The organism is Pareuzebyella sediminis, assembly GCF_008367235.1.
Lineage (GTDB): Bacteria > Bacteroidota > Bacteroidia > Flavobacteriales > Flavobacteriaceae > Pareuzebyella > Pareuzebyella sediminis.
Genome location: NZ_VTZS01000003.1, coordinates 692,057 through 749,727, shown reverse-complemented (window position 1 = coordinate 749,727; position 57,671 = coordinate 692,057). Strand labels below are relative to the sequence as shown.

General features: G+C 41.4%; 52 protein-coding genes (2 of these 52 running past the window's edge). 29 read left to right on the top strand and 23 right to left on the bottom strand.

The genetic code is table 11. From position 1 onward, the window contains the following. On the top strand, positions 1 to 229 hold the end of the coding sequence (locus F2B13_RS13765; protein ID WP_149274053.1) for an ASCH domain-containing protein. It extends 236 nt beyond the left edge of the window; 229 of the gene's 465 nt are visible here — the last part of the coding sequence; its start codon lies off the left edge, out of view; its stop codon occupies positions 227 to 229. A 117-nt stretch (positions 230 to 346) separates the two neighbouring features. Here F2B13_RS13765 and F2B13_RS13760 read toward each other — a convergent pair whose 3' ends face one another. From F2B13_RS13760 to F2B13_RS13750, 3 genes are read right to left on the bottom strand one after another with little or no spacing between them, the layout of a single operon-like run. Then, positions 347 to 1,486, bottom strand: coding sequence for a Gfo/Idh/MocA family protein (locus F2B13_RS13760; protein ID WP_149274051.1), 1,140 nt, complete (start codon positions 1,484 to 1,486; stop codon positions 347 to 349). A gap of 60 nt (positions 1,487 to 1,546) precedes the next feature. Next, on the bottom strand, positions 1,547 to 1,990 hold the full coding sequence (locus F2B13_RS13755) for a DinB family protein (protein WP_149274048.1): 444 nt from the start codon (positions 1,988 to 1,990) through the stop codon (positions 1,547 to 1,549). Between the two features lie 41 nt (positions 1,991 to 2,031). Continuing rightward, positions 2,032 to 3,027 carry a sugar phosphate isomerase/epimerase family protein gene (locus F2B13_RS13750; protein ID WP_149304435.1) on the bottom strand — a complete coding sequence of 332 codons (996 nt, stop codon included), beginning with the start codon at positions 3,025 to 3,027 and terminating at the stop codon, positions 2,032 to 2,034. A 142-nt stretch (positions 3,028 to 3,169) separates the two neighbouring features. On the opposite strand from F2B13_RS13750, the gene F2B13_RS13745 reads away from it, so the two are divergent. The 3 genes from F2B13_RS13745 (at position 3,170) to F2B13_RS13735 (ending at position 6,618) form a co-directional block, all read left to right on the top strand. Then, on the top strand, positions 3,170 to 4,882 hold the full coding sequence (locus F2B13_RS13745; RefSeq protein ID WP_149274044.1) for a GMC oxidoreductase: 1,713 nt from the start codon (positions 3,170 to 3,172) through the stop codon (positions 4,880 to 4,882). Beyond that, positions 4,882 to 5,529 (top strand): gluconate 2-dehydrogenase subunit 3 family protein, encoded by a 648-nt coding sequence (locus F2B13_RS13740; RefSeq protein ID WP_149274041.1) that lies wholly within the window; start codon positions 4,882 to 4,884, stop codon positions 5,527 to 5,529. Before F2B13_RS13745 ends, F2B13_RS13740 begins: the two co-directional genes overlap by 1 nt. 168 nt (positions 5,530 to 5,697) lie before the next feature. After that, on the top strand, positions 5,698 to 6,618 hold the full coding sequence (locus tag F2B13_RS13735; RefSeq protein ID WP_149274039.1) for a hydroxypyruvate isomerase family protein: 921 nt from the start codon (positions 5,698 to 5,700) through the stop codon (positions 6,616 to 6,618). Positions 6,619 to 6,643: 25 nt separating this feature from the next. Here F2B13_RS13735 and F2B13_RS13730 read toward each other — a convergent pair whose 3' ends face one another. The 4 genes from F2B13_RS13730 to F2B13_RS13715 form a co-directional block, all read right to left on the bottom strand. Beyond that, complete coding sequence (locus F2B13_RS13730) at positions 6,644 to 7,615, bottom strand: proline iminopeptidase-family hydrolase (RefSeq protein ID WP_149274037.1); 972 nt, start codon at positions 7,613 to 7,615, stop codon at positions 6,644 to 6,646. Continuing rightward, positions 7,612 to 8,979, bottom strand: a complete 1,368-nt coding sequence (locus F2B13_RS13725; protein ID WP_149304434.1) for a TrpB-like pyridoxal phosphate-dependent enzyme — start codon at positions 8,977 to 8,979, stop codon at positions 7,612 to 7,614. The genes F2B13_RS13730 and F2B13_RS13725 overlap by 4 nt, the downstream gene beginning before the upstream one ends. Before the next feature lie 594 nt (positions 8,980 to 9,573). Continuing rightward, positions 9,574 to 12,054, bottom strand: a complete 2,481-nt coding sequence (locus F2B13_RS13720) for a ribonucleoside-diphosphate reductase subunit alpha (protein ID WP_149274033.1) — start codon at positions 12,052 to 12,054, stop codon at positions 9,574 to 9,576. Positions 12,055 to 12,179: 125 nt separating this feature from the next. After that, positions 12,180 to 13,166, bottom strand: a complete 987-nt coding sequence (locus F2B13_RS13715; RefSeq protein ID WP_149274031.1) for a ribonucleotide-diphosphate reductase subunit beta — start codon at positions 13,164 to 13,166, stop codon at positions 12,180 to 12,182. A gap of 728 nt (positions 13,167 to 13,894) precedes the next feature. Here F2B13_RS13715 and F2B13_RS13710 point away from each other — a divergent pair. After that, positions 13,895 to 14,146 carry a hypothetical protein gene (locus tag F2B13_RS13710; RefSeq protein WP_149274029.1) on the top strand — a complete coding sequence of 84 codons (252 nt, stop codon included), beginning with the start codon at positions 13,895 to 13,897 and terminating at the stop codon, positions 14,144 to 14,146. A gap of 248 nt (positions 14,147 to 14,394) precedes the next feature. Here the strand turns inward: F2B13_RS13710 and F2B13_RS13705 are convergent, their stop codons facing one another. After that, positions 14,395 to 14,940, bottom strand: a complete 546-nt coding sequence (locus tag F2B13_RS13705) for a hypothetical protein (RefSeq protein WP_149274027.1) — start codon at positions 14,938 to 14,940, stop codon at positions 14,395 to 14,397. A 45-nt stretch (positions 14,941 to 14,985) separates the two neighbouring features. After that, a complete protein-coding gene (locus tag F2B13_RS20495; RefSeq protein WP_198439701.1) occupies positions 14,986 to 15,123 on the bottom strand; it encodes a hypothetical protein in 138 nt (45 codons plus the stop codon). A 413-nt stretch (positions 15,124 to 15,536) separates the two neighbouring features. Between F2B13_RS20495 and F2B13_RS13700 the strand changes: the two genes are divergently transcribed. Then, positions 15,537 to 16,271 carry a LytR/AlgR family response regulator transcription factor gene (locus F2B13_RS13700; RefSeq protein ID WP_149274024.1) on the top strand — a complete coding sequence of 245 codons (735 nt, stop codon included), beginning with the start codon at positions 15,537 to 15,539 and terminating at the stop codon, positions 16,269 to 16,271. 59 nt (positions 16,272 to 16,330) lie between these two features. Continuing rightward, positions 16,331 to 18,256: a tetratricopeptide repeat-containing sensor histidine kinase gene (locus tag F2B13_RS13695; RefSeq protein ID WP_232622896.1), complete on the top strand. Its 1,926-nt coding sequence runs from the start codon at positions 16,331 to 16,333 to the stop codon at positions 18,254 to 18,256. On the opposite strand, the gene F2B13_RS13690 is transcribed toward F2B13_RS13695, so the two are convergent. Next, positions 18,246 to 18,821, bottom strand: a complete 576-nt coding sequence (locus F2B13_RS13690) for a DUF3109 family protein (RefSeq protein WP_149274022.1) — start codon at positions 18,819 to 18,821, stop codon at positions 18,246 to 18,248. The two genes, F2B13_RS13695 and F2B13_RS13690, sit on opposite strands and share 11 nt — an antisense overlap. Positions 18,822 to 18,939: 118 nt before the next feature. Between F2B13_RS13690 and F2B13_RS13685 the strand changes: the two genes are divergently transcribed. Both F2B13_RS13685 and F2B13_RS13680 read left to right on the top strand, forming a co-directional pair. Next, entirely contained in the window at positions 18,940 to 19,518 is a 579-nt protein-coding gene (locus tag F2B13_RS13685; RefSeq protein ID WP_149274019.1) for a MarC family protein, read from the top strand. Positions 19,519 to 19,542: 24 nt separating this feature from the next. Next, the gene (locus F2B13_RS13680) at positions 19,543 to 19,749 is read left to right on the top strand and encodes a hypothetical protein (RefSeq protein WP_149274017.1); all 207 of its coding nucleotides are present in this window, start codon (positions 19,543 to 19,545) and stop codon (positions 19,747 to 19,749) included. Here F2B13_RS13680 and F2B13_RS13675 read toward each other — a convergent pair. The 4 genes from F2B13_RS13675 to F2B13_RS13660 all read right to left on the bottom strand — a co-directional run bounded on the left by F2B13_RS13675 (position 19,746) and on the right by F2B13_RS13660 (position 23,392). Beyond that, positions 19,746 to 21,371, bottom strand: a complete 1,626-nt coding sequence (locus tag F2B13_RS13675) for a S41 family peptidase (RefSeq protein ID WP_149304433.1) — start codon at positions 21,369 to 21,371, stop codon at positions 19,746 to 19,748. The genes F2B13_RS13680 and F2B13_RS13675 overlap by 4 nt on opposite strands. 12 nt (positions 21,372 to 21,383) lie before the next feature. Then, a complete protein-coding gene (locus F2B13_RS13670; RefSeq protein WP_149274013.1) occupies positions 21,384 to 21,824 on the bottom strand; it encodes a deoxycytidylate deaminase in 441 nt (146 codons plus the stop codon). Between the two features lie 128 nt (positions 21,825 to 21,952). Further along, entirely contained in the window at positions 21,953 to 22,537 is a 585-nt protein-coding gene (locus F2B13_RS13665; protein WP_149274011.1) for a HupE/UreJ family protein, read from the bottom strand. Positions 22,538 to 22,657: 120 nt separating this feature from the next. Beyond that, positions 22,658 to 23,392, bottom strand: a complete 735-nt coding sequence (locus F2B13_RS13660) for a tellurite resistance TerB family protein (protein WP_149274009.1) — start codon at positions 23,390 to 23,392, stop codon at positions 22,658 to 22,660. 237 nt (positions 23,393 to 23,629) lie between these two features. On the opposite strand from F2B13_RS13660, the gene F2B13_RS13655 reads away from it, so the two are divergent. The 3 genes from F2B13_RS13655 (at position 23,630) to F2B13_RS13645 (ending at position 25,562) form a co-directional block, all read left to right on the top strand. Beyond that, positions 23,630 to 24,040, top strand: a complete 411-nt coding sequence (locus F2B13_RS13655) for a BrxA/BrxB family bacilliredoxin (RefSeq protein ID WP_149274007.1) — start codon at positions 23,630 to 23,632, stop codon at positions 24,038 to 24,040. Between the two features lie 83 nt (positions 24,041 to 24,123). After that, positions 24,124 to 24,861, top strand: a complete 738-nt coding sequence (locus tag F2B13_RS13650; RefSeq protein ID WP_149304432.1) for a lysophospholipid acyltransferase family protein — start codon at positions 24,124 to 24,126, stop codon at positions 24,859 to 24,861. Beyond that, the gene (locus tag F2B13_RS13645; protein WP_149304431.1) at positions 24,858 to 25,562 is read left to right on the top strand and encodes an HD domain-containing protein; all 705 of its coding nucleotides are present in this window, start codon (positions 24,858 to 24,860) and stop codon (positions 25,560 to 25,562) included. Before F2B13_RS13650 ends, F2B13_RS13645 begins: the two co-directional genes overlap by 4 nt. A 119-nt stretch (positions 25,563 to 25,681) precedes the next feature. Here the strand turns inward: F2B13_RS13645 and F2B13_RS13640 are convergent, their stop codons facing one another. The 6 genes from F2B13_RS13640 to F2B13_RS13615 all read right to left on the bottom strand — a co-directional run bounded on the left by F2B13_RS13640 (position 25,682) and on the right by F2B13_RS13615 (position 32,290). After that, a complete protein-coding gene (locus F2B13_RS13640) occupies positions 25,682 to 26,779 on the bottom strand; it encodes a PA0069 family radical SAM protein (protein WP_149304430.1) in 1,098 nt (365 codons plus the stop codon). Positions 26,780 to 26,854: 75 nt separating this feature from the next. Then, positions 26,855 to 28,405, bottom strand: coding sequence for a hypothetical protein (locus F2B13_RS13635; protein ID WP_232625238.1), 1,551 nt, complete (start codon positions 28,403 to 28,405; stop codon positions 26,855 to 26,857). Positions 28,406 to 28,424: 19 nt separating this feature from the next. Next, positions 28,425 to 29,204 carry an enoyl-CoA hydratase-related protein gene (locus tag F2B13_RS13630; protein WP_149273999.1) on the bottom strand — a complete coding sequence of 260 codons (780 nt, stop codon included), beginning with the start codon at positions 29,202 to 29,204 and terminating at the stop codon, positions 28,425 to 28,427. Between the two features lie 18 nt (positions 29,205 to 29,222). After that, complete coding sequence (locus tag F2B13_RS13625; protein WP_149275402.1) at positions 29,223 to 30,653, bottom strand: sensor histidine kinase; 1,431 nt, start codon at positions 30,651 to 30,653, stop codon at positions 29,223 to 29,225. A 196-nt stretch (positions 30,654 to 30,849) separates the two neighbouring features. Continuing rightward, positions 30,850 to 31,401, bottom strand: coding sequence for a CopD family protein (locus F2B13_RS13620; RefSeq protein ID WP_149273997.1), 552 nt, complete (start codon positions 31,399 to 31,401; stop codon positions 30,850 to 30,852). A 103-nt stretch (positions 31,402 to 31,504) separates the two neighbouring features. After that, positions 31,505 to 32,290 (bottom strand): hypothetical protein, encoded by a 786-nt coding sequence (locus tag F2B13_RS13615; RefSeq protein ID WP_149273995.1) that lies wholly within the window; start codon positions 32,288 to 32,290, stop codon positions 31,505 to 31,507. Between the two features lie 3 nt (positions 32,291 to 32,293). On the opposite strand from F2B13_RS13615, the gene F2B13_RS13610 reads away from it, so the two are divergent. Both F2B13_RS13610 and F2B13_RS13605 read left to right on the top strand, forming a co-directional pair. Then, the gene (locus F2B13_RS13610) at positions 32,294 to 33,151 is read left to right on the top strand and encodes an EcsC family protein (protein WP_149273993.1); all 858 of its coding nucleotides are present in this window, start codon (positions 32,294 to 32,296) and stop codon (positions 33,149 to 33,151) included. A 290-nt stretch (positions 33,152 to 33,441) separates the two neighbouring features. Beyond that, positions 33,442 to 34,731 carry an alpha/beta hydrolase family protein gene (locus F2B13_RS13605; RefSeq protein ID WP_149304429.1) on the top strand — a complete coding sequence of 430 codons (1,290 nt, stop codon included), beginning with the start codon at positions 33,442 to 33,444 and terminating at the stop codon, positions 34,729 to 34,731. A gap of 13 nt (positions 34,732 to 34,744) precedes the next feature. On the opposite strand, the gene F2B13_RS13600 is transcribed toward F2B13_RS13605, so the two are convergent. Together F2B13_RS13600 and hemH are read right to left on the bottom strand one after the other, a co-directional pair. Continuing rightward, positions 34,745 to 36,136, bottom strand: a complete 1,392-nt coding sequence (locus F2B13_RS13600) for an MATE family efflux transporter (protein ID WP_149273989.1) — start codon at positions 36,134 to 36,136, stop codon at positions 34,745 to 34,747. 55 nt (positions 36,137 to 36,191) lie between these two features. After that, entirely contained in the window at positions 36,192 to 37,223 is a 1,032-nt protein-coding gene (hemH, locus tag F2B13_RS13595; protein WP_149304428.1) for a ferrochelatase, read from the bottom strand. A gap of 208 nt (positions 37,224 to 37,431) precedes the next feature. On the opposite strand from hemH, the gene F2B13_RS13590 reads away from it, so the two are divergent. The 3 genes from F2B13_RS13590 (at position 37,432) to F2B13_RS13580 (ending at position 42,995) form a co-directional block, all read left to right on the top strand. After that, a complete protein-coding gene (locus F2B13_RS13590; protein WP_149273984.1) occupies positions 37,432 to 38,508 on the top strand; it encodes a mechanosensitive ion channel family protein in 1,077 nt (358 codons plus the stop codon). Between the two features lie 99 nt (positions 38,509 to 38,607). Continuing rightward, positions 38,608 to 42,129, top strand: coding sequence for a TraB/GumN family protein (locus F2B13_RS13585; RefSeq protein ID WP_149304427.1), 3,522 nt, complete (start codon positions 38,608 to 38,610; stop codon positions 42,127 to 42,129). 23 nt (positions 42,130 to 42,152) lie between these two features. Next, the gene (locus tag F2B13_RS13580; protein ID WP_149273980.1) at positions 42,153 to 42,995 is read left to right on the top strand and encodes an N-acetylmuramoyl-L-alanine amidase-like domain-containing protein; all 843 of its coding nucleotides are present in this window, start codon (positions 42,153 to 42,155) and stop codon (positions 42,993 to 42,995) included. 8 nt (positions 42,996 to 43,003) lie between these two features. On the opposite strand, the gene F2B13_RS13575 is transcribed toward F2B13_RS13580, so the two are convergent. Continuing rightward, positions 43,004 to 43,894 (bottom strand): helix-turn-helix transcriptional regulator, encoded by an 891-nt coding sequence (locus F2B13_RS13575; RefSeq protein WP_149273978.1) that lies wholly within the window; start codon positions 43,892 to 43,894, stop codon positions 43,004 to 43,006. 204 nt (positions 43,895 to 44,098) lie between these two features. Between F2B13_RS13575 and hemA the strand changes: the two genes are divergently transcribed. The 12 genes from hemA to F2B13_RS13515 form a co-directional block, all read left to right on the top strand. Beyond that, on the top strand, positions 44,099 to 45,355 hold the full coding sequence (hemA, locus tag F2B13_RS13570; protein ID WP_149273976.1) for a glutamyl-tRNA reductase: 1,257 nt from the start codon (positions 44,099 to 44,101) through the stop codon (positions 45,353 to 45,355). Continuing rightward, on the top strand, positions 45,352 to 46,929 hold the full coding sequence (gene hemC / locus F2B13_RS13565) for a hydroxymethylbilane synthase (protein WP_149304426.1): 1,578 nt from the start codon (positions 45,352 to 45,354) through the stop codon (positions 46,927 to 46,929). Before hemA ends, hemC begins: the two co-directional genes overlap by 4 nt. A gap of 148 nt (positions 46,930 to 47,077) precedes the next feature. Continuing rightward, the gene (gene hemE, locus F2B13_RS13560) at positions 47,078 to 48,115 is read left to right on the top strand and encodes a uroporphyrinogen decarboxylase (RefSeq protein WP_149273972.1); all 1,038 of its coding nucleotides are present in this window, start codon (positions 47,078 to 47,080) and stop codon (positions 48,113 to 48,115) included. A gap of 16 nt (positions 48,116 to 48,131) precedes the next feature. Next, on the top strand, positions 48,132 to 48,680 hold the full coding sequence (locus F2B13_RS13555) for a GNAT family N-acetyltransferase (protein ID WP_149273970.1): 549 nt from the start codon (positions 48,132 to 48,134) through the stop codon (positions 48,678 to 48,680). After that, positions 48,677 to 49,579 (top strand): oxygen-dependent coproporphyrinogen oxidase, encoded by a 903-nt coding sequence (gene hemF / locus F2B13_RS13550; RefSeq protein WP_149273968.1) that lies wholly within the window; start codon positions 48,677 to 48,679, stop codon positions 49,577 to 49,579. Before F2B13_RS13555 ends, hemF begins: the two co-directional genes overlap by 4 nt. Continuing rightward, positions 49,570 to 50,169: a hypothetical protein gene (locus tag F2B13_RS13545; protein WP_149273966.1), complete on the top strand. Its 600-nt coding sequence runs from the start codon at positions 49,570 to 49,572 to the stop codon at positions 50,167 to 50,169. The genes hemF and F2B13_RS13545 overlap by 10 nt, the downstream gene beginning before the upstream one ends. A gap of 78 nt (positions 50,170 to 50,247) precedes the next feature. Continuing rightward, complete coding sequence (gene hemB, locus F2B13_RS13540) at positions 50,248 to 51,237, top strand: porphobilinogen synthase (protein ID WP_149304425.1); 990 nt, start codon at positions 50,248 to 50,250, stop codon at positions 51,235 to 51,237. Between the two features lie 162 nt (positions 51,238 to 51,399). Next, positions 51,400 to 52,731 (top strand): serine hydrolase domain-containing protein, encoded by a 1,332-nt coding sequence (locus F2B13_RS13535; protein ID WP_149273964.1) that lies wholly within the window; start codon positions 51,400 to 51,402, stop codon positions 52,729 to 52,731. 52 nt (positions 52,732 to 52,783) lie between these two features. Then, complete coding sequence (locus tag F2B13_RS13530; RefSeq protein WP_149273962.1) at positions 52,784 to 53,905, top strand: CNNM domain-containing protein; 1,122 nt, start codon at positions 52,784 to 52,786, stop codon at positions 53,903 to 53,905. Then, positions 53,906 to 54,385 carry a methylated-DNA--[protein]-cysteine S-methyltransferase gene (locus F2B13_RS13525; RefSeq protein ID WP_149273959.1) on the top strand — a complete coding sequence of 160 codons (480 nt, stop codon included), beginning with the start codon at positions 53,906 to 53,908 and terminating at the stop codon, positions 54,383 to 54,385. 113 nt (positions 54,386 to 54,498) lie between these two features. After that, the gene (locus F2B13_RS13520) at positions 54,499 to 56,748 is read left to right on the top strand and encodes a DUF7133 domain-containing protein (RefSeq protein WP_149273957.1); all 2,250 of its coding nucleotides are present in this window, start codon (positions 54,499 to 54,501) and stop codon (positions 56,746 to 56,748) included. Positions 56,749 to 57,131: 383 nt separating this feature from the next. Next, positions 57,132 to 57,671: the 5' portion of a 3'-5' exonuclease gene (locus F2B13_RS13515; protein ID WP_149273955.1), read on the top strand. Its footprint extends 174 nt past the window's final position; only the first 540 of its 714 coding nucleotides appear in the window; the start codon lies at positions 57,132 to 57,134; the stop codon falls past the right edge of the window.

Genomic DNA, 57,671 nt, shown 5'->3' with positions numbered 1-57,671 from the left:
GGCTGGCGAGGCACAATGTTTGGTACGCACTACCGCCGTTCGGCTCAAACCTTTTTTCAGTATCGATGAGGCCTATGCCCGGCTCGAAGGCGAAGGCGATAAAAGTCTGGATTATTGGAAAAAAGTCCACTGGGATTATTATACCGAAGAACTCGCACCTTTTGGCCGTGTACCTCGAGAAAGTATGATTATTGTTTGTCAGGAATTTGAGAAAGTTTTTGAGCGGTAGGTCTATTGAAAACCTATTTTGATCCTAAAATAATCACTCCGCAGTCTTATACTACAAATCCCTAAGAAATTGTTTCCTTAGGGATTTAGGAGTACTTTATGAATCAATAAAAATTGTTTATTTTTCTAAATCTACCCAAGTATTGCCCGCCTTATGTGATTCAACGGTAGCTTCGATAAAATTCATTCCTCGAACTCCATCGGTCATCGTTGGAAATTCACCATCATTATATTTTCTGCCTCGAATAGCTCTTGCAGCACCTAAGTAAATATTTGCCATCGAATCAAAAATTCCTTCAGGATGCCCTGGAGGTAATTTTGTGCCATCAAGAGAGAGTTTACTGTTATACGCATGGCCTGGTTTATAAATCTGGGTTGGCTTGGTGTCGCTCAACATATATAGGAAATTCGGATTCTCTTGTTCCCATCTGAAGCCTGCCTTCTCCCCGTAAATGGAAATGGCCAATCCGTTTTCTTCACCGGTAGCCACTTGGCTACTACGAATGACCCCTTTTACATGATCGCTCATACGAATGAGTACCGTGCCATCAACGTCCATTTTGTTGTCTTTATAGAGGTAGTTGAAATCACTTAAAATAGACTTTACTTTTAAACCGGTCGTATACTCTACCATATTAAATGCATGTACCCCTATATCACCGATGCATGAACTTATCCCAGCTTTTTTTGGATCCAATCGCCATACGGTAGAACGCTTTTTCTTGTCGTGAATAATCTCATTGATCCAGCCTTGATAATACACCGCATCGACTTTGTGAATTTTCCCCAAGGCTCCCTTTTTTATCATTTCCCTCATCTGGCGTACCATAGGGTAGCCGGTATACGTATGCGTTAGGGCAAATACAGTACCCGCCTTTTTATGTGCCTTTTGCAGTATTTTGGCCTCTTCCAATGTCGTTGTCATCGGCTTTTCACAAATCACGTGAAACCCGTTTTCCAATAATTTCAAGGCCATAGGAAAATGGAGAAAATTAGGGGTGAGCACAGAACAAACTTGAATACGTTTGTTGGCGGGCAATTTCATCTCTTCCTCTATCATAGTGTCGAAATCGCGATAGATGCGATCTGTGGGCACATCTATTTCTTTGGCGAACGCTATGTTATCGTCAAAATTGGGATTAAAGCAACCCCCGACGATTTGATAATTGTCATTGATATGTGATGCTACGCGATGAAGAACCCCAATCAAGGAATCACCACCTCCGCCTAAAATTCCTAATCTAATTTTTTTTGGCATTTGTAATTTTAATTTAATTAATAGTTGTTTTTATGGTAAAAGTATTTTTAGAAAATAGAACTATCTTTTGTAATGCACATAATCCGTAATCAAAGGTTCAATCCCATGGGTCCTAAAATCCATAGCTAGTTGACCTCTGTGATAGGTTGAGTGGTTGATGATATGAAAGATTATATCTTGTACCGTATTAGTATATTGTTGCCCTTTTGAATCATCATAATCAACACGACGGTCAAAATCCTCGATGGAGCTGGTAATTTCAAAAGAGCTTCTTTGGTTCTCGTAATGTATATCGCCCCAATCTTTCACATCGTGCAATTGAAAAACCTTATATTCCGGTTGCTGCTTCCATATTCTGGCATTCCAGATATGGTGGGCGTTGAGCATATGGCAAAATAGTCTATGGCTTTTCTCAGGCACCACATCTAATGCGGTACAGACTTCGATTATCTTCTTGTTGCAATAGAAGTTGTAGTCAAATAGTTGGTCGAAAAAAACTTTCACAGGTTATTGATATAAATTCTTACCGTCTCAAGTAAAAACGCTTAACTTAACTTTTTTGCAGCTTCGAGCATCAAATCCTTCGTTGCCATTATACCTGCTTCTTCACTTAACTCACTCCCCTCGTACTCTACGCCGATATACCCATTATATCCATGATCTTTGACAATTTGTAACATCTTCACATAATCGATTTCCGTTTCATTGCCTTGGGCGTCAAAATTATGCGATTTAGCGCTCACGGCTTTCGCATACGGCATCAACTCTTCAACCCCTTTATAGATATCGTACATTTCATCACATTCCCAACTGTCTTCCTTCCTTTTGATGCAGAAATTACCAAAATCTGGAAGCGTGCCACAATTATCCATGTCCACGGCTTTCATTACGTCGGCATGCAGGGCCGCGTTGGAAGAAAGCCCCCCGTGATTTTCAACAAGCACATTAATATTCTTGTCTTTGGCATACGTACAAAGCTTGGTCAATCCATCAATGGAGTTCCGTTTCCATGCCTCAGGATCATTACTACCGTTCAAATTGACACGTATAGCGTGACAACCCATTGCTGCTGCGGCATCGACCCATATTTTGTGTTTATCAACTGTTTCATTTCTTTCATTCTCATCGTCGACAGCCAGATTTCCCTGCCCATCTATCATAATGAGTACATTTTCTAAACCGTATTTTTTGGCCTCGGCGTTCGATTTTTCAACAAAAGCGGCCATGGCCTCTTCAGAGTATCCAGCATCCTTTAACTCGGGATCGTATAACTGACTTACATATTCCAACCCAGTAAAACCCCAATTCTTGGCTTTTTCAGCAAACGTATAAGGGTCCACGCCATCTTCACGAATCATTTTATGAATAGACCACTGGGCCAAGGATAATTTAAAAAAAGGTTCTACATCGTTTGAAGTCATCTCAGAACCGGACATTTCTTCGCCTTCTTTCTTTTTTGTTTCCTTACAAGCATATATGCCCAATAAGGAAAGGCCAATACCAGCTTGAGAACTATTTCTAATAAAGCTTCTTCGTTTCATTTATATGGATTATAGTTTATTGAATTTTAATGATTTGGATTCAAATCTGCCCAGAACATGCGGACTTACTAAGATGTATAGCGATTAAATGTAGAAAATTAATTTTATATTTTATAAATTTATAGACTAAACAATTTCGTAAATGAGCAAGTTTTATTACAACGAAGAGCAATCTTCCTATGATGCCATAGTAGTCGGTTCTGGAATCAGCGGAGGTTGGGCAGCTAAAGAGCTTTGCGAAAACGGCCTTAAGACCTTAGTTCTTGAACGTGGCCGTATGGTGAAGCATATTGAAGACTATGTTACGGCCAATAAGGATCCCTGGGATTTCCCGAACGCCGGGGTGGCTACTAAGGAAATCATTGAAAAGCAGCCCAAACAAAACCGAACAGGATATACTACCAGTCAAGCTAGCCACATGTGGTTTGTTAACGATTTGGAACATCCCTACAATGAGATCAAACGTTTTGATTGGATGCGAGGCTATCACGTTGGCGGTCGCTCTTTACAATGGGGCAGACAAAGCTACCGTTGGAGCGATATCGACTTTACCGCCAATCAACGCGAAGGCATTGCCGTAGATTGGCCGGTTCGTTATAAAGATATTGCACCATGGTACGAAAAAGTAGAAACGTTTATCGGTGTAAGTGGAGAGGCATTAAATCTTCCACAATTGCCGGATAGCAACTTTCTTCCCATGATGGAACTAAACTGCGTTGAGCAGCATGTAAGGGAAAAAGTGGCCGAAAATTTTGACGGTAGGGTAATAACCGCAGGACGTACCGCCCATATCACCGGAGATAAACAATTTGAAGGAAGGACCAAATGCCAGTTTCGGAACAGATGTATCAGGGGTTGCCCTTTTGGAGGCTACTTTAGCAGCCTCTCATCAACCCTGCCGGCCGCAGAGCGTACGGGAAATTTGACGTTGCGTCCAGATTCTATCGTTTCCGAGGTGATGTACGACCCTGATACCAAAAAGGCTACCGGGGTGAAGGTAATTGATCGTGTCACCAAAGAGCCCCATGAATTCAAGGCCAAGGTCATTTTCCTCTGTGCCTCAGCGATTGCGTCCTCATCCATTTTAATGCAATCAAAATCCGATCGGTTCCCCAATGGTATGGGTAACGAGTCCGATCAATTGGGAAGGAATATCATGGATCATCATCTAGGGGTCGGCGCTTCCGGAAAAATGGAAGGTTACGAAGATAAATATTACAAAGGAAGGAAGCCTAGTGGAGTTTATATTCCCAGGTTCAGGAACTTAGGTGGAAGTTCAGACAGAAAAGACTATAAACGCGGCTTTGGCTATCAAGGAGGAGCAAGTAGGGGTAATTGGGAAGAGCTCATTGCAGAAACGGCCTATGGAAAAGACCTGAAGGAAACGATATTGAAACCTGGAGGTTGGACCTTCGGAATCGGCGGTTTTGGTGAAGTCTTGCCTTATGAAGACAATCGATTTACTCTAGACTATGATAAATTGGACGATTGGGGGCTACCCACCGTCACATTTGATGCCGAATTCAAAGAAAACGAATGGAACATGCGTAAAGATATGCAAGAGTCCGCTATCGATATGCTGGAAAAAGCGGGACTATACGACGTAAAAGGTTACGATCGGCCTGGAGCTTTAGGTCTCGGTATTCACGAAATGGGTACTGCACGTATGGGACGAAACAGAAAGACCTCCGTTCTTAACGGCAACAACCAATTACATGACGTACCTAACGTTTACGTTACCGACGGCTCTTTCATGACCTCGGCAAGCTGCGTCAACCCTTCATTGACATATATGGCGTTTACGGCAAGGGCCGCTAATCATGCCGTCAAAGAACTTAAAAATGGCAATATATAATGAATAGAAGAAAAGCACTCAAAAATATGGGGATGGCCCTAGGCTACACAGTAGCCACGCCCACCCTAATTAGCATTGCCCAAAGTTGTAAAAAGGAGACCGCTCTGGAATGGACCCCTGATTTCTTTTCAAAAGATGAAGGTGCGGCACTCACCAAATTGGTAGATATCATCATTCCTAAGACCGATACTCCAGCTGCTTCAGCAACGCAGGTACATCTCTTTATCGATCGGTTCGCCGATCAGGTGATGGAAACGGATCAACAAGATTTTTTGAAAATGTCTATGGACCGTTTTCTTGAAAAAGCCCTGAATGATTCCGGAAAGGAGAAGGCGGGCGAACTTACCATGGAAGAACTCGAACCCGTTTTAGCCACCTCCCTTAAAATTACAAAAGAAGACCAGGCAAAATATTTTGATTCCATAACGCAATACCATGAGGCTGTCGCCGAAGGTAAAGAACCTCAGTTAGAAGAAGGTGTCTCGAGATTTGCATTTGCCAACAACTTAAGAGGCCTAACCATTCTAGGGTATAAAACCTCGGAGTATGTAGGTGAAAAAGTTCTAGCGTATCTTCCGGTGCCCGGTGAGTATATTCCCTGTGCCGACGCCCAAGAGTTGACAGGAGGGAAGGCTTGGTCACTATAGTCTCATGAAAGACAATAAAATCAAGAAGAGCTAGAAACTTGAAATGTTAAGGATAAAATGGTTGATTCCACCTCAACTACTTTTAAGGTTTTTAGCTCTTTTTTATGAAGTCAACCTATAATTAAATAGCATAATCAGATTTATATCTTAAAAACCGAACCAGAACCTATGAAACGAAGAAACTTTATCCAAAAAACGGCTTTAACCAGTGGAGCCTTATCCTTGTCAAGTGGCCTATCATACGCAAATCTAACCAACCCGACGGCAAAGGCGCCGCACCATTTCAACCTGAAGTATGCCCCTCATTTAGGTATGTTCAAAGAACTAGCAGGTGATGACCCCATAGACCAAATAAATTTTATGGCGGATCAAGGATTTACCGCCTTCGAAGATAATGGTATGATGGGTCGCGATATAGCCCTCCAAACCAAGATGGGCGAAACCTTGGCCAAACGAGGCATGACCATGGGTGTTTTTGTAGTCGATAAGGGAGGCAATATGGCCAATACCCTTGCAGCTGGAAAACAAGAGTATCTAGACATTTTTCTAGATGGTTGTAAACGGGCCGTTGAAGTAGCCAAGCGTGTGAATGCCAAATGGATGACCGTAGTGCCTGGTGGATTCGAAAGAAACCTACCTATCGGGGTACAGGACGGGAATGTCATCGAAGCTCTAAAAAGGGGTGCCGAAATCTTCGAACCCCACGGCTTGGTAATGGTGCTTGAGCCACTATCAGATTCGCCAGACTTGTATTTACAGAATTCCGACCAGACATATATGATCTGCAAGGGAGTAGATAGCCCGTCCTGTAAAATTTTGTTCGATATCTACCATATGCAAAAAACAGAGGGGCACCTTATCCATAATATGGATCTTACATGGGATGAAATCGGCTATATCCAAATAGGGGATAACCCAGGCCGTAAAGAGCCGACGACAGGCGAAATTAACTATAAGAACGTATTTAAATGGATTTACGAAAAGGGCTTTGAAGGCGTTCTGGGTATGGAACATGGCAATTCAAAGCAAGGGAAAGCTGGTGAGCAAGCGGTAATCGACGCCTACATTCAAGAAGATTCCTTTTTATAGTTCGCCTTTCTACAAAATCATGAAATCAAGAATCGATTTCATTTAGAAATTGGGCAATTGCTTTATTATATTGTTCAGCGTTATCGCGCATGGTCGAATGCCCGGCTTCTTTTATCACCTCAAATCTTGAGTCGGGCACCAAACCTTTGAACCGGGATACCGTGGAAGGACGGGCCTCGTCAAATTCCCCTGTCAAGAATAGTACAGGCAGCTTTATTTCAGCTAAATTTTTTACCCGATCAAAGTTTTTTAAAGTGCCGGTTGCCATAAATTCACTGGGGCCCCACATGTACTTATAAATGACCTTATTAGGCGACACATCGACCGTATCTAGAAAATGCTTTTTGTCACCCTTTCGAAGGCCAAATTTGCTCCAATATATCGAGTCGGCATATTTATAGTCGGACGTATCAAAATCGCGGTTTTTTTCGGCTATTGAAATGATATTTTGAATGGAGTCGGGTAATGATCGTATTAGGGTGTCTGCATCTGCCTCCCATAAAGAGGTACTTAACAGAGGGCTGCTGAAAATAATTCCTTCAATGCCATCTGGATGGGCCAAATAATATTCCATGGCCAATGCCGATCCCCAAGAATGGCCCAGAACAAAATATTCTTCTAAATCGAGCGCTTCCTTCAATTTAGCGACCTGACTCACAAAATTCGGAATGGTCATCAAAGTCGTATCTGTATGATAGGTTGACCTACCGCTTCCTAATTGGTCGAAAAGAATAATAGGGCGTTCTTCACTTAAGGGCTCAAGCTGATAAAAATACTGACTCGTACTTCCAGGCCCTCCGTGAAGCAGCATTATCGGTTTTTTATTCCCCTCTCCCAATATCCCATACCAAATCTCACCCCCTTTAACCGCTACATATCCCTCCGAAGGTGTCCATCGGGGCTTCTCCTTACAACTGAAAAAAAAGAAAAGTAGGAACAGCCCAAAGATGAAAAAAGATAGCTTTAAAGAAACTGTCAACCTTTGTGTTTTGCTCATACAGGTATCTCTGGAGTATTTAAGCGCGCTATGGAAGCGTTGATTTCATCTTGTGATAATTCATGCCTTACAATTTTTCCTTCGAAATAGTCATCATATGCCTTCATATCAAAGTTACCATGCCCGCAGAGATTAAAAAGTATGGTTTTCGAAATCCCCTCCTGTTTGCACTTGTTCGCTTCGGCAATAACGGTTGCAATTCCGTGGGTCGCCTCTGGTGCGGGAATGATACCTTCTGTCTTGGCAAAAAGTACGCCTGCTTCAAAAACCTCAACATTGTCATGGGCAACTGCCTCGATCAATTTATCTTTTAGCAATTGGCTCACGATAACCCCAGCCCCATGGTACCGTAATCCCCCAGCATGAATAGGGGCAGGAACAAAATCATGCCCCAAAGTATACATGGGTAGCAAAGGTGTCATCCCGCCCGTATCTCCAAAATCATAACGAAACACTCCACGGGTCAATTTTGGGCACGAAGTAGGTTCACTAGCAATGCAGCGAATAGCAGCACCCTTTTCTAGGTTCAACCGTAAAAAGGGAAATGCCAAGCCGGCAAAATTGGAGCCTCCACCAAAAGGTGCTATTACAATATCTGGCATATCACCGGCCTTTTCCATCTGCTTGATGGCTTCTTGACCAATAACGGTCTGATGCAACTTAACATGGTTTAAAACACTGCCCAAGGCGTATTTGGTATCATCTCGTTGAGCTGCCATTTCTACAGCCTCGGAAATGGCTATTCCCAAAGAACCGGGACTATCAGGATTCTCCGCCAAAATCTTCCTTCCTGCCTCGGTCAGATTGGTGGGCGAAGCGAAAACATTTGCGCCCCAGGCGTTCATCATCGATTTTCTATAGGGTTTATGATGATATGATAACTTGACCATATATACATCACATTCAATGTCAAAATGCTGACAGGCAAAACTTAATGCGCTACCCCATTGACCTGCACCGGTCTCGGTAGTAATACGCTTTACGCCTTCTTTTTTATTGTAGTAAGCTTGCGGAACCGCTGTATTCGGCTTATGGGAGCCCGAGGGGCTAACCCCTTCGTACTTATAGTAAATTTTAGCGGGCGTATCCAACGCCTTTTCCAAGCCATAAGCCCTATAAAGTGGTGTTGGCCTCCATAATGAGTATATCTCTCGTACCTCATCAGGAATGGCAATCCATTTATCGGTACTCACCTCCTGTTCAATAAGGGCCATGGGGAACAAAGGAGCCAATGCATCCGGGCCAATGGGCTGTAATGTGCCTGGGTGCAAGGGCGGCAAGGGTTTGTTGGGCATATCTGCTACGATGTTATACCAATGTTCCGGAATTTCTTTGTCTTCAAGAGTAAATTTTCTTTGCTTCATTATTGGTGCTTTTTTCTATGAACTAAATATAATAAAAGTGTTCGGTAAATTTTATCTTCCAATCAACCATACTACTAGCTTTCATAGCCATAAGTCTTTTGATTACCGCTTTGCCGCAGATTTTCAAATGATACGATATACGTAAAGGGCTTAATAATCATTATTATGTCATTGTCAACCAATGGGTCGGGTCTATATAGTGTCTTTTCTTCTATTCTTTGATTCTTCTTTGTTCAAAGTTGCTCTTGCCCTCTACTCCAAATAAGATTGGCCAAGAACTAAAAGCTGTGCAATACCTTACGAACAACCCTTACCACTGCTTCGGTCTGATCTATTCTTTAGAATATTAGATAAAAAACCGATTATCAACCGTTCACTATAATCTATCCGTCCGTTATACCATGTATATGTTTAAAAAACAAGTATTTATGAAGTAATGGACAATGCGGCAATCTTCTTATTGATTTACGTCTTGGCCTATTTTTTCGCAATAATGGCCAAGCTCTATACCAAAAAATGAAATTAGGGGTCATCCTTAAAAATAAGGAACCCCGGTATTGCCGGGGTTCCTTCATTTAATAAACACAGGTTTGGTCACGATCCACACATTAAACAGTCGTCGTCCGCCTGTCCTTCTTTTGCACGCGCAATCATTTCCTTCATTTCAGCAGGTGTCATGGGCTGTATATCAACACTTTGTTGAGGCACCGATGTTTTGACCTCCATCGCAACGGCAGCTTCAACGGGAGGAGTGGTCGCCTCGGCCTCGGCTTCTGCCGCCACGCTAACCGGAGCGGCTTTGCTTTTACTATTGTCTAAAGTAAATTTGATGGCATCAACTGCAGCCTTGGTGCGCAAATAGTACATTCCTGTTTTTAGGCCACTCTTCCAAGCGTAAAAATGCATCGACGTTAATTTCGCATAATTGGCATTCTCCATAAACAGGTTCAACGATTGGCTCTGGTCGATAAAATACCCGCGTTGACGGCTCATGTCAATGATATCTTTCATACTGAGCTCCCAAACGGTTTTATAAAGTTCCCGAATTTCTTGGGGAATAGTCTCTATATGTTGAATTGAACCGTTGGCCCGCATCAATTCTTGTTTCATATTTTCATTCCACATCCCTAAGTTCACCAAATCTTCCAAAAGATGCTTATTTACTACTATAAACTCCCCAGATAACACCCTTCTTGTGTATATGTTCGATGTGTAGGGTTCAAAACACTCGTTATTGCCAAGAATCTGTGAGGTCGAGGCCGTTGGCATTGGAGCTACCAACAAAGAATTGCGCACCCCATTTTTCTTTACTGCCTTACGTAGTTTAGCCCAATCCCATCTTCCAGAGAGTTCTTCATCCTTAATACCCCATAGGTTGTGTTGAAATTCACCCTGTGAAATCGGCGAACCCTTGTACGATGAGTAGGCACCTTCTTCCTTGGCCATTTCCATCGAGGCCGTAACAGCCGCATAATAAAGGGTTTCAAAAATTTCTTGGTTCAATTTCTTAGCCTCATCACTAGTGAACGGCAAGCGCAACGTAATGAAGGCGTCGGCCAAGCCTTGTACACCAAGACCTATCGGCCTATGCCTCATATTGGAATTTTCAGCTTCAACTACCGGATAATAATTTCTGTCAATGACCTTGTTCAAATTTCTGGTCACTCTTTTAGTAACCTTAAACAATTCTTTATGGTCGAACTCTCCATTCTTAATGAACATTGGTAGGGCAATGGATGCCAAATTACAGACGGCCACTTCATCCGGTGAGGTATACTCTAAAATCTCGGTGCAAAGATTTGATGAACGGATGGTTCCTAGGTTTTTCTGGTTGCTCTTACGGTTCGCCGCATCTTTGTAGAGCATGTATGGTGTACCTGTCTCAATTTGAGATTCTAGGATTTTCTCCCAAAGTTCCCGAGCCCTAACTGTTTTTCTTCCTTTTCCTTCCTTCTCGTACTTCGTGTATAACTTTTCGAATTCCTCACTATGACTATTGAAAAGGCCTGGGCATTCATTAGGGCACATTAATGTCCAATCTTCATTGGCTTCGACGCGTCTCATGAACAAATCGGAGATCCACATGGCATAAAACAGGTCCCGCGCACGCATTTCTTCTTTGCCGTGATTCTTTTTGAGATCTAAAAAATCATAGATATCGGCATGCCAAGGCTCCATATAGATTGCGAAACTACCCTTACGCTTTCCCCCTCCCTGATCGACATATCGCGCAGTATCATTAAACACCTTTAGCATGGGCACAATTCCATTCGACGTACCGTTGGTACCCGCAATATAAGAGCCTGTGGCCCTAATGTTGTGGATAGACAATCCTATTCCTCCAGCTGATTGCGAGATTTTGGCGGTTTGTTTTAGCGTATCGTAAATTCCATCGATACTATCATCTTTCATGGCCAATAAAAAACAGGACGACATTTGAGGTTTTGGTGTTCCCGAGTTGAAGAGTGTAGGTGTGGCATGTGTAAAATACTTCTTTGACATCAACTCATAGGTCTCGATAACCGCATCTAGGTCATCTAAGTGTATTCCGACGGACACACGCATTAACATATGTTGGGGCCGTTCGACAATTTTCCCGTTTAATTTTAAAAGATAAGAGCGCTCCAAGGTCTTAAAACCGAAATAATCATAGCCAAAATCACGGTTATAAATAATGGTAGAATCCAACCTTTCGGAATGCTCATCGATTACTTTGTACACCTCATCCGAAATGAGGGGTGCCTTTTTATTGGTACGCGGATTCACGTACTCGTATAGGTCTTTCATGGTTTCCGAGAATGACTTCTTTGTATTCTTATGAAGGTTCGAGACCGATATACGCGCTGCCAACTTCGCATAGTCGGGATGTGTGGTTGTCATGGTAGCTGCAATCTCGGCGGCAAGGTTATCAAGCTCAGAGGTGGTCACCCCATCATAAAGTCCTTCAATTACGCGCATGGCGACCTTTAAGGGGTCTACCAGATCATTAAGACCGTAGCATAATTTTCGTACTCTGGCCGTGATTTTGTCAAACATGACCATTTCTTTCCTTCCATCTCTTTTGATTACATACATTGGGCTACTTTTTTAATATAGGTGATACGTGAGTTTTGTTGATTTTTGTTAAAAACCTTAACATTTTTTGATTTGATCGCAAAAACCCCTTTTCAAAGAAGAGGGGAAGCGTGATATTATTATATCTAAAAGTCGGCGTCGAAGCTTATTTTCTGAGAATCTTCATCCTTTTCCTTGTTGAGTACACCGGCCTTTTGATATTCAGAAACGCGCTTTTCGAAAAAGTTCGTTTTTCCTTGCAAGGAAATCATATCCATAAAATCGAACGGGTTCGTCACATTGTATACCTTATCACATTCCAATTCAACCAATAATCTATCGGTTACGAATTCTAGATACTGTGTCATAAGTTTGGCATTCATGCCAATCAAACTAACCGGAAGCGATTCCGTTATAAACTCGCGTTCAATATTCAGCGCATCGGTCAAAATTTGTGTAATACGCTCCTTTGGCACCTTGTTCACCAAATGTCTGTTATGCAGGTGAACAGCATAATCACAATGCATGCCCTCATCCCTTGAAATCAATTCATTTGAAAAAGTGAGGCCAGGCATCAGGCCTCTTTTTTTAAGCCAAAAAATCGAGCAGAACGCACCGGAAAAGAATATGCCTTCTACGGCTGCAAAAGCAATCAATCGTTCGGCAAAGCTAGGCGACTCTATCCAATTTAAAGCCCAATCGGCCTTTTTCTTAATGGCAGGGAAGTTTTCGATGGCTTTGAAGAGCCTATTTTTCTCCTTTTCCTCCTTGACATAGGTATCTATCAACAGCGAATAGGTCTCTGAATGTATGTTTTCCATCATGATTTGAAAACCATAAAAGAATTTTGCCTCGGAATACTGCACCTCACTCACAAAGTTCTCTGCTAAATTTTCATTAACAATACCGTCCGAAGCGGCGAAAAAGGCTAAAATATGCTTGATAAAATAGCGCTCATCATCGTTGAGTTTATTTTTCCAATCCGTTAGATCTTGATGTAGATCTATTTCCTCAGCGGTCCAAAAACATGCCTCACATTTTTTATACCATTCCCAAAGATCATGATGTTGAATTGGGAAAATTACAAAGCGGTCGTCATTAGGTTCCAAAATAGGCTCTAGGGCAGTGGACATATCAGTTATAGTTTAAAAAATTCGTGTGATGGGATGCTTTATTCCCTTGCGATGGGTTAACAAAGATGGAAAAAAAGAGTCGGTTTTTTAAAGTTGTTGAATGATTTCCATAACAAAGTTTTTAACACAAATTGTTGAAATGTCAGCTCGTTATTGATGTACATTGCTCTTCGCCCATGTCAGCAATTAATCTAAAAAATTAACGAATAGTACGCTCAAAAAATTAAACCAAAAAGTATGTTTTTTTATACTTTTTGGTTTAGTTAAATGACTAATAAGACTAAGGGTTTTTACTCGTTTTGGATTATTGAATCGCTATTTTATAAGTTTAACACAAGTTTTAGGATATATCGAAAAATGGAGTAATTCAATTACAACTATGCAATCGGTGGCAAACGGCGTTGGATAAGAATCCTTAAAGACAACCCTACAATCACTCCTCTTTAGGTTTTAAACGTCTTCTAGCTATTCGTTGCTTTTCGAAAATGTGTGAGGTCTTCTTTTACTGACTACTGCCAAAGGCAAAATGTGATTGGCGATTGCCTCATTTGACAAGTTGCGATCCAAAAAAATGAAAACGTCATAGAAAAGTGTTACAAATCTTTGTTTTGCCACTGGAAAAATAAATTTCTTGGCCCTGTACCACGATTAACGTTCTTAGATCGGTATTTGGCAAAAAGATAAGAAGCTCAGAAAATAAAAAAACGGAAAAAGGAATCCCTTTTCCGGTGAATTCAAATATTTTAATCAATTATGATACCGCCAAGCCGTACGACTCTCCTGATGCATCAAAAAATAATACGACCAAAAAGGTTGCTGATTTAGGTAGTTCCCCCGAAACCTACGATCAGGCAAATCACCATAGTCCAACAAGTTGGTTAGGTGCTCCGAATGGTCTCACCAGATGGACAGGATACGTCTATTTTTATCGTATCGCCCAGAGTCGTACCTTTTGGATTGGCAGTCTCATAAAATTTTAAACATTATTACAATCTTTTTAATTGCCTATCAAGACAGCACTGAAATTTCGAATATGTGCTGCCTCTTAAAGTAGTTGTTATAGGTCTAGATCGATATTTGAGGGGATTAAAAATAATCAATTTCTAACAAAGACCTCTATTTTATACTTTAATTATAACATTTAACTTCATCATCACTAGAAGATTACACCTATTTTGACCCAATTATTAGTTCTTACCTTACGAAAGTCATGATGCCATTTCCCTCTCTAGTTCGTTGCTACAAATCTACCCGTCAGTTGCAATCTTGTCCCTTCAAAATCCTTAAAAGAGACATTCATATTTCCTTCTATTTTGTCAGGCGATATTTGGGTTATTTCAATATCTCCATGGTGTGCAAAAAAAGGTCTTTCCCCAAGGTTTTCTATATCTGCAAATGCAAAAACCTCTTCGTTGCGATCTAAGAGCCCCCTGTGGGTATCAATGAACTTATGATTTCCGACAAAATCCTCTGGCGAACCATGCTTGGCAATTAGAAATCCTAAACGATGTGCTTTTCCAGTATCAGAATTATTCAGTTTCAATTCTAGGGTAGTAATTTGGTTCCCGGAATTAGGAATTTCTTCCCTTGATGTAATTGTAAAACTTATCCGCCCTGCCAATTCCCCATTAAGTTTACCCTTGACCTGTAAATCATAATTGCCTTCAATTGGTTTGGGCCAATAGTCTTTAGGGACCCCTGTAGTCGAAGTAAGACCCAAAGTTAATAGGGCCAAGAAACCCATTTTACTCATTTTCGTTATATAGATTACCATAATATCTCTAATTTAAATTACCTATATGCCTGTGCCTAGTCGCTTTCATTCTGATATCGCCCTTTCCGCTTCTTGGCTGGCGACAAGATCATGATCAAGAATCAATTCTGGTTCGTTCCCCGTTAAGACCGTCAATAACAAGGTCATTACCAATAAAGCGAACATGAGAAAACATTTTTTCATAATCATTCTGATGAATTGATACCGGGTCAGACAAGCCCGATTTCATTTAAAATATTTGCTCCTAAATTACCCCCGCCCTTCAAATAGTAAAGTTCGTTATGTATAAATGGCTCCGTTTTCTGTATAAATGGTATCTACGAGATTTAAACGTTGGGAAGTTCTGGAAACAGGTGCTTTAGACGATGAAAAGCCCTACAAAATATAATCAAACCGTTTTCACCCGTTTTTTTACCAATTATACTTCGAATGACCCCATCGATACATCTTTTTTTTTATGCTCTACGGATAAACCTATATTTGAGTACCTTAAAGGTGTTCTATATACCTTATCATATCGAATAATAAACCAAACCATTCAATATATCGAACGGAAATGACCTCGTCAAAACCGACACATTTTAATCAAATAATATATGTTAGAAGCCGTAATTGTAGACGATGAAATCAAGGCATTGCAGAGTCTATCTTGGGAATTGACCAATTTCAGTGACGAGATTAAGGTCGATGCTTCATTTACCGATCCTTTTGAAGCCCTTGAATATTTGGAAAAACATACTCCGGATTGCCTCTTTCTGGACATTGAAATGCCAACTATGGACGGCTTTCAATTCATTCAAAAATTGACCAACAAAAACTTTCCGGTCGTCATCACTACTGCCTATAACCAATATGCGATAAAAGCGCTCAAGAATGAGGCCATAGACTACCTATTGAAACCGATAGATACCGATGACCTTAAGGATACCATAGTTAAGATCAGAAAGTACAATGCCAAAAACTACACAGCCGAACGCTTGGAAAAAATATTGTTGAACTTTAATTCACATGCCAAGCATAAAAAAATCACGTTTAACACGGATGGAAAGCTGGTTTTCTTGGACAGCGAAGAAATTCTCTACGCCGAATCAGATGGAAACTACAGTACAATATTTTTAAGTGACGGGCATAAGATTGTCCTTACCAAAAAATTGAAGGAAGTTAATGAACTCCTCCCTGAAGCCTCATTTTTCAGAATACATAATTCATACATCATCAATCTGAACAAGATAAAGGAATTTTTGAAAACCGACGGTTATGTAGTTTTGGTATCGAATCATAAAATTCCTGTTTCTAGGCAGAAGAAATCCGATTTTCTGGATATGCTGTAGTATTGATGTCGTTTCTCCCTGTACATAAAAGTTTCTCTACCTGCCCAAGTGTCTCACATTTGGGCAAATTTGTCTTGAATTGCACTATTTGTCTCCTTTCTTTCGGAGCTCTTTTTTCACAAATGCTACCTGATGGTTCGACGGACTCCGTAGATAGCTTGATCAACGCCTCGCCCAAGACCTTTACAGAAATCCATTCCATTTTGCATCCGGTAAGAACCGATACATTACTCATGCGCTATTTTGAGAACGCTTCTGCGCAAAAAAGATACACCCAAGGCCAGATTTATGCATTGAATGAACTGGGAAGGACCTATCGGAATACTTCACAATATACCAAGGCCATAGCGTTTCATGAACAGGCGTTGCGAATAGCCAACAGAATTGACGATCTCGAGTTCAGGGTTATGAGCTTGAACAATCTCGGAGTAGTCTATCGAAGGATATCCTCTATTCGAACGGCAATGGACTATAACCAGCAGGCCCTCGAATTGGCCGAAACAGTCAAGAATCCGTCACGAAGCCTGAAGAGAAGTATCAATGTTTCCTACAACTGTATCGGAAACTTATATCAAATGCTAAAGCAATACGGGGAAGCCATTTCCTACTTCGAAAAATCCTTGATTCTTGAAGCCGAGCTCGACAACCCCTTAGGTATAGCTATCAATCATCAAAATATCGGAGAATGTCAAGAAGCGCAAGGTGAATTGGAAAAGGCCCTCGACAACTACCGCACTTCATTGAAATTCAACGAAGAAATCGATAATAGTATGGGGCGAGTTATCTGTAGGACCAGTATCGCTCAGATTTACTTGAAACAAGACCGTAGCGAGGAGGCGGAAAGGCTTTTGGATGAAACCCTGCCTTTGTCAAAGAAATTAGGGGATGGTTTTTTAACGGCCCCTGTTTATATCAACCTGGGCTGGGCACAGATGTTACAAAATGCGTATGAAACCGCAGAAGCCAATATGTTGGAAGGCTTAAGAATTGCTGAAACCAGAAGACTAAGGGATGCTGTGGCCAAAGCCAGTCATTTATTGTCGGATCTGTATGAAAAAACAGGCAACTTCGAAAAGGCACTAGGCTATACCAAAAAGGCCGTACAAGTAGACCAAGAAATTCTGAACGAAAGTACGGTACGCTATGTCAACGATATCATTCTCAGATACGATTCAGAAAAGAAAAACAACGAGATACAAATCTTATCGCAAAAAGCCGAAATGTTAGAAATGGAGGCGCAAAAAAGTAAAACGGTATTGCTCATCGGTGGTATTGCACTCGCTTTGTTGGCAGGCATTTTTTACATTCTCTACAGACAGTACCAACTCAAGAACGAAAAAAAGCTCCTGACCTTGGAACAAAGTATGCTCCGAAGTCAAATGAACCCTCATTTTTTGTTCAACTCACTTAATTCTATAAAGCTCTATATTATCAATAATGAGCAAAAAAATGCAGTTCACTATCTGAATAAGTTTTCCAAATTAGTTCGTAAGATTCTTGAGGCCTCATCGGTTCGCGAAATCCCCTTGGCCGAAGAATTGGAAACAATCGATCTTTATATGAATATTGAAAACATTCGATTCTCCAACGAAATTAATTTTAAGATAATCGTTGACGAAGGAATAGATACTCATACCATACGAATTCCTTCGCTCATACTACAACCTTTTCTAGAGAATGCGCTTTGGCATGGGCTTTCGTCAAAAAGCGGAGAAAAGAATATCTCTTTGCATATTTCAAAAGACACAAAGGGCTACATTCATATTTCAATAACCGACAATGGGGTAGGACGCGAAGCCGCCGAAAAACTGAAGAAGAATAAAGTGTTAAAACGAAAGTCCGTTGGAATAGCAATAACCAAAGAACGATTGGCCAATTTTTCTAAAGACTATTTGAATACATTTCATGTGGAGATAATCGACCTTTATAATAAACTGGGGCAAGCCAATGGCACCCAAGTGATATTACATATTCCTACGACCTAGTACCATGCTCTTCGGCAACATGCTCCAATTCGTTATACCAAGCTGTCCCGAATTTGCGAATCAGGGCCTCCTTTACAAACTTATATATAGGAACTTTCAATGCTTCGCCAAAGGTACACGCCGGGTCACAGATTTCCCATTTATGGTAATTTACAGCGGTAAGTTCGGAATACTCTCTTACCCTCACGGGATATAAATGACACGAGACAGGTTTTTTCCATTTTATCGCGCCTTGATTATAAGCCTCCTCTATACCACATTTTGCCGTTCCGGTTTCGGAAAACACTACATAAGCACATTCACTCTCGTCAACTAGAGGAGTCTCCCACTCACCATCTTCTCCCTTAACGAACGCCCCTTGTTGCTCTATGGCCTTAATACCCTCTGAACGCAAAAAAGGTTTGACCCTATTATAAATTTCCAATAAAACATTGGTCTCTTTATCTTCTAAGGGTGCTCCGGCATTTCCGTCTACACAACAGGCCCCTTTACAGGCTGTAAGATTACAGACAAAATCGTTTTCGATTATTTCTTCCGATACAATAGTTTTACCAAGTTGAAACATACTGTTTTTTTAACTTGGCAAAGATAGTTTTAAATCATAATTGTTACACCGATTATTTTATATAACTAAGCTGGATATACCTCTCAATAAATGTAATTTTGCAAAAATATTCCACGGTATGGAATTCAATTTCAATCTTAGGGAAATCGCAACTGCTACAATGGTACTCTTTGCTGTCATTGACATTTTGGGCAGTATTCCTATAATTATAGGCCTGCGGAAAAAAGTAGGCCATATCCAATCGGAAAAAGCATCTGTAGTCTCGGCAATCATTATGGTCGCTTTTCTGTTCGTAGGTGAAGAAATTTTAAATCTTATAGGTATAGATGTATACTCCTTTGCCGTAGCCGGGGCTTTTATTATCTTTTTTTTGGCCATCGAAATGATTTTGGGAATTACCCTCTATAAGGAAGACGAGCCCGAGAGTGCTTCAATAGTGCCTATTGCTTTTCCACTAATTGCCGGAGCGGGGACCCTTACCGCCCTACTTTCGCTGAGAGCCGAATATCATGTAGAGAATATCATTTTAGCCATCATTTTTAATACTATTTTTGTATACCTTGTTTTGAAATCATCCCGTCGTATTGAAAAAGTATTAGGGAAAAATGGGCTCAATATCATTCGTAAAATTTTTGGGGTAATTCTTTTGGCCATCGCAGTAAAATTATTTACTACCAATATCAACCAACTATTCTGAATTTCACAACATCAAACGTAAATCATGAACAAAACACTACATATTGTTTTTATCATAATCGCCTTATTACTAGTGGCGTATAATGTGACCCTAATAGATTTTGAAAAGCCCTTGCAGGGGAATAGTACCGTTGCCATCATCGGGATAATTGCCCCATTTTGTGCCATCTTACTCCTTTTGATTTATAGGACCAGTAAAAAAATTCAAGAAAAAATAGATAAGAAAGGTTAATTCCTACTTTCTATGGCTTCCGCCTCCTGCTGTCTAACCAAAGGATCATCAAGCTCCAAGACCTTTTGCAGCATATCATCTTCAGCACTCTTTATTTTGGCATGTACATTAGGCCCAAACAATTGTTCTGCCAGTGCGGCCTTTAAATAAATTTTGATGCTCCGCTCGTAATCATAGAAATTCATTTTCAGACTTTTAGCCAAGGAATAGTCCACAAACCTTTCAAAAAGGATGTCGTCTACCTTGAAGTTTTCAATAAAGTCATCTTCGCTGTAGTCGCTATATTGGTTTCTAGATTCATCTAAATGTTCAAAAATAAAATAAGAAAGCCAGCCATAACTATCCATACTTTCAACAGCTTCTTCTTCATTCGATCCCATAGGCACAAAAACGTCTGGGATAATTCCACCGCCCCCGTATACTATTTTGCCTTTAGGAGTGGTAAATTTTAAAGAATCCGCTACTTTTATACTGTCGACAGATATCAACTCTCCACTGTGGTAGCGATCTGTAAATCTTTGATAATAGTCCTTGCTTCCTTTATCATACGACTTTTGAATACTACGCCCCGTTGGCGTGTAATATCTTGAAACTGTGAGTCTTACAGCGGAACCATCTCCAAGGTCCATCTCGCGCTGAACTAACCCTTTACCAAAAGATCGACGGCCCACAATGGTTCCGATATCATTATCTTGCAACGCTCCTGCAATAATTTCACTTGCCGATGCAGAGCGCTCATTAATCAGTACGTAAATCGGTTTATCTTCAAAGCTTCCTTTATCCGTAGCATAGATTTTATCGACTTTTCCCGTTTTATTCTTGGTGAATAATATTAGCTTGCCCTTTTCCAAAAATTCATCGGCCATCTGCTCGGCCACACCCAGATACCCTCCTGGATTGTCTCGAAGATCCAGGGTTAATTTCTTTGCGCCCTTTTTGCGAAGTATAGCAAGAGCATCTTTAAACTCCCTATAAGTAGTCTCTGCAAAACGGTTCACCTTTATATAGCCCATATCGTCCGAAAGCATGCAGTACGCCTCAACGCTTTTAATGGGAACGACACCTCTTTTTATGTCTACAGTAAATATCCTATCTTCTTCCTTTCTGTACACTTCCAGTTTTACTGAACTTCCTTTCGTTCCCCTCAATTTTCCAACTATAGCATCACTTCCCAAATCTTTGCCATATAAAGTGTCGCTATCAGCCGTAAGAATGCGATCGCCAGCCTTGATCCCCTTTAAATAACTCGGCCCGTTCGGAATTGTTCGGATGACGGCAATAGTGTCATTATACGGATAAAAATTGATTCCTATCCCTACAAAATCGCCTTTCATATTTTCGGAAACCCGGTCCATTTCACTCTTTGGAATGTAGACGGAATGGGGGTCAAGCTTTTCTAAAATTTGATTTACCGTCACATCGACTATACTATCGGTATCTATATCGTCGACATATTCATAATCGATATAATCGATAAGACGATTCAACTTATCTTTGTTTGAATTTTTGGTGAAGAGTCGCTCTGGACTGTCGTTAAAATGTAACTTTCCTCCCACAAAAATACCCACGGCAATTGCTGCGGCTATAACAGTAGGCCATATGTAACTATATTTTCTTTTCATAAAAATCAGAAGCTAGTGGACCAAGGCTTCTATTTCAGGCATGTGTACCAATTCGACACCTGCGCGTTTTAGAAACTGAAGCCCTGAATCATCTTTGTAAGCAATGCGGTATACAACGCGTTTAATACCAGACTGATGGATCAGCTTACTACATTCACGACAAGGTGACAAAGTGATGTAAAGGGTTGCGCCTTCACAGGACTGGGTAGAAGAAGCAACTTTACTGATAGCATTTGCTTCGGCATGAAGCACATACCATTTAGTATATCCTTCATCATCTTCGCAAACATTTTCAAAACCGGTCGGAGTGCCATTATAACCGTCAGAAATAATCATTCGATCTTTCACGATAATTGCCCCTACCTGCTTTCTTTCACAGTAAGAAAGCTTGCCCCATTCTTGAGCCATGCGCAAATAGGCCTTATCATATTTGGTCTGTTTTTCTTTTTTCATACCATTTGGAAAAAGGAATTTAGAATCAACCCATTTATGATTCTTTGGGGCAAAACACTAAGATACCCGCTTTCAAATAGCCCAACAATAATTCGAGAGTTAATTTTAAGTGAAAAATTAGAGAGGCATCAAAAAGGAAACGTTCGAATCATCATCGGTATTGTAATCAATCCAATAATTGCCGATGCCACGAGAACATAATAATCTTTACGTACTTTCAAAATGGAAAGCATACAAAAGGAGAATAACAGCACAATTAAAATTATAACGATTTGAGCAATTTCTAGTCCAGTTGCAAAACCGAACAAGGGCTTCAATTTTTCATCCTCTTGAGCCAACATCATATTGAAGTAGTTTGAAAAACCAAAACCATGTATCAAACCAAAGAAAGTGGTAGTTAGACTCTGCAAGTAAATGCCTAAAGACAAAGTGGAAATCTTTATCTCGAGTTTATTAAAGAGTGCCGTTAAAAATATGGTTACCGGGATCAAAAACTCGATCAACCCCGTATCGACCGCCAAGATATCATAGGCCGAAAGAGTCAGAGAGGTACAATGTGCTATTGTAAATAAGGTGGCCAAAAGTGCTACTTGTTTCCATTGTTTAATGGTGAAGGGTATAGCCAAGGCACATAAAAAAAGCATATGGTCGTAGCCCGAAAAGTCAAGTACGTGGTTAAGACCTAATTTTAAATAAAACCAAAAATCACTCATAGTAACGTTTTAAACAACCTTGTTCATCGCCAAAAATCATGACACTTCATTAATTGAACTCTGGCGCAATCCGCATTCCGCACTCATGCTTCACGCCTTAAAATTCGATGTTGATTAGCACTAAAGACCTCTTTCTTTCTGAATTTCTTCATAGGCTCTTTGCACTTCCTTGAATTTTTCTTCCGCGCCCTTTTTTATGGCCTCATTCTGTGTGTTTACCCTATCAGGATGGTACTTCTTAGCCATGGTGCGATAGGCCTTTTTAATTTCCTCATCAGTGGCGTTCTTTTCTATTTCAAGAATCTTATAGGCGTTGTTGGCCGATTTAATGAACATGGCCTTTATACTATCAAAATCACGCTGGGTCACTCTCAAATACCCGGCGATCTCCCTAATTTTAACAATTTCAGGATTGCTGACAGCTCCATCGGCCTGGGCAATTCCGAAGAGAAAATGTAATAACTGTAATCTCACTTCATATCGGGTGCGCTGGTTTAAGAAACTGCAGATACGCTGTGCCGATATTTCGTGTTTCTTGTTGATTTCGTTGAAGGTTCGAAAAATAGCGTTCGCTTTTTCCTTGCCGTAAGTCTGTAAAAAATATTGACGTACATAATCAAGCTCACGTTGGTTTACCTTTCCATCCGCCTTGATGACGATAGAACACAACGAAAGTAGGTTAAGTTCAAAATCGGCCGGGGAAACGCTTTGACGGGCCATATCCTGAAATATGGATTGTGCCCCCCTACCACCACCACTAAAGTTATCGATAAAGCTTCCTAAAAGGAATCCCAAAATTGCACCAGGTAGGCGAAATAGGTAATATCCGAGGATGGCCGCGACCCATTTAATCATGTTATCTTAAATTTTCGGCAAAGATACATTTTGCCCAGCAAATACTGATGCCCAATGAAAATTCTGCCAAAGGGTATGACTTCTTGGCCATGCCATGAACAACCCGAGCGAGGCATAGGAATCGACTGGTGCTAGAGCTATGGGTACAAATTTGATTTTCCCCAATGAAACGTTAAGTTCGCTGCGTAAACGCATCAAAATAAGTATCTTTGTATGCCAAAATAAAAAATCAAAACTATGTATCCCGCAGAATTGGTAAAACCTATGAGACAAGATCTAGCTTCGGCCGGATTTGAAGAACTATATACAGCTGAAGATGTTGAAAAAGCATTGAACCAGAATGGCACCACATTGATAGTCGTGAATTCGGTTTGCGGTTGCGCAGCAGCGAATGCAAGGCCCGCAGCAAAATTAAGTCTGCAGAACGACAAAAAACCGGACCACATTGTTACGGTGTTTGCCGGAGTGGACATCGAGGCGGTAAATGCCGCGAGAAATCTAATGATCCCTTTTCCCCCATCTTCTCCAAGTATGGCATTGTTCAAAGATGGAGAATTGGTGCATATGATCGAGCGCCATCATATAGAAGGCAGACCTGCTGAACTAATTGCGGAAAACTTGATGGGAGCCTATGATGAATTTTGTTAATGATTTAGGTCTAACCTCATTATGAGACTCTAAAAAACCTTTAAAAACCGTTTCTCAAAGAAGCGGTTTTTTATTTTTGCATTATGCAGAAGCTATTGGCATACCCGTTGAGTTTTCTATACTTGATCTTATTCGGTCTTTGTTTGCTGATTTTTCATCCCATTCAATGGGTTTGCTTTAATTTGTTCGGTTATGAAGCACACAGGATCAGTGTGGCTTTACTCAACCTTTGCCTCATGCGCAGCACTCAAGTATTAGGCACTACCTATACTTTTAGCAACCCCCATGACCTTCCTACCGACAGACCCTTGATCATCGTTCCCAACCATCAAAGCATGCATGATATTCCACCTCTTGTATGGTTCATGCGCAAGCACCATCCTAAATTTGTCAGTAAGAAAGAGCTGGGCAAGGGAATCCCGAGCGTATCCTATAATCTTCGTCATGGAGGGTCGATTCTCATTGATAGAAAAGATAGTAAACAAGCCCTGATGGAAATATCGAAGCTGGGAAAGTTTATCGAAAAAAACAACTATAGCGCTGTCATCTTTCCCGAAGGCACACGCAGTCGAACGGGACATCCTAAACCTTTCAAAACCATTGGCCTAAAACTATTAATGAAGAACGCTCCCAGGGCTTTAGTAGTTCCGGTAAGCATTAATGACTCATGGAAACTATTGAAATATGGCAAATTCCCCTTGGGTCTGGGCGCCCATGTTTCTTTTCATGTACAACGACCTATTGAAATCAAAGAAAACCTCGATACGGTTTTGACAGAAGTAGAAAAAGCCGTAGTATCCGGTGTTAACTCTTTCAAATGAGCAAAACGAGCAACGCAGACTATGTAGAACAAACCATCGACTTCGTAAAAGAAGTTTTACAGGGCGCCGAGGGGGGGCACGATTGGTTTCATATACAAAGGGTCTTTAGAAATAGCCTGCTCATCGCGAAAGATGAAGATGTAGATGTGCTGGTGGTAAGCCTAGCTGCACTTTTACACGATATTGCGGATGCCAAATTCAACGATGGCAATGAATCGATAGGGCCAAAAATGGCCACAACCTTTTTGAACCAGCTTAAGATCAACAAGAAAACGACAAAACATGTCGTAAAAATCATTGAAAATATATCGTTTAAAAATTCCTTGAAAAAACGTCGAGGCCGTCCTTTCCGTACAAAGGAATTTCAAGTGGTACAAGACGCAGATCGTCTAGACGCCATGGGTGCTATCGGTATCGCAAGGGCATTTAATTACGGTGGTTTCAAAAATCGAAAACTCTACGACCCTATGATCGCCCCTAATCTCGAAATCACCAAAGAACAGTATAAAATGTCAACTGCCCCCACTATCAACCACTTCTACGAAAAACTCCTTCTTTTGAAGGATAAAATGAACACAGAAACCGGAAAAAGGTTAGCGGAAGAACGCCATCGTTTTATGCTCACCTTTCTTCAACAGTTTTATAAGGAATGGGATCCGTTGGCGCCTTCATCACTAGTCAAAAAGGCAAAGAAACTATAAAACGCCTTAGCATAGCAAAAATCAAGTTTCTAGATAAAGGGCAGGATACGAGGAGTTTAGCCGCAAAATAAAACAAATTCAATGGCCGGTAAGTATAGGTTGCCCACGGTCTTATTCATTTAAAACAGTTTCATTTGCCGACTTTCCGAAACCCCATTGGCCTCTTTACATTTATGATACAACCCATGGTTCAAAGTTGGAAAGGTTTTGTCTTTAAAATAAGTATGTTTTGCCAATTTAACCAGATTATGAATTTGTTCTGCTATTTTTCCTTCCCCGCGACTTCGTACTCCAAAACGGCTATCGTTCAAAGTACCCCCGTGACAGGCCCTAATTTGCGATAGTACCTTTTCGGCTCTATCCGGTAATGACTTTCTGATCCAGTCACTAAAAATTTGCCCAATTGCTCCATTTAGCCGCACTACGGTAAAAGCAAAAGAGGTTGCCCCCTGTTCTGACACGGCTTTTGCCAAATTCATTATTTCATGGCTATTTATTCCGGGAATTATCGGAGCCAACATGGCATTGACGGGAATATTGTGCTCCGACAAAGTACGAATGGTCTTTAAACGTTTTTGAATCGTAGCTGTCCGAGGCTCCAGAATACGTCTGGTGTCTTCCGATAATGAAGTAATCGAGATATTGACACCGATCAAACCATCTTTGGCCAATTCTTTTAGTATGTCAAGGTCCCTTAGAATAAGGGCATTTTTAGTTATGATGCCTACTGGATGTTTATATTTATGAAATACCTCTAGACAAGCCCTTGTAATACCGAATTTGTGCTCGGCCGGCTGATAACAATCGGTGTTCCCCGAAAGTACTATGGTGTGTGCCTCCCACTGTTTACTGCTTAATTTTTCCTCCAAAAGGCTTGCTGCCGATTTTTTGACCAAGATAAAGCGCTCAAAGTCAAGGCCAGGGCCATAACCCCAGAACTCATGGGTATTTCTGGCATAGCAATAAACACAACCATGCTCACAGCCCTGATAGGGATTCATGGAATACATCATCCCTACATCAGGACTCGTTACCTTATTGACAATAGTTTTGGGAAAAATAGGTACGTATTGTGTTCTATTCTCTTCGGCTTCTTCGCCCTCTAAGCGACAATATTCTAAAAAGTCGGCCCTGGTCTCGTAGCTGTATTCGAAAAATCGGTTAGCAACGGTTTTCTGCGCCCCCCGACCCTTCTTTACATTTTTCTGATGTGACATTTTTTTGGATTTATTCCAAAAATATGGAATTTATCCTATTTTTTACTCTCTGTCCCGGTTATTTTAACGGCCTCATTAATTCACCAAAACACGAATCATTTGTTTCTTAGTACCCCTTTTCGCATAGAAAAGTAGGTTGTCGTTGGACTTATCGATGTATGCTCTTGAGACCATAATAGGTAGCCGCACTTCTTTATCATCGACAAGCTTTTGGTAAGATAGGTTCCCCTCGGCATTTACTTTTATGACGAACATGTTGGGGTTTCTACTATAGCCTTGCTTAAAAAGAATGCGCTCATTGCCAATTTTTTGAGGATTTTCACCGGAGTTGATGAAGAAATACATGTCTTCCCCTTTGCCAAAGGCGGTATATGATGCATATGAGGCATCTCCTTGGGTTACTTCTGTCTTATTGATATTTCGTGCCCATTCCATATCACCCTGAGCATTCAGTTTAGCCAAAACAATATCATTATAGTGATATCTTTCAGTGATTTGGGTATGTCCTGAGCTTATATCCTCGCCCTTACTCACAAAATATTCCTCTGCGCTAAAAAGAATATTATGGTAAGGAGTTAGATGTACATCCTTGAAAATCAAATTTTTGACTTCGGTATCTACTTCTCGTCCGAACTTGTCTTTCATAAATTGTTGAGAGAAAGCATTGTATTTTTTTGACGAAATGGCCAAAGAATCCTTGTCTAGCTCAAAATAGACCAATCCGTTGTAGCGATTGTCTTTACGATCTGCATAAAACCCTACTATTTTGAGGGAACTATCGACAAGAATAGGCTTTAATGATTCAGGAAACCGTCCAGCATCATTGAACTCTTGGATTTTATGTCCTTGGGCATCAAAGCGCACCAACTCGTACTGAAACCTTCTTTCGGTGGCATCCATCCTTCTTTTTTTGAAATACGCCTTCCCCATCATATAGAGCGTTTTTAGATCTTTTGATACCTCGATATTTTCAAAGGCGTAGTTCTTATCTTCTACTTCGCTCGAGAAGTCATAGGCGAATTGTGGCTTTAAATCGGTGCCGTAAAGGTAGACCTCATATTTTTGTTCCCTACCTTCTCTAAAATGTACGGTAATGGCAAATGCGGATCGCTCGTCATTAAAATAGGTCGCCGTTGAAAACCCATTTCCAAAATTACGGTTATACTTATTCACCGCTAATGGATTAAGGACTTCCTTGGAAGGAATAGAAAGAAGTATCGTTTCCGAAAAACTAAAACTTTCCAATGAGGAATGGTGAACAACATATTGATAGGCGGCCCGATCATAATTGTAAACAAGCTCTAATAAATATAGCTGTCCATTCTTTACAAAGCCATCGACCATATGGTCTCCGGCATATTTGTAATTATAATCGGTTATTAGGTTAAGTCCTTCATCGTAAATTTCGATAAAATATCCTTTCGGATGTAAGGGGAACCCCCCATAATACGTTCGAACCAAAACGGTCTGCCCATTATTCGGACTGTCAATCGTAAGCACGGTAGAATATTTATACCTATCGGAATAATTATCGCCCAAATTGTAATTCACTGGGATATCTTGTGCCATTGTAAGTGCGCCAGCAAGCATGAGCACCATGGTCACGAAGCCTTTTGTCATACTCATAAGTAGGTTTTTGGGTATCTTATTTGCCCGGGAAATCAGCTTTTCGTTTCTCTAGAAACGCAGAAGTACCCTCTTTAAAATCTTGGGTGCCAAAACAAGCTCCGAAAGCCTCTACTTCCGTGGCAAAACCATTACTAGGAGTAAAACCTTTATTTATGGCTTTTATTGCATATCCTATGGCAACGGAGGAATTATTCGATATTTTACCGGCCAACTTCTCACAAAACCCTAAAAGTTCTTCCTGAGAAACGACATGATTCACCAAACCATAGCCAAGGGCACGGTCCACATCGATCATGGAAGCAGTCATGATCAGCTCCATGGCCCGGCCTTTTCCGATCAACCGTGGCAGCCGTTGTGTACCCCCATATCCAGGGATTAGCCCCAATGAAACTTCTGGAAGGCCCATTCTGGCGTTGTGACTTGCCACCCTAAAATGGCATGCCATGGCCAATTCCAGTCCGCCCCCAAGTGCAAAACCGTTAATCGCTGCAATAACAGGAGTCGTTAGGTTTTCTATATAATCAAAAAGTAACTTCTGTCCATTAGCGGCTAGTAGGCGTCCTTCTTCTTCCGAAAAATCGGCAAATTCAGAGATATCCGCCCCGGCCACGAATGCCTTTTCACCACTTCCGGTTAAGATGATGACCTTGACATCGGCATTGTCTTGGAGCCCCTCAAAGGCTTCATGTAGCTCTTTAATTGTTTCTTGATTCAAGGCGTTAAGTTTCTTAGGCCGGTTTATGGTAACAATGGCCAAGCCTTCTTTAATAGATATTAAAACATTTGTAAAAGTCATTTTATATTTTTTAGTATGCTACTCTTCGATGATTCGATCCTCCGTTTCTTGGGGAAATTTTACCGTAAAAACGGTTCCTTTTCCGGGCTTTGATTTAAAGTAAATACTACCCTTATAGGTCTCTACAATATTCTTAACCATCCCTAACCCCAACCCGGTCCCACTGGATTTGGTCGTAAACTTGGGCTCAAAAACTTTCTCTTTAAGTTCATCGGCTATACCTACACCGTTATCAGCAACAGAAATTTTGACGGTTTCTGCCTCGGAGGTTACAGATACCAAAATTCGCGGAGGGACTTCATCAGGAATTGCCTGAATCGCGTTCTTTACGAGATTGGTTACAATACGTATCAGTTGTGTACGATCAAGTTTTGCAATAATCTCTTCTTCATCCGATATAAAGTGGATATACTCTTCGTTGAAGATATCCAAAGCCAATTTAACGATTTTCACTACGTTCAGCGTTTCGTTTTGTTGGGCGGGCATTTCGGCAAAATTGGAAAATGCCGAGGCAATACTACTCATCGTATCGATTTGTTGAATCAACGTATTCGAGTACTCGGCCACCTTGTTCTCTATGTCTGGATCTGTCGGGTCAAATTTTCTCTGAAAACTTTGAACGCTTAATCGCATAGGGGTCAACGGATTTTTAATTTCATGCGCGACCTGTTTCGCCATTTCCCGCCAGGCTTGTTCGCGCTCACTACGTGCCAATTTCGATGCGCTATGCTCGAGTTCATCAATCATGGCATTATAGGAAGTGACCAATTTTTCTATTTCCTCACTAGGATTGTCAATTATTATTTTTTGGTTCTTTTTAGTTAAATCGGTCTTTCCCAAAAGGTCTGATATCGTCTGCAGCGACCGTGTAATATATGTCGAAATAAAAAAGGAAAGTGCGATGGCAATAAATAACATTAAAAGATATACCCCGCCCAAACGCATCAAAAACTCTCTCAATTCCATATCGTTGAAAGAATCATCTTCGTAATAGGGCAAATTTAATATACCAATAGGTTTAAATTTTTTGTCCTTGATATACGTATACGAAGCCCTATAATTATCGCCGGCCAAGGCCTTTTCTTCTACATATCGCTTATCGGCGCTTGCTTCAATTCTATTTAAAATTAAGGGGTCTAAACAATTTGAAATGGAATCGACTTCGAATTTCGCCCGTGAACTTTTAATAAGCTGGCCATCAAGGTCGTATATGTTCATCCTTTGGCTCTGTACATTGGAAATGCGATAAATTTCTTGATCAAATATATACCTCAAGTTTTCAGTAGTTACCGGAAAGGTAGTTTCCCTCAAAACATACTCAACGCTCTGCCTTACTTGCTCTTCTTTGCGCTCAAGTCTTTCTCCATGGTAATCTCGAGACTGCTCGTTATACTGGTAAACCGTCACACCCACAATCAATATGGACGCAATGACCACCAACAATATCATTGACACGAATATGCGCGACCGAAGGGAAAGTTTTGTGAACAAGTGTTCAAAGTTTAAACTTAAAGGTACTAATTATGGTCTCTCCATAAATTTTGAAAAAAAGGAAACATGCCTTCCTTCCTTGAATATCTAATTTCTCGTTGCAATGCAAACTTTATACCAAGAAAAATAGTTCTTGTTCTCTAAAAAACGTAAATCATGCTTCCGGATTGTTATCCCGAAACCTTTTATACAACTTGACCCCTAACATCAGAAGTAGGACTAATACAAAAAGCCCGACCAACCCGAACACCCAACTAAGGGTACTACGTAGTATGACCAAGAAAATAATAGCAAACAATAGAATGGTTGCGCCTTCATTCCAAATACGCATATACCTCGACGTATAGCGAATTTCGTTCCGCTGTAGTTGCCTGAACATATGATGGGTCTTTAAGTGGTATCCGATCAAAAGTAATACAAAACCCAATTTTAAGTGCATCCAGGGTTGCTGCAGCCAACTAGGCATAAGTATCAATAGGCTAATGGCAAAAACGGTAGCCAATATCGCTGAAGGCCAAGTAATAATATACCATAAACGCCTGGCCATCAATTGCAGCTGTTGTACTAAAATTTCCCTGCCAGGACTAGGTTTATCAACGGCTTCAATGTGATAAATAAACAAGCGGGGAATATAAAAAAGGCCGGCAAACCATGTAATGACAAAAATTAGGTGAAGGGCTTTGATATAATTATAATAGTCTGACACCAGAATTTTATTTTATGGTTCGCATTCAAAGTTAGCCAATTTCAAGGCATATTTGCGAAAGGAATACAAGGTACCTATAAGCACATCGTAACGGGGTAAGCTGTCATTTTAAAAGGTCGAATATCTTCAAGTGCTCCGGATTCATGGGTCTGGCGTTACTTTTTCTATCAGGAAACGTTTGAAAAATATAGCGAAGCTTACCTTGCTCGTCTAAAACTAAAAACTTTGGTGACTCGGGAATAGAAATATTCTTGATATACCATGAGATACATTCGTTAAGTACTGGAAAATCGGCTTTCTTTGCCATAAATTCCGCTTTTCCATTTTTTGCAATCAGGGCCACCGCATTGTATTGTCCGGTTTCGACCAGATTATTCATCGATTTGATGTGCGAGGAACGCACTTGACCCGGTTCTTTATAAAGACCTACGACGGTATATTTGCCAAGGAAATTCCCTTTTTTTACTAGAGCTCCCGTATTATCCAAAAACTCAAAATCGGGCAACGGCCGATCTAAAAAATCAAAAACACGATAGACCTCTTCATCTTCCTCCTCCTCTAATACCACAATGGCAATATTTTCAATTATGGAGTCTTTCACTAGAACACGTTCAAACGTTTTATAGGTAACTATTTGAGGATTATATTCCCGTGCAATCATGGCCAAGCCTTCTCTGAACGTTCGCTCGTCGACCATGTCGTTTTCTATTTTAAAGTATTTTTGGCCGTACAGGCACTGCACAGCAAGTAAGCCTATTATTGGTAATAGCAATTTGTGGGAGGCCATTTCCTTTCTTAAAAAGTATATTGAATCTTTAAACTTTAACCCCATAAATGTACTAAAAATGTCAAAATAGAAAAAGGAAGTGTACCGCTCTAAAAAACACATGGAATGCGTATTTTAGCATATAAAGTTGCTACAAAATTAATGAGCGATAAAAAGTTACATCCGGAGGACCTTGCCACTCTAAAAATGGCAAAATACAAAATGGAACGAATTGGTTGGGCCATGGAGGGCTTGAACAAAATGGGGAATCTCATAGAAAGTCGACTCGAACTTCTTCCCGAAAAACAGCAAAAATGGCTCAAGCAACTAAGCTACAAGGTGTTGATTACTGTAGTCAGGGCAAATTTGACTACCATGAAATCAGGAAAAACAATGACTACGCCTTTAAACACTATGTATAAGGGGCTCGTAACCTCATCTGGTATGCTAGGGGGAGCTTTGGGCGCGACCGCCTTTACAGTTGACCTAGGCATCACCACTAAACTCATGATGCGCTCCATCATGGACATTGCCAGAAGTCAAGGAGAAGATTTAAGCGAGCTTGATACCCAACTAGCCTGTTTACAGGTATTTGCCCTAGGCGGCAAAACAAAACATGACGATAGTATCGATACCGGTTACTTTGCGACCCGAATTGCGCTTAATGCCGCCGTAAAAGGTTCTTCAAGTAGGTTAATCGAGGGACTATTGGTGGGCACCTCGAGCCCGATAGTACAATTCATTGCCCAAATAGCCTCAAGATTTAGCGTACAGGTCTCCGAAAAGTTTGTAGCACAGGCTATTCCTTTGGTGGGCGCAGTGGGTGGGGCTTCCATTAACCTCGCTTTCATTCAACATTTTCAAAATATGGCTCAGGCCCATTTTAGTATTCGCCGATTGGAACGAAAATATGGGCAAGAATTGATTCGAAAAAATTACGAAGGGATACCGGTAGAAAATGCAACCCAAACCAAGTTTTCGTAAAAAATAATTTCTCCAAATTTTTGCAATGGGGCAAGAAAACATCATATAAGCGGTACGTCATTAAACATTGGCCCGAACCCGATTCGCTTGCCTATATCCCCATCTCATTCATTACTGAAATCAAGAAAAGCTCACTTTTCAAATAAATAGATTTGACAGAACGCAAAAGGTTTCCACTTTAATTATGGATTAAATGCTTTTCTATCAAAAAAAGACTATCTACTCATTTTACTTTAAACCGTTCAGAGTTGTTTTAAATATGTATTTTTAGGGCTAATCAATGTGTAAAAATGAAAAACGGCATATTACTTTTGGTCTATTTTGTAGGTACTCTTTACGCAGTACAAGCACAAGAATTTTTGTACGGAGACCCACTGCCCGATGCCCCCGAACTCTCATTAAGAGGGCCACATCGTATCGGGGTTCGCACCTTGAATTTGGTGAATGAAAAACAGATCGACATCCTAAATTCCAAAGCGGGTAACGATGCTGTTTACGACAGGCCGTTGACCGTAGAAGTATGGTATCCGGCCAATATGGACGAAGCGTCCGAGACTTCGGTAATTTACGAAGAAGTTATGGGAACACGGGGAGACACTCTAAGACCTTTGATTCCTTTTTCCTTCAAAGGAAGAGCGTTTCGCAATGCGGTACCGAAACAAACGGATGGCACAGAAGCTTTTCCTCTAGTCATAGTTTCACATGGGTATGTGGGGTCACGTTACCTTATGACCTATTTGACAGAAAACTTGGCCTCAAAAGGCTATGTGGTCGCTGCCATCGATCATACGGACTCTACCTTTAAGGATGCCAATGCTTTTCATAGCACCCTTCTTAACCGGGCCAAAGACATTAAATTTGTGCTTCAGGAAATGGTTCGTTTGTCAAGCCCTGAAAGCGATGACCCGCTTTCTGGTCTGGTTGATGCCGAAAAAATAGGTATAATCGGATATTCCATGGGTGGGTACGGCGTTTTAAATGTAGCGGGAGCCGGGTACAGCGATACATTGAATGGCTTTTTCACCCAAATGACCCAAGGGAGCAAAGCCATTGCACCCTTAACGGCCAGCCATCCCGAGTATCAGAATCAAGTCGATCCTAGAATCAAGGCCGTGGTAGCGTTTGCCCCTTGGGGAATGGAACGTGGTGTCTGGAATGCTGAGGGTCTCAAAGGATTACGGGTACCTACTTTTTTCGTTGCAGGTAGCCAAGATGACATTTCTGGCTACGAAAAAGGAATCAAAGCTATCTTCGAAGGAGCCGTCAACGCAGACCGGTACTTACTCACCTACGAAAATGCCAGGCACAACGTTGCTCCAAATCCGCCGCCAAAAGAGTCTTTACAGCCAGGGTTGCACATCGACGAGTATAACCGCTACGCCGATGCGACTTGGGACCAACGCAAAATCAATAATATCAACCAACATTTTGTAACCGCATTTTTAGGAACCCACCTAAAGGATCAGGATTTTTCGAAGTTTTTGGATGTTCCCCAAAACTCCAATGACCAAGACTGGCCGGGTTTTAAGCCCCGATCATCGACAGGTATGGAGTTGTTACACATAATGGGCGAGAACTAAAATTCGAGCGTACTTAGCCGCCCAACGAACGCCTGACTTCCCTCCGCAAATATATTCCAGTGACCACGGTCGCCAAGACATCGGCAATGGGAAAAGAAATCCATACGCCCAATTCATCGAAATAGCGAGGCAAAATCAAAATTAGGGGAATAAAAAAGAAGCCCTGTCTTGACAAAGTTAGAAGCAATGCCGGAATAGCCTTTCCTATAGCCTGAAAATATGCTGCTCCAATAAGCTGCAGGGCAATAATGGGGGTGGCCGCAAATACCCATCGCATAGCCGTAGGCGTATGCTCTAGAACGAAGGCATTCGTGGCGAGCTCAACCTCAGACATATGTGCTTTACTACTCAAGAACAAACCGGCTATTTCAGCTGGAAATATGAACAGTCCGATAAAAACGAAGGTCGCCAGTATGGACGCGTAAAATATTGCGGTATATATCACCTTTCGAACCCTTTGGTATTTTTTGGCCCCATAATTGAATCCGGCGATGGGCAAAAAACCTTGGGTAACTCCGAAAACAGGAAAAAGGGCGAACATCAACATCCTTCCGATAATGGCGTAAACCGCTACCATAGCCTCCCCACCCAGTCCAAAAAGAATATTGTTCATTAACAAATAGACTACGCTTGTAGTCGCCTGTCGTGAAAGGGTTACAAAGCCTAACGATCCGATTTCCTTGAGAATCTTTGGGTCAAGTCTGAAACAATTCGGGCTCAACCTTAACTCTGAGTTAGAGGAAAGAAAAAAGTAAAGAATATATGCGAAACAGCATACGTAACCTATGGTCGTGGCCCATGCTGCTCCCTGCATTCCCCAATCAAAAACATAGATAAAAATATAATCCATCAAAAGATTGCTTACAGAGGGTATAATCATGGCCACCATAGCGAATTTGGGCTTTCCTTCTGCGCGAATGACGGTGTTACCCATCATGCAAAGCGCTAAAAAGGGAATTCCGTAGAGTACGATTGTATAATAAATTTTGGCAGGGGAAAAGATGGCACCTTTACCTCCAAAAGCAGGAATGAGGGAATCTATGTAATATAGCCCTAAAGCGACCATACTGATAGTAATCACCAACGTGAGGGTAATCTGATTACCGAAAGTTTTAATAGCCCTAGGATAATTATCGGCTCCCAACGCCCTCGAAATGATACTTGAACCCCCAATACCTATCGCCATCCCCAAAGCCCCAATAAAAAAGGAAACCGGTAAAACAACATTGATAGCCGCAATGGCGATGGAGCCTATCCAGTTACCAACAAAGATAGAATCGACCAATATGTTCAAAGACATCACCAAAATACCAATGGAAGCAGGTACCGCTTGTCTAACTAACAAACGGCCTATAGGCTCCGAACCTAACTGATCTGCCGATACACTTGAAGGTTTTTTTCGCAAGTTTTTAGATCTTTTCGCATTTTATGGAAGAAGATACAAGCCCATATTGTTCAAGTTAAACCGGCAAGGCGCCGGTCGCTTCCCAGGCATTCACCCATTTTGCCATCACCTGAACCCATGCCTCACTATCATTTAAGCAGGCAATGTGTTTATACGATTCGCCTCCAGCTTCTTCAAATTGATGCTTACCTTCCATGGCTATTTCTTCCAAAGTCTCCAAACAATCGGAAACAAAGGCCGGGGTGATGACCGCTAATTTCTTTTTCCCCTCCTTAGCAAGCCTCTCGAATTCGAAATCGGTATAGGGTTTTAACCAAGGGTCACCTGCCAAGCGCGATTGGAACGACGAGCTTACCTTGTCCTCCGGAAGACCTAAATAAGCCTTTACCAGCTCGGTTGTCTCATAGACTTGATGTCGGTAACAAGTTTGGTGTGCGACCGAGTTGATCGTACAACATTTTCCATTGATTTTACAATGATAGTTAGTCGGATCGGATTTTCGAATGTGCCGTTCGGGTATGCCATGGTAAGAAAAAAGAACATGGTCGTATTCAAAGTCTTTCAGGCCGTCCTTGATACTTTCGGACAGTACCTTAATGTAATCCGGATTTTTATAAAACGCAGGAAGGGTGGTCAATCGAATTTCTGGGAAAAATTGATTTTGCACTTCCATCGCCTTGACAACCACCGTTTCGAAAGAAGACATGGCATAGTGGGGATATAAAGGAACCAAGAGCACCTCATCCACATTCTGGTCTTTGAGCTCTTGTAGGGCGTTCTTTATCGTCATACTACCATAGCGCATTCCCAAGGCCACAGGCATCTCGGTTTGATTTTTAAGTTTTTGCGCAAAACGCTCTGAAATGACGATTAAGGGCGAACCTTCCTCCCACCAAATCTTGGCATAGGCCTTTGCAGATTTTTTTGGTCGCGTTCTTAAAATTATTCCTCTAACGATCAGATTTCGGAGCCATAAAGGGGTGTCGATAACACGTTCATCCATTAAAAATTCGTCAAGATACGGCTTAACGTCTTTTGCCGTCGGGGTATCGGGTGAACCCAGATTAACCAATAAAACTCCTTTCATTCTTTGCTTTTAAAGATCTTTTTACGCCGCTCAGCCATACTTTGTCTTGGTCTGAACTTAGCATAATACAAAAATAAGGCTTGAAAACCATCCTATTGTTAGAACAATGAAATACTTTTTGATAATGCTATAGATTCCATCAATTTTATAGGCGGTTTAACAGCAAAAATCGTACTTTTTTAGTATTCTAAGTCTCTAAAATGATGCCATGTTAAACGATTTTTTTAGTGAGCACAATCAATCCATTCTAATTATCATAAGTACCTCCGCAGGTCTTATCGTTGCTTATTTCGCCTTGTTACGGGTATTAAGGCATTTTGGTAAAAATCCGAAATACTTACTGCCCCTTACTTCGGTCAAAAAGCTCAGCCCTTCGATCCTCTTGATTTTTCTGTCCATTTTGCTCCGAATGGAGGCGCTGCGAGACGTCATAGGTCTGCCCGAAGAGGCCTATTGGTTTCGAAAATCGAGTACCCTGCTTTTTATTTTCGCTTTCACTTGGCTCATTTTGACGTGCATTAAAATCGTAAAGCATTATGTGATAGATAAATACGACATGCATGCAGAAGACAATCTTAAGGCACGGAAGGTCACCACTCAATTTAACATTTTGGAGCGCATCATTATTTTCATTGTAATAATTTTGGCCATCGGGATTGCTTTAATGAGTTTCGAAGGAATTCGTGAAATAGGAGTAAGTATCTTTGCCTCCGCGGGTGTTGCCGGTATTATTATCGGCTTTTCTGCCCAGAAAATGATCGGCACCATATTGGCCGGCATTCAAATTGCCATAGCTCAGCCCATTAAAATTGACGATGTCGTCATCGTAGAAGGCGAATGGGGTAGAATTGAGCAAATTACATTGACCTATGTAGTGGTAAGCATTTGGGACAAAAGGCGTTTGATAGTACCTACCCCTTATTTTATTGAAAAGCCTTTTCAAAACTGGACCAAGACCTCTGCTGATATTTTAGGCACGGTATTTCTATATACCGATTATAACGTACCCTTTGACAAGCTTCGGGAAGAACTGACGCGCATACTTGAAAGCACGGACCTATGGGACGGCAAGGTGAACGTATTGCAAGTCACCGATTCAAAGCCTCAAAGTGTTGAAATTCGTGCATTGATGAGCGCCAAGGATTCACCGACCGCTTGGGACCTACGCGTTCTGGTACGTGAAAAATTAATTGTCTATCTGCAAGAAAACTACCCTGAAAGCTTGGCCCATACGCGCCTTAAAATTGAAAAAATGGATGCTTCGGAAAATACGGGCCGAGAATAGGCGTTATACCATCAGCCCGTCACTTTTAACGGTTTCTAGGGAATTATTACCAAGCATACTTCCCTAATTTTGTAAAAAATCGTAGCCAAAATAAGGTCTATGCGCTTGCTTACTCTAATCGTTCTTTCTTTTGCTCCCTTCGTTGTATCGGCACAAGAAGCCAAAAGCCTGTTATGGGAAATATCCGGAAACGGGCTCGTGGAGACTTCTTACCTCTACGGCACCATGCATGTAAGCAAGAAAATCGCATTTCGTTTAGACGACGTTTTTTACGAGGCTTTAGACCAATGTGATATCGTGGCCCTAGAATCAGACCCTAATCATTGGCTAGAGAATATGGATCTTATGAACAATAATTTCCATGGTTATAACGATGGATTTGAGACCAAAGGCTTTTATTCGCGCTCTTTTCACATCGACAACCCAAGAAAACAGGTTTTAGGAGCTTATCTCGCCTTCGATGATCGTCTTATCAACAATATTCTATACCGAACCAATGAAATCTCTCAAAATTTTGAAGAAGAGACCTATCTCGATATGTTCATCTATCAGGCTGGCAAAAAATTCGATAAGCCTATCGTAGCCCTTGAAGATCTTGAGGAATCCGCCAACTTGGTCGCGAGGGCAAGCATGAACGCTATGAAACCAAAACCTGACGAATGGCTACAAAAAAAAATGCAACAGCAAGGGCCTATGCTATTATTGCAAAACGCTTACCGTGAACGCAATATAGCACTACTCGATTCTATAGACCGTGCGATGTACACCAAGCACTACATAAAGTATATGTTACATATTCGCAATGCCAACATGGTCGCGCGCCTAGACTCTATTATGCAAGAGGGAAAGGTTTTTGCGGGTATTGGTGCAGCGCATCTACCAGGGAATAATGGGGTAATCGATTTATTGCGAAAAAAAGGATACACCTTAAAGCCCTTGGTTTCAAAAGCGAGTGCCAAGGGTAAACAGTTAAAGAAAAAATTCGAAGATAAAATAAGGGAAAACCAATACACCCCCTTTGGCCCTGAGGACAATGCTTTTAGCCTAAACCTCACGAACAAGCTCTACCCAGTTTCCGAAAGAGGAACCACGACCTACATCTCACCCGATCTCGCCAATGGTAGTTACGTGATGGTACATCGAATTCCCACCCATTCTTTTTTGAAAAAAAATATTTCCTACGGAATCGAAGATATCGATGATCTGCTCTTCGAGAACATTCCCGGAAAGATTTTAGAAAAGAAGACCGTAAAAAAGGATGGTTTTGTGGGCATAGACATTAAAAATCAGCTCAAAAACAGAGACCATCAGCGCTATCAAATCTTTAAGACCCCTTTGGAGTTCATCATATTTAAAATGGGAGGTGAAGGTGATTATGTTTCCCGTATATCCGATACTATTTTTAACAGCTTAAGATTTAGGAGGGACATTGGCAAAAAAATTAAGGTTTCTTCTGATTTTAAGGACTTTGAGGTGGAGATGCCCCTTCTTCATACTTTCACGAACAAGCATGGAAGCGGCAATCGATGGATTGAAGGATACGATGAAAATACCGATAGTTATTATTTTCTCAAAAAAGCCGTGCTCAGCGATTTTGGATGTATAGAAGCCGATACTTTTGAATTAAAACAAATTCAAAGGCGCCTCTATCAAGACTTGAAGTTATCCCCAATATACGAGGATTTTTCGAGCAATAGGCTACGCTCGTCGGCAGCTTTTGATTCGATTGGAAATAAACACCTACACCTATTGACCACGCTCCGCCGGGGAGAGTACTATCTTCTTGGTGCAATTACGGCGAACGAGCCAGAAGCTAAACGCTTCTTCGCCTCCTTTCGACTGAAGGAGGCTGTCGATCCTATTCCCCCAAAAAAGGTGTTGGATACCGCACTTTACTTTACCACATTAACCTCTGTAATGCCCCCAAAATTTGTTGAAAGCAGCAACAACTATTTTGACAGAGGTCCAAAAACAAAACCGTACGACCCTTTTCATAAGAAAACAATATATCGCAACAAGAACGATGAGGTGATATCTGTTGAACTTAACAAAGTACATGATTTTCTGATGTTCGAAAACATTGATTCGGCATGGGCCTTACGAAAACGACTATATGCACATAACCGGTTCAATATTCTCCGGGAAGATATTCGAACAACCCCCAAAGGATATCAAGAAATGAATCTAACCTTGACAGATACGGCAAGTAGTCGAGGTATTTTAGTCAAGAACGTCATCAAAGACGGTCTGTTATATGAATTGAAAGCCATCATCGACACCTCTAATCAACCCAGTCGCTTTGTCAGCGACTTTTATGAAAATTTCTCTCCTATGGATACGGTCATAGGAAAAAAAGTCTTTAAAAATAAAATTCCAGATTTCTATACCGCCTTGCGCCAAAAAGACAGTAGCATTCTTGATGGCTACCGCTACCTGAAGTTTACGCGAATGGACGTCGATTCCTTAAAATATTATATATCAGAGTATGATTTTGAGCCTCATCTGAAAGACATTCAATTATACCTTCTCGAGCAACTGGTCAAATTAGATGTCGATTTGACCTCCTTCCATCGTAGGTTGTATGCCAAATCATACAATAACCCAATGGCCCAAGCCCAAATTTTGCAGGCCATTGCTAATAGAAAGGACAAGGCCTCGACCCAACTTCTTCTCCAGTTTATGGAAAACGACCTGCCCCTATTATCAAATCCAATGGAAATGAACCTTATTTTTAAGCCCTATCGAGACAGTTTGCCTTTGGCCAAGGAACTTTTTCCCGATCTATTGGACTACAGCACCATATCGGAATATAGAGCACCCATCATTTCATTGCTCGGTAAGTTACAGGCCGAGGGTCTCGTTAGGCCCAAACACTATAAGCGATACAAGAACCAAATTTTAAATGATGCCAAAATCCAATTAAAAAGACACTTAGGGAATATCCCGAAGACAACATCGACCCAGATGGATATCGTAAAATCGTATCCTCACCATGGTAGTCTCTTAGAAGACTATGTCACTTTATTATATCCTTTTAAAAACGAAAAGGCGGTCGAACAGTTCTTTCAACAGCTCTCCCTTTTCAAAAATCCTAGAATACAGACTACTTATGTGGGGTTACAGATTGTCAATAATGAAAAAGTAGCTCAAGAAGAACTATTGGAGCTGGCTACCGATGTAGAAAGTAGGGTCTTACTATTCTCAAAATTGAAGCATTTGAATCGTTTGGACTTATTTCCTAAACAATTTCGCTCCCAAAAACATTTGGCCGAGGCACTACTTTCTCGAGATAACACCTCTGCAACCCAAAACGAACCGCTATATTTTGTCGCCCAGAAGCCTTTGTACTACAACAATAAGAAACTAACGGGGTATTACTACAAAAAACGGAATCCGGAAGACTATGATAAAAACTTCTCCATGTACCTATTGGTCTTTGAGAATGACAAAGGCATTAATATCGAACCTTACTATACAAACGAAGGAATGCGTATCGAAGATACCGATACCGAAGAAAATGTGGTAGATTATGTGACCGAAGCCTTTATGCTTAAAGACCACCCACGCGCCCAAGTCTATCGCCCAGATGGTTATGGCACCTATGGATTTCATGGGTACTAATAAGATTTAACTAGTAATAAAAAATGAAAAATTTAATTTTAATTATAATTATTGGGTCGTTCGTTAACTACGGCTTTCCTCAGCAAATCACCTGTTCCCCGGCCGACCGCCAGGCTGTTGAACAAAAAATAGAGGAGATTCAGGGTCTGGAGACAAACGATTTTGGAAAGACCCTGGTTGCCGTGGGCAAGACCTTTCTAGGTACGCCCTATGTGGCCAAAACCTTGGAAATAGGGGATAAGGAAACCTTGGTCGTAAACCTGCAGGGCCTTGACTGTACTACTTTTGTCGAAAATGTACTGGCCTTTGGTCTCATGCTTACGCACGATCAGCATACCTTTACCGATTTTATCAAAATCTTAGAGACCATTCGGTATAAAAATGGCATGCTCGATGGTTATGGGTCCCGTCTTCACTACTTTTCGGAATGGATATCGAACAATGAAGAGAAAGGGTTGTTGAAAAATATTACCGGAGCTATTGGAGGTATTGAAATTAAAAAGGCGATTGACTTTATGGGCACCCATCGCGACCTCTATCCCTTTTTGGCAGATGATGGGAATTACCAAAAAATCGTAGCGACCGAAGCGGTGCTGAACGGCCGTTCTTTTTGTTATCTCCCCCAAGATCAAATCGAAGTCAATGAACATTTAATTAAAAGTGGTGACATTATTGCGCTGGCTACCTCAATAAACGGGCTGGATGTTACCCATACCGGTATCGCCTCCCGAGAGCAAGACGGTCGAATTCACTTACTGCATGCATCGACCGGTTCCATGGAGGTCGAAGTATCAGATCTTCCATTGGCGGAATACCTTAAGGGCATCAAAAAGAATATCGGTATTTTAGTCGCTAGGCCGCTTTAGTCAAATGCTTAGGCATTCGCAAGTGACATTAAATATTTTTTTGGGGTAGTACCATACTTTTTCCTGAATGCTGAAATAAAATGACTTGCCGTACTATACCCCACCTTGAGACCCACTTCATTTACATTGTGCTGCCCTGTCTCTAACATTTTACGTGCATATTCCATTTTATAATCGAATAAAAAGCTGAATACCGAGTCACCATAAATTTGCTTAAAGCCCTCTTTCAACTTTTTCAAGCTTAGGCCGATTTCGTCAGAAAGCTCCGTTAGGGTCGGCGGTTCGGCCATTCGGGCTATCATAATTTCCTTGGCCATTCGTATTCTGCGTACATTGTCTTCATCTACTAAAAACGGACACTGCTCTACATCGGTGCCTTCACCCTTATTGAAATACAAAGAAATCAATTCGTACACCTTGCCCTTTATATATAATGCCTTAATGGAAGGATGCAGGTTGTAATTCATCAACTGACTCAATACCACGGCTATGGCCGGACTAAAACCTTCTTGCGAGTAGTACTTCTTGTCTCTATTGTCCGGGCTTAAGAATGGGATGTAATCGGCCTCTTTGGAAAATAGGGAATGAAACTTGCGAATCGTCATTACGATGGATACCAGCCAAGAGTTCGAACTGAGTTCTACGTTCAAAGGCAAATCCATTTGCGTATTATATAACAAAAGTGAATTTTCCTCAAGAACGTCTAGCGCATAGTTTCCATCGTTAAATATAAACTTGGCGCTTCCCTTAGGGCAAAAGTGAAACTGAATGAACGAACTGTCGATCTGCCGTCCAACTTTTTGGATTTTACTGGTATCGTTCTGGCTTTTTAACACAAAAAAACCTTCATCCAGCAATATTTCCTGAAAAGAACCTATAGCGACATTTTTTTGCTCCATTCGTTAGGTGTTGTATTTGTTTTTATTTAGAAAGGTTCTAAATAAATTATTTTTAAAACGTAGCATTTACTACAAAAGTATCGGTTTTCAACGGATTTATATCGTAATACGACCAAAAATTCGCGAAACGATACTAATTGTACCGCTAGCGTTATTTTTATCCCGTTAACCCTTTTATTTTTGTTTTCGCTTTGCAAAGCTTACATGAAAGACTATCACATTTCAAAACATAATTCTTTTTACACCATTGGTTTGAGCTATCTTAAAGCCGATGCTGAGGTTCGTGGCAAATTTAGTCTCGAGGCCGAAACAATGGAAAGGATTTTGCTTCAAGCCAAAGCTGAAGGCATTGACGGCCTTTTGGTGACTTCGACCTGCAATCGCACCGAACTCCATGGGTTCGCCCAACATCCGTTTCAGCTAATAAAATTACTATGTGACAACACGGCAGGCTCTGTGGAAGAGTTTCAAGATGTGGCCTATGTATACAAAAACAATGATGCTATAAGTCATCTTTTTCGAGTAGGCACCGGCCTTGACAGCCAAATTCTAGGTGATTTTGAAATTATCAGTCAACTTCGGGCCAGTTTTAACCGTTCCAAAAAAATTGGAATAGCCAATCCCTTTGTTGAACGTCTATGCAACTCTGTAATTCAAGCGAGCAAACGCATTAAAAACGAAACGGAAATTTCATCGGGCACTACCTCTGTAGCGTTCGCTTCCGTTCGATATATCATGGAAAATGTTCCGGATATCTCGGAAAAGAATATTTTACTTTTCGGAACAGGCAAAATTGGAAGAAACACTTGTGAAAACCTTATCAAGCATACCAAGAATAATCACATAAGCCTTATTAACCGTACGAAAGGGAAGGCGGAAAAAATTGCCGGAAAGTTCAACTTGTTAGTCAAAGACTATGGGGATCTTCAAACAGAGATACGCAACACCGACGTGCTTATTGTGGCCACAAGTTCACACTCACCGACGATTACCAAAGATTTGATACATACCAAAAAGCCACTTTTAATTCTCGATTTGGCCATTCCTAAAAACGTTTCCGAAAACGTTGCGGAATATGGTAATGTAACCTTGGTTCACCTCGACCATTTGTCCCAAATCACAGATGAGACCTTAGCGCGTAGAAAAAAATTCATACCCCATGCCGAGGAAATTATCGAAGAGGTAAAGGGTGACTTCATCAAATGGTTGGAGACACGTAAGTTCGCCCCCGTCATCAAAGCCCTGAAAAAGAAATTAAAGACCATGAAGGACGAAGAACTCGACTACCAATCGAAAAAGCTTTCCGATTTCAACGAACAGCAGGCCGATGTTATCTCCAACCGGATCATACAAAAGATTACCAAGCAATTTGCCAATCACCTCAAAGACGAAGATGTTGATGCCGATATTAGTCTCGAACTTATTCAAAAAGTCTTCCACCTCGAACTCGAGACAAAATGAGTAAAATTATACGCATCGGTACCCGCGATAGTGAATTGGCGCTATGGCAGGCCAACACGGTTAAGGAAAAGCTGGAATCTTTTGGACATAAGGCTACTTTAGTACCCGTTAAATCTACGGGGGATCTTCAACTCGACAAACCTCTTTATGAACTTGGGATAACGGGTATCTTCACTAAGACATTGGACATTGCCATGCTCAAAGGTGAAATCGACATTGCCGTACATAGCATGAAAGACGTGCCAACGACCCTACCCAAAGGCATCGTGAAGGGAGCTGTATTGGAACGCGCCAATCATCTCGATATTTTGGCGTACAAAAAAAATGAAGAGTTTCTAGCCCAGCCAGATGCCATAATCGCTACCGGAAGTTTGCGAAGAAAAGCACAATGGCTCAACCGATACCCTACCCATACCGTAGTCGACCTGAGGGGCAATATCAATAGTCGATATCAAAAATTGAAGGACAATAATTGGAACGCCGCCATCTTTGCGGCAGCAGGCCTGAACCGTATCGATTTGCAACCTGAGAATACAATCGGCCTTACATGGATGGTGCCCGCCCCTGCCCAAGGTGCCATTCTGGTCGTAGCCAATGAGAAAGACAGCTTTTCGCGAGAGGCGTGTGCCGAACTAAATCACGAACCCACCGAGACATGTACCTACTTGGAGCGGGAGTTCCTGAGGATCCTCGAAGGGGGCTGTACGGCCCCTATTGGCGCCTTGGCAACCATTGATGAAGATACTGTTACCCTTAAGGGCGTGCTATTAACTACCGATGGGAAGAAAAAATTAGAAGCCGAGTTCTCCGCACCTTTAGGAAAACATGAATTTTTAGGTCGTGATTGTGCCAATAGCATTCTTAGCCGAGGAGGTAAATTGTTGATGAACGAAATACAAGGTGCCACCCTCAAGACTCATATTTTTTCAACGAAGGACCTTACCCCGAACCAAAGGCAGCATTTCAAAGCAGGTATTCGCGTCAAATCTCAAGATTTTATCAAAATCAGTCCGAATCGTATTCCTGCAACGCTACTTAAAACGGAAATTGAAAATGTAATATTGACCAGTAAAAATGCGGTAGAGGCCTTGTTGACCCATCGCACGGGTAATGACTTACAATTTAAAAATATCTATTGTGTAGGGCGCAAGACAAAACGGTTTATCGAAAGTCGTCTAGGTCCGGTACGACACCAAGAAAAAAACGCCAAAAAGCTGGCCGAATACCTTATAGAATATCTTGAAGGTACCGAGGTCACTTACTTTTGTAGCAATCTGAGAATGGACGACCTGCCCAATATCTTGACCGAAAATAATATCAAGGTCAACGAGATTGAGGCTTATACGACAAAACCTGCAGGAATAGAAATCAGCGATCATGTCGAGGGTATCTTATTTTTTAGTCCGTCAACGGTGCAAAGTTATTTGCACAAAAACCGACCGGATAAAGTTGCGTACTGCATAGGGGAAACGACGGCGAATGAAGCACGTAAAAGCTTTAAAGATGTTAGGGTCGCAAAAATTCCTACCGTGGAGAGTGTAATTGATTTGGTAAACGAGAATTATAGCCATTAACGTGGGTCAAAAGACAGGATACAATGGGCACCCTACGACAAGTAATTCGATTTGACACATAACGTTTCAAGGTCAAGGCCATCAGCTCTTTGTCTACTTAAAAAATAGCGAGATCAAGATCAATAAAGCAAACATTCAATATTCAAGTATGATAAAAAACGACTTGTTCCTTCGGGCACTTAAAGGAGAATCGGTAGAGCGCCCACCGGTTTGGATGATGCGCCAAGCAGGCCGCTATCTTCCCGAATTTATGGAGATTAAAAAAAAATACGACTTCTTTACACGTTGCCAGACTCCGGAACTTGCTTCAGAAATTACAGTGCAACCGATACGTAGATATGGGATGGACGCCGCCATCTTATTTTCAGACATTTTAGTCGTGCCGCAGGCCATGAATATTGAGGTACAGATGAAAACGAATTTCGGCCCCTATCTTCCCAATCCTATTCGCTCTCAAAAAGAAGTGGACAAGGTCATTGTTCCCAATGTAGAAGATTCACTCGATTATGTGATGCAGGCGATCAAAGCCACCAAAGAAAAGCTTAATGATGAGGTTCCTCTAATAGGATTTGCCGGATCACCATGGACCATTCTTTGTTACTGTGTGCAAGGGCAGGGTAGCAAAACCTTTGATATGGCAAAAGCCTTTTGCTTTACAGACCCTAAAGCGGCTCATCATCTGCTTCAAAAAATTACGGACACTACCATTGCTTATCTGAAAGCCAAGGTAAGAGCCGGAGTGAATGCCGTACAAGTTTTTGATTCGTGGGGAGGTATGTTATCGCCTATCGATTATCAAGAGTTTTCTTGGCAATACATTCAACAAATCATCGATGCCCTCAAAGATGAAATCCCTGTAATCGTGTTTGGAAAAGGGTGTTGGTTCGCACTTAAAGAAATGGCCAGGTCAGGAGCTTCGGCCCTAGGAGTCGATTGGACCTGCTCCGCAGAAAATGCTAGGTACTTGACCGGGGGCAACATTACCCTACAGGGCAATTTTGACCCTGCCCGGTTACTTTCACCTCCAGATGAAATTAAGAGGATGGTCACTCAAATGATCAATGCCTTCGGAAAAGACCGCTATATAGTGAATTTGGGGCATGGTATTTTGCCCAACGTGCCGGTCGAAAATGCCAAGGCATTTATTGATGCTGTAAAAGAATGGCCTCAAAACAGGCCTATATAGACAAATAGCATAATCGATGTCAGCACCTGAAGTATTATTGAAGACCGATACGTTTATGATCGATAAATTACGGGCTGAAGATGCTTCCGGCCTTTCGCGAATGATGGTTTCGAACAAAAAACGTTTTGCACGATTTTTCCCTATGACGTTAGCCCAAAACCTTTCGGAAGAAGCATCAAAAGCGTATATTTTACTGAAAAACATCGAAATAGGTTATAAGTCCGAATTTACCTTCGCTATTCGGGATAGCAAGAGTCAAAATGTCGTCGGACTATTAATTCTGAAAGAAATAGACTGGGAAAAAATGCAGGGGGAAATGGCCTATTGTATAGATCGGAAATACGAAGGTTTGGGGTGGACATCACGTGCCATTACGGCATTTTCGCAATTTGCATTGGATGAACTAGGTCTAAAAAAACTTCAAATTCTTGTACACCATTCCAATAAAGCAAGCACAAGGGTTGCTGTAAAATCTGGCTATATTTGGTCACGTACCCTTTCTAAGGCGTATACACCACCGGATGAAATCGCTCTTGACATGGAACTTTATGAACTTTGCATATGAAAGATACATTCTATACCTATATCCAAAACCTTCAAGATACCATTACTTCAAAGTTGGAGGAAGTGGATGGCAAGGCTACCTTTCAAGAGGATATTTGGAAACGTCCGGAAGGGGGAGGTGGTAGAACCCGTGTTATAGAAAATGGAGGTGTTTTTGAAAAAGGGGGGGTCAATATTTCAGCGGTACACGGAGCACTTCCACAGAGCATGCAGACCTATTTTGGGGTAAATGATGTAGACTTTTTCGCTTGCGGATTGAGCTTGGTTTTGCACCCTAGAAATCCCTTTGTCCCTACCGTTCATGCCAATTGGCGTTATTTCGAAATGTATGATAAAAATGGAAAAATCATAGATCAGTGGTTCGGAGGGGGCCAAGATTTAACCCCGTATTATCTTTTTGACGAAGACGCCGTACATTTTCATAAAGTTTGCAAAATGGCTTGTGATAAACATGATGGAAATTTGTATTCCAAGTACAAAGAAAAATGTGATGAGTATTTTTTCAATACCCATAGAAATGAGGCCAGAGGCGTCGGTGGCCTTTTTTTTGATTATTGCAGACCCGACGAAACAATGAGTATTTCAGATTGGTACGCCTTCGTAATCGCTATTGGCAACAGCTTTTTAAACAGTTATATACCAATCGTTTTAAAAAGAAAGAATTTGGAATATACCCAAGTTCACAGAGATTGGCAGGAGATTCGCCGCGGGCGGTATGTAGAATTCAATTTAGTTCACGATAAAGGCACCCTATTTGGCCTCAAAACCAACGGTCGAATCGAGAGTATTCTGATGAGTCTCCCCCCGCATGTACAATGGCGCTACGATCATCATCCTGATCCAGGTAGCGAAGAAGATCGTTTAGTAAAAGTATTAAAAGAACCAAGAAAGTGGGTTTAAAAAGCTATTTCTCGTTGGTCTTAACGGGTTGCGCCGTTTTTTATTCTTGCAGGCAGCCCCGAGCAAAAAGTGATATTGAGGTGACCTTCAATCAAGATACCATCACGGTGGGCTATACCTACTGGTGGCCACAATCAGGACCTTTTATAGGTAATTGTGGAGATGAGCTTTCTCTGGTGTTTTCAGGAATTATTGTGGAAATGGGTGAGCCCAACGACCGCCCCGGACCGCTATATGTGGCCCAAGATGGTACGATCGAACTCGAACAGGTCTATAAAATCAAGGAAATTGGTAAAAACACCTACGCCAACCAAAAGTTTTTTAAATCAGATTGTTTTTATGGCCTTAATCTGAACGTTGGTGACTCTGTATTGGTTTTTTGCTATGATTATGATGATAATTATAGTATTCCAGGTGAGAAGTCCATTGTAAAAATCATATCTTTTGAAGACCCATTGATACAATCAATCAAAAAATATATTGACACCGATCAAGATGCCATAAGCATTGAAAAAGATACGAGCCTTTGGGTCAATCACGACCTGAAAAGCAATTTGAAGCAAATTTTGGAGTGCCATAGAAACGAATAGCAGAAGCCCAAGGCGTTACAAATGAATGGAAGACGCCTCAATATGATTAATATCAATGTAGCACGTAAATTAAAAGTCATGTACCCACTGCAAAGAAACCGAAGATTACGAACAAACGAGGTCATTCGCCGCTTAGTGCGCGAAACCGTAATAACCCCAGATGATTTTTTAGTTCCCCTTTTTGTTGTGGAGGGCAAGGGTATCAAAGAAGAAATACCCTCCATGCCCAATTATTATCGTCTCAGTCTTGACCAGTTGGAAAAAGAAGTAAAAGAACTTTGGAAAATGGGACTTCGATCCGTACTCCTATTTGTAAAAGTGCCGGATAACCTGAAAGATAACAAGGGTTCGGAAGCTTTGAATTCGAATGGCCTGATGCAACTTGCTATAAAGCATGTGAAAAATGCTTGTCCGGAAATGTTGGTAATGACCGATGTCGCATTAGATCCTTATTCTTCATATGGTCATGATGGAATTGTTCAAAATGGCCATATTGTCAACGATGACACGGCCGAAATTTTGGCCGAAATGAGCATTTCGCACGCCCAGGCTGGAGCCGATTTCGTAGCTCCCAGTGATATGATGGACGGACGAATACTGACCATTCGAGAAGCCTTGGAAGAAGAAGAACTTTTCAATACGGGCATTATGAGTTACAGTGCCAAGTATGCCAGTGCATTTTATGGTCCTTTTCGCGATGCCTTGGATTCGGCTCCCGTAGATGTTAAAAACGTGCCCAAAGATAAAAAGACCTACCAAATGGATCCTGCAAACCGCTTCGAGGCCATTAAGGAAACACAAATGGACATCGATGAAGGTGCCGATATTGTAATGGTCAAGCCGGGTCTTTGCTATTTGGATATAGTACGCGAAATAAGGAACGAAGTCGATGTACCAGTAGCGGTCTACCAAGTGAGCGGAGAATACGCCATGCTAAAAGCTGCTGCCGAAAAGGGATGGCTTGACCACGATACCGTAATGATGGAACAATTGATGGCCATCAAAAGGGCAGGGGCCAATATTATCGCAAGTTATTTTGCCAAAGACGCGGTTCGTTTGATCGGATAATCTTAGGCAGACCCAGATTACTTTGCGAATAACCAACGCCAATTCTTCGAGAGTTCTTAACTTTAGCGGAAGTAGGTCCATGGCTACGGAATTTCCCTTCAAAATACCTCGAATTAAAGATCGTTTTGCAGGGCATTTATTTAATCTAAATTTGAAAAATTAGTGAGGAATTATTTTTTAATACTTATCGGTCTTTTTACAGGTTTCATCCATAGTCAAGAAGATGCTGGCGTACCTTTAAACTTAAATCCCACCGATGCATTAATCTATGCACAACCTCGAGATGTTGGCCTCGATGCGGCTTATATAAATCGCAAAGTAGATTCCATCATAACTCAAGGCATTAGGCAAGAAGCATTTCCAGGCGCCCAAGTACTTGTTGCCAAGAACCATCAGATTATCTTTCATAAGGCCTATGGGTTTCATACCTATGACAGTATTCAGGCCGTTGGCCTCAACGATATTTACGATTTGGCATCGGTAACCAAAATAACCGCAGCCTTGCCAGCGGTAATGAAACTGGTCGATGAAGGAAAGCTAGATCTTGATAAACCTTTTAGTACGTATTGGCACCGATGGAAACGTAGAAAGGATAAAAGGGATATTACCCTTCGCGAAATACTGGCACATCAAGCCGGGTTGAAACCTTACATTGTTTTTTTAGATGAAGTCTTCAGAAAAAATGGAAAACTTAAAAAACGGTTTGTGCGTACCTCTCCCGATTCAAGGCATTCCAATCAGGCATTCGATAAACTGTTCATTAAAAATAGATTTAATCGAAAAATGTATCGAATGATCGATCGCTCAGAAGTGTCGGGTAACAAGAAGTATCTATACTCCGGACTTACATTCCTTATTTTTCCAAAATTGGTAGAACAACTCAGTGGGGTCTCCTACGAATACTATTTAGAGAAAAATTTCTATTTGCCTTTGGGGGCTCCCACCATGGGTTTCAAACCCGAAACCAAAGGTTTTACAAATAACATTGTTCCTACGGAGCAAGACACGATTTTTCGACATGCCTTGACCCAAGGTTGGGTGCATGACGAAAATGCGTCACTTCTTGGTGGAGTTTCCGGTAATGCTGGATTGTTCGCCAAGGCAACCGACTTAGCCAAACTAATGCAAATGTATATGCAATATGGCATATACGACGGAAAGCGCTTTCTATCGGAAGAAACGGTAAAAGAATTTGCCCGCGTTCAGTATCCTGACAATGACAACCGGCGTGGTCTTGGTTTCGACAAACCTCTTAAGAACAATTCCGAACTCTCCCTTGAGGAAGCCTATCCCGCTCCAGAGGTAAGTCCCGAAAGTTTTGGCCACAGTGGTTTTACGGGGACTTTCGTATGGGCAGATCCAAAAAACCAATTGGTATATATTTTTCTTTCCAATCGTGTAAATCCGTCACGGGAACATAGAAATTTATACCGGCTGAATATTCGTTCTGCCGTACAACAGGTATTCTATCAAGCTAGTCTGCCGTCGGAATAAGCCTATTCGGTTCTGCTTTTATTGGTATCTTAGCAAAGAATAAAACCAACTCATGGGACTATTAGTTTTCTATGCCGTAATATCTATCTTTTTCTCCTTTCTGTGCTCGGTTCTAGAGGCAGTGTTGCTAAGCATCACCCCGACCTTTATCAACGTGAAGAAAAAAGAAGGGAAGACCTATGCGCTTACCTTGGAAGAACTCAAGAAAGATGTCGACAAGCCGCTTATCGCCATTCTCACATTAAATACAGTTGCCCACACCGTAGGGGCTATTTTAGTCGGGGTACAGGCCAAAGCCGCATATGCTCAGCTTTATGGTACAACCGAACAAACTATATTGGGGGTGAAGTTCACCGAAGACCTCATGGTCGGTGTCGTTTCCACTATCATGACGATATTGATTTTGGTCGCCTCGGAAATAATTCCTAAAACCATCGGTGCCACCTATTGGAAGTCGCTGGCCAATTTTGCCTCTAAGACCCTTAGATTTATGGTTTTGGGGCTCAAGTATACAGGACTCCTATGGTTACTTCAGTTATTTACCAAACTTATTGGGGGGTCGGCCCATGAGGGTAGTGTACTAAGTCGTGAAGATTTTACGGCAATGACCGATATCGCCCATGAAGAAGGAGTCTTTGAAAAATCGGAATCCACAATTATCAAAAACCTGTTGCGTTTTGACGAAGTTCTGGTAAAGGATATTATGACTCCTAGGGCCGTGATGAAAATAGCCTCAGAAAAACAGACCATAGGCGAATTTTTCAAAAACAATCCGAAAATGCGGTTCTCACGTATTCCGGTGCATGGAGAAAAAATGGACCATATCGATGGCTTCGTTCTAAAAGATAATATTTTAGAAGAAATGGTCAATGAGAACGGAAATATACCGCTTGCGGATATTAAGAGGGAGATTTTGGTCACTGAACGTAGTACCCCCATTCCAAAATTGTTTGATACCTTGGTCAATAAGAGGGAGCATGTCGCCTTGGTAGTAGACGAGTATGGTTCGGTCAGTGGTTTGGTTACGATGGAAGATGTGATAGAGACCCTCTTAGGACTCGAAATCATGGATGAAAGCGATAATGTAGCCGATTTACAGGAGCTTGCTCGCAAGAACTGGGAGACCAGAGCCCAGCGTTCGGGAGTGCTTGATAACAGAAACGTCAAAGAATAAATGGAGACCGCCTATATTAAAAGTCCCTTGGGTATAACCCGATTAGAAGGCGACGAAAAGGGATTGTCGTCCATCAGGGTTATGGATGAATTCCATGACCAATTATTGACTCAAACGGTTCCCAAAGTACTAGAAGATGTGGTTTCTCAGCTCAGTGATTACTTTGATGGCACCCGAAAAGGGTTTCAGCTTAAGCTCAACCCTCAAGGCACCGATTTTCAAAAAAAAGTCTGGACCGCGCTACAAGATATTCCTTACGGCAAAACGATTTCCTACCTTGAACTCTCTAAAACCTTAGGGAATGTTAAGGCTATTAGGGCCGTAGCCGCTGCCAACGGTAAGAACCCACTATGGATAGTGATTCCATGCCATCGTGTCGTGGGAAGTGACGGATCGCTCACCGGATATGCCGGAGGACTGTCTCGTAAGAAGTGGTTGCTAGCGCACGAAAGCCCATCTCAACAACAGACTCTTTTTTAATCATATTTCCCAAATTACCTGCAAAAAAGATAACGGACGCTAAACCAATGGTCGATTGTTATTTCTTTTTACTTTTGCGGTACTTTTAAATTTTTTAAAGTTTTCCTCCTCAAATGAAGCAAATTCTTTACCCCTTCTCCTTTCTTTTTTCACTTTTAACCTTATTATTTGTCGCATGTCAAGAAGAATATAAAGAGCCTATTGTTTCCTTAGATCCGTATCGGCTTACCGAAGGTTTCGATCTTCAGGTCGTAGCTTCCGAACCTCTATTGACCGCGCCCGTTGCCATGGATTTTGGTCCTGATGGGCGCATTTGGGTAGCCCAAATGCCAGGATTTATGAATGATCTGGATGGTTCGGGCGAGAGTGAACCCTCCGGATCTATTCGCATTCTGGAAGACCTGGATAATGACGGTACGGCCGACCATGCCAAAGTCTTTTTAGACAGTTTGGTAATGCCCCGTGCCCTTGCCCACGTATACGGCGGACTTCTTTATGCCGAGCCCCCCAACCTTTGGTTCGTTGAAATTGAAAACGACCGCCCCAAGAATCGCGTTCTGGTCGATTCACTCTATGCCCCGGAAGGCAACCCCGAACACCAACCCAATGGACTCTTGCTTCATACCGATAATTGGATCTACAATGCCAATAGTACACATCGGTACCGAAGGAAAGAAGGTAAATGGGTCAAACAGGCCGCACCCGCAAGGGGTCAATGGGGCATTTCACAAGATGATTTTGGGCGTTTGTACTATAATAACAATTCGACACTTCTACTGGGCGATCAGCTACTGCCCCATGTTCTGGTCCGGAATAAATGGTTTATACCAAAAAAAGGGCTTAACGACAGACTAGTACAAAGTCAACGCGTTTATCCCCTACATGCCGCAAGTGTCAACCGAGGGTATTCCCCAAAAACACTCAACGCCGACAGTATATTGCTCGAGGCCACATCTACATGCTCTCCTTTGGTGTATCGTGGTAACGCTTTTCCCGATGGGTATAACGGAAATCTTTTCGTATGTGTTCCCGAAGGTAATCTTATCAAAAGAATAATCTTGACCGAAACCGATGGATTGATGCATGGCGAACAGGCTTGGGAAAACAAAGAATTCCTAGCTGCTACGGATGAAGGATTTCGACCAGTCTATCTCAAAAATGGTTTGGACGGAAGTCTATATGTCGTGGATCTTCATCGGGGAGTGATACAACATCATGCCTTTTTAAGTCCTTACCTCAGAAAACGCGCACGGGAAAAACAATTGGATACCATCGTATCCAAAGGACGTATTTTAAAAATTTCGGCCAAGGGTGCACCTATGGAGAAATACCCGAATTTTCAAAAAGCAGATCCAGAAGTACTTGTTCAGCTTTTGGGGCACGAAAATGGTGCCATACGTACAAAAGCACAATACCAACTGGTATATAAAAAATACTCCGGTATGATCCCTGACCTGGAGCAATTGGCATTACAAACGAAAAACCCCCTCGCTCAAATACATGCTCTCTACACGCTACAAGGAATCGACGGTCTTAGCTTCGAATTACTGACTCAAGCACTTCAAATAGCGCAACCACAGGTAGTGGCCCACACACTTTTACTCATGGAAGGTTACGCCTCTCCGGAAAAAGCACCCATTGCCTTTTCCCTCTACAAAAAATTAGTAAAAAAACAAGACCCGACGATAAATCTTTATATTTTGGCCACGATGGGAACCTGGGCACACGAGAATCCTGAACAATGGTTTTCATTCGCCGATTTATTACTAAAAGACCCTAATGAAAATGTAGTAATGGAAGAAGCCTTTTTAAGCGGGATAGGTCCCTCTTCCAAAAACTTTTATACCCTTCTTTCAGGTAATGCGTCCAACAAGGTTTCCGAGAGAATGCTTCAAGATCTTCGTGGCATCGTTAAAAATCAAGAGAACAATGCACTCAACCCCATCTATGAAGATAAACCACGTCGAGCAGATTCTCGAACCGCTGGCGCAAAATTGTACCGTCAACTCTGCGCGGTTTGCCATGGAATCGATGGACGCGGTACGGAAAATTTGGCTCCTCCCCTTATGGGTTCAAAATACGTAAGAGACCATGAAAAACTTGCCAGGATAATTCTTCATGGCCTTACTGGCCCCATTAAGGTCAATGGAGAATCGTATAATTTTACAGCTGCCATGCCCGGATTTTATGGTAATCAAAGTCTTACCGACCGCGATATTAAAGATATCATGTCCTATGTGGGAAATGCATTTTCAAATAGATCAAAATCCGTTACTCTAGATCGAATCAAAGAGCTGCGCGTAGAAAAAAGTAAAAGTGGTGCGGAATATACCGAGGAAGAACTTTTACAGCTTGGCAGATAATTCAAGATGTGCTGCGAGCATATTTGGGGCGATAGCTTCATATAGGTCATACAATAAATACAGGGAATACATAAACCTAGATCTTTGTCTCAAACGTACAAGTCCTTAACCGTTTAACAGACTATCTAGTATGATTCTGCTCGTATGGGCTATACGCCTTAATCCATGCCATTACTTCATGGAGAAAAAATGTATATTCAGCTAGTAAACCTTAAAATCGATAAATATTTCATAGAGCCTTAACCGACGCCTCGGTCTGTTTACAAGAAATCAACATTTTGATAGGTCATTTACCTTTTAAATCGCCCTGCCCCGGTTCTTTGCAATTTTTCTTTGAATATTTGTTTGTATATTGAGTATTCCAACCCTAATCTTAGCCTTAAATGATTCATAAAATCAATTTAGAACATATTCTATTTCTTGATATTGAAACAGTGCCCGAGCAAGAGAGGTTCGATCAACTTGACGATAGCAAAAAAGAGTTGTGGGAGCAAAAGTCGGCTTACCAGCGCAAAGATGAATATACCGCCGAAGAATTCTATGACAGAGCTGGTATTTGGGCCGAGTTCGGTAAAATTATCTGTATTTCAGTAGGCTATTTTCACCTAAAGGGCGACATCAGGTCTTTTCGTACCACCACCTTTCATGGCGAAGAAGAAAAATTATTGAAATCATTCAAAAATTTATTAGTTGACCATTTCAGCTCATCAAAGCATCTACTTTGCGGCCATAACGCCAAGGAATTTGATTTCCCCTATATCGCAAGACGGATGATTATTAAGGGTATAGAATTACCAAACAAACTGAATCTCTTTGGTAGAAAACCTTGGGAAATCCCTCATTTGGACACGATGGACCTCTGGAAATTCGGTGATTACAAACATTTTACCTCCCTCAAACTATTGGCCAACATCTTAGGAATC

Excerpts from the sequence above, each read along its gene's own strand:
- F2B13_RS13760 (WP_149274051.1), bottom strand. The coding sequence starts at position 1,486 with ATGCCAAAAAAAATTAGATTAGGAATTTTAGGCGGAGGTGGTGATTCC.
- F2B13_RS13580 (WP_149273980.1), top strand. The coding sequence starts at position 42,153 with ATGAAAAATTTAATTTTAATTATAATTATTGGGTCGTTCGTTAACTAC.
- F2B13_RS13735 (WP_149274039.1), top strand. The coding sequence starts at position 5,698 with ATGAAACGAAGAAACTTTATCCAAAAAACGGCTTTAACCAGTGGAGCC.
- F2B13_RS13685 (WP_149274019.1), top strand. The coding sequence starts at position 18,940 with ATGGAATTCAATTTCAATCTTAGGGAAATCGCAACTGCTACAATGGTA.
- hemA (WP_149273976.1), top strand. The coding sequence starts at position 44,099 with ATGAAAGACTATCACATTTCAAAACATAATTCTTTTTACACCATTGGT.
- F2B13_RS13690 (WP_149274022.1), bottom strand. The coding sequence starts at position 18,821 with ATGTTTCAACTTGGTAAAACTATTGTATCGGAAGAAATAATCGAAAAC.
- F2B13_RS13635 (WP_232625238.1), bottom strand. The coding sequence starts at position 28,405 with ATGAGTATGACAAAAGGCTTCGTGACCATGGTGCTCATGCTTGCTGGC.
- F2B13_RS13530 (WP_149273962.1), top strand. The coding sequence starts at position 52,784 with ATGGGACTATTAGTTTTCTATGCCGTAATATCTATCTTTTTCTCCTTT.
- hemH (WP_149304428.1), bottom strand. The coding sequence starts at position 37,223 with ATGAAAGGAGTTTTATTGGTTAATCTGGGTTCACCCGATACCCCGACG.
- F2B13_RS13625 (WP_149275402.1), bottom strand. The coding sequence starts at position 30,653 with ATGATATTGTTGGTGGTCATTGCGTCCATATTGATTGTGGGTGTGACG.
- F2B13_RS13700 (WP_149274024.1), top strand. The coding sequence starts at position 15,537 with ATGTTAGAAGCCGTAATTGTAGACGATGAAATCAAGGCATTGCAGAGT.
- F2B13_RS13740 (WP_149274041.1), top strand. The coding sequence starts at position 4,882 with ATGAATAGAAGAAAAGCACTCAAAAATATGGGGATGGCCCTAGGCTAC.
- hemC (WP_149304426.1), top strand. The coding sequence starts at position 45,352 with ATGAGTAAAATTATACGCATCGGTACCCGCGATAGTGAATTGGCGCTA.
- F2B13_RS13605 (WP_149304429.1), top strand. The coding sequence starts at position 33,442 with ATGAAAAACGGCATATTACTTTTGGTCTATTTTGTAGGTACTCTTTAC.
- F2B13_RS13725 (WP_149304434.1), bottom strand. The coding sequence starts at position 8,979 with ATGAAGCAAAGAAAATTTACTCTTGAAGACAAAGAAATTCCGGAACAT.
- F2B13_RS13720 (WP_149274033.1), bottom strand. The coding sequence starts at position 12,054 with ATGTATGTAATCAAAAGAGATGGAAGGAAAGAAATGGTCATGTTTGAC.
- F2B13_RS13575 (WP_149273978.1), bottom strand. The coding sequence starts at position 43,894 with ATGGAGCAAAAAAATGTCGCTATAGGTTCTTTTCAGGAAATATTGCTG.
- F2B13_RS20495 (WP_198439701.1), bottom strand. The coding sequence starts at position 15,123 with ATGAAAAAATGTTTTCTCATGTTCGCTTTATTGGTAATGACCTTGTTA.
- F2B13_RS13730 (WP_149274037.1), bottom strand. The coding sequence starts at position 7,615 with ATGAGCAAAACACAAAGGTTGACAGTTTCTTTAAAGCTATCTTTTTTC.
- F2B13_RS13555 (WP_149273970.1), top strand. The coding sequence starts at position 48,132 with ATGTCAGCACCTGAAGTATTATTGAAGACCGATACGTTTATGATCGAT.
- F2B13_RS13665 (WP_149274011.1), bottom strand. The coding sequence starts at position 22,537 with ATGAGTGATTTTTGGTTTTATTTAAAATTAGGTCTTAACCACGTACTT.
- F2B13_RS13670 (WP_149274013.1), bottom strand. The coding sequence starts at position 21,824 with ATGAAAAAAGAAAAACAGACCAAATATGATAAGGCCTATTTGCGCATG.
- F2B13_RS13705 (WP_149274027.1), bottom strand. The coding sequence starts at position 14,940 with ATGGTAATCTATATAACGAAAATGAGTAAAATGGGTTTCTTGGCCCTA.
- F2B13_RS13640 (WP_149304430.1), bottom strand. The coding sequence starts at position 26,779 with ATGTCACATCAGAAAAATGTAAAGAAGGGTCGGGGGGCGCAGAAAACC.
- F2B13_RS13715 (WP_149274031.1), bottom strand. The coding sequence starts at position 13,166 with ATGTCCACTGCCCTAGAGCCTATTTTGGAACCTAATGACGACCGCTTT.
- F2B13_RS13750 (WP_149304435.1), bottom strand. The coding sequence starts at position 3,027 with ATGAAACGAAGAAGCTTTATTAGAAATAGTTCTCAAGCTGGTATTGGC.
- F2B13_RS13590 (WP_149273984.1), top strand. The coding sequence starts at position 37,432 with ATGTTAAACGATTTTTTTAGTGAGCACAATCAATCCATTCTAATTATC.
- F2B13_RS13525 (WP_149273959.1), top strand. The coding sequence starts at position 53,906 with ATGGAGACCGCCTATATTAAAAGTCCCTTGGGTATAACCCGATTAGAA.
- hemE (WP_149273972.1), top strand. The coding sequence starts at position 47,078 with ATGATAAAAAACGACTTGTTCCTTCGGGCACTTAAAGGAGAATCGGTA.
- F2B13_RS13520 (WP_149273957.1), top strand. The coding sequence starts at position 54,499 with ATGAAGCAAATTCTTTACCCCTTCTCCTTTCTTTTTTCACTTTTAACC.
- F2B13_RS13675 (WP_149304433.1), bottom strand. The coding sequence starts at position 21,371 with ATGAAAAGAAAATATAGTTACATATGGCCTACTGTTATAGCCGCAGCA.
- hemB (WP_149304425.1), top strand. The coding sequence starts at position 50,248 with ATGTACCCACTGCAAAGAAACCGAAGATTACGAACAAACGAGGTCATT.
- F2B13_RS13650 (WP_149304432.1), top strand. The coding sequence starts at position 24,124 with ATGCAGAAGCTATTGGCATACCCGTTGAGTTTTCTATACTTGATCTTA.
- F2B13_RS13615 (WP_149273995.1), bottom strand. The coding sequence starts at position 32,290 with ATGTGTTTTTTAGAGCGGTACACTTCCTTTTTCTATTTTGACATTTTT.
- F2B13_RS13655 (WP_149274007.1), top strand. The coding sequence starts at position 23,630 with ATGTATCCCGCAGAATTGGTAAAACCTATGAGACAAGATCTAGCTTCG.
- F2B13_RS13645 (WP_149304431.1), top strand. The coding sequence starts at position 24,858 with ATGAGCAAAACGAGCAACGCAGACTATGTAGAACAAACCATCGACTTC.
- F2B13_RS13745 (WP_149274044.1), top strand. The coding sequence starts at position 3,170 with ATGAGCAAGTTTTATTACAACGAAGAGCAATCTTCCTATGATGCCATA.
- F2B13_RS13610 (WP_149273993.1), top strand. The coding sequence starts at position 32,294 with ATGCGTATTTTAGCATATAAAGTTGCTACAAAATTAATGAGCGATAAA.
- F2B13_RS13680 (WP_149274017.1), top strand. The coding sequence starts at position 19,543 with ATGAACAAAACACTACATATTGTTTTTATCATAATCGCCTTATTACTA.
- F2B13_RS13660 (WP_149274009.1), bottom strand. The coding sequence starts at position 23,392 with ATGATTAAATGGGTCGCGGCCATCCTCGGATATTACCTATTTCGCCTA.
- hemF (WP_149273968.1), top strand. The coding sequence starts at position 48,677 with ATGAAAGATACATTCTATACCTATATCCAAAACCTTCAAGATACCATT.
- F2B13_RS13585 (WP_149304427.1), top strand. The coding sequence starts at position 38,608 with ATGCGCTTGCTTACTCTAATCGTTCTTTCTTTTGCTCCCTTCGTTGTA.
- F2B13_RS13630 (WP_149273999.1), bottom strand. The coding sequence starts at position 29,204 with ATGACTTTTACAAATGTTTTAATATCTATTAAAGAAGGCTTGGCCATT.